The sequence below is a fragment of the Rhizobium sp. TAL182 genome (assembly GCF_002117725.1).
GTDB classification, from domain to species: domain Bacteria; phylum Pseudomonadota; class Alphaproteobacteria; order Rhizobiales; family Rhizobiaceae; genus Rhizobium; species Rhizobium esperanzae.
In genome coordinates, this window is sequence record NZ_CP021024.1 from 3,315,200 (window position 1) to 3,372,439 (window position 57,240).

The 57,240-nt window shown below is 61.2% G+C and carries 53 protein-coding genes and 2 pseudogenes (2 of these 55 only partly in view); 27 read left to right on the plus strand and 28 right to left on the minus strand.

Annotation, left to right across the window (positions count from 1 at the left end; genetic code table 11):
* Positions 1–26, plus strand: the end of a protein-coding gene (locus Tal182_RS16800; protein ID WP_085860153.1) for a glutathione S-transferase family protein. The gene continues 985 nt to the left of window position 1, outside the view; the window shows 26 of its 1,011 coding nt (coding positions 986–1,011); its start codon lies beyond the left edge, outside the window; it ends in the stop codon at positions 24–26.
* A gap of 84 nt (positions 27–110) precedes the next feature.
* On the opposite strand, the gene Tal182_RS16805 is transcribed toward Tal182_RS16800, so the two are convergent.
* Complete coding sequence (locus Tal182_RS16805; protein ID WP_064804125.1) at positions 111–590, minus strand: NUDIX domain-containing protein; 480 nt, start codon at positions 588–590, stop codon at positions 111–113.
* Positions 591–660: 70 nt separating this feature from the next.
* On the opposite strand from Tal182_RS16805, the gene Tal182_RS16810 reads away from it, so the two are divergent.
* From Tal182_RS16810 to Tal182_RS16825, 4 genes are all read left to right on the plus strand, one after another.
* The gene (locus Tal182_RS16810) at positions 661–1,569 is read left to right on the plus strand and encodes a metallophosphoesterase (RefSeq protein ID WP_085860154.1); all 909 of its coding nucleotides are present in this window, start codon (positions 661–663) and stop codon (positions 1,567–1,569) included.
* A gap of 158 nt (positions 1,570–1,727) precedes the next feature.
* Positions 1,728–2,288 (plus strand): hypothetical protein, encoded by a 561-nt coding sequence (locus Tal182_RS16815; RefSeq protein ID WP_085860155.1) that lies wholly within the window; start codon positions 1,728–1,730, stop codon positions 2,286–2,288.
* 185 nt (positions 2,289–2,473) lie between these two features.
* The gene (locus Tal182_RS16820) at positions 2,474–2,983 is read left to right on the plus strand and encodes an RNA polymerase sigma factor (RefSeq protein ID WP_085860156.1); all 510 of its coding nucleotides are present in this window, start codon (positions 2,474–2,476) and stop codon (positions 2,981–2,983) included.
* A gap of 1 nt (position 2,984) precedes the next feature.
* Positions 2,985–3,824 carry an anti-sigma factor gene (locus tag Tal182_RS16825; RefSeq protein WP_085860157.1) on the plus strand — a complete coding sequence of 280 codons (840 nt, stop codon included), beginning with the start codon at positions 2,985–2,987 and terminating at the stop codon, positions 3,822–3,824.
* 153 nt (positions 3,825–3,977) lie between these two features.
* On the opposite strand, the gene leuA is transcribed toward Tal182_RS16825, so the two are convergent.
* From leuA to Tal182_RS16840, 4 genes are all read right to left on the minus strand, one after another.
* Entirely contained in the window at positions 3,978–5,696 is a 1,719-nt protein-coding gene (gene leuA / locus Tal182_RS16830) for a 2-isopropylmalate synthase (RefSeq protein WP_064804134.1), read from the minus strand.
* A gap of 156 nt (positions 5,697–5,852) precedes the next feature.
* Positions 5,853–5,978, minus strand: coding sequence for a hypothetical protein (locus Tal182_RS33110; RefSeq protein WP_257784615.1), 126 nt, complete (start codon positions 5,976–5,978; stop codon positions 5,853–5,855).
* Between the two features lie 60 nt (positions 5,979–6,038).
* Entirely contained in the window at positions 6,039–7,268 is a 1,230-nt protein-coding gene (locus tag Tal182_RS16835; RefSeq protein WP_085860158.1) for a benzoate/H(+) symporter BenE family transporter, read from the minus strand.
* A 150-nt stretch (positions 7,269–7,418) separates the two neighbouring features.
* Positions 7,419–8,003 carry an ATP-dependent Clp protease proteolytic subunit gene (locus tag Tal182_RS16840; RefSeq protein WP_011426306.1) on the minus strand — a complete coding sequence of 195 codons (585 nt, stop codon included), beginning with the start codon at positions 8,001–8,003 and terminating at the stop codon, positions 7,419–7,421.
* Positions 8,004–8,234: 231 nt separating this feature from the next.
* Here Tal182_RS16840 and Tal182_RS16845 point away from each other — a divergent pair, with 231 nt between their 5' ends.
* A complete protein-coding gene (locus Tal182_RS16845) occupies positions 8,235–8,993 on the plus strand; it encodes a DUF2076 domain-containing protein (protein WP_085860159.1) in 759 nt (252 codons plus the stop codon).
* Between the two features lie 135 nt (positions 8,994–9,128).
* Here Tal182_RS16845 and queF read toward each other — a convergent pair whose 3' ends face one another.
* From queF to Tal182_RS16875, 6 genes and pseudogenes are all read right to left on the minus strand, one after another.
* Positions 9,129–9,593, minus strand: coding sequence for a preQ(1) synthase (gene queF, locus Tal182_RS16850; RefSeq protein WP_064810998.1), 465 nt, complete (start codon positions 9,591–9,593; stop codon positions 9,129–9,131).
* The gene (gene emfA / locus Tal182_RS16855) at positions 9,593–10,507 is read right to left on the minus strand and encodes a CDF family cation efflux transporter EmfA (RefSeq protein WP_064810999.1); all 915 of its coding nucleotides are present in this window, start codon (positions 10,505–10,507) and stop codon (positions 9,593–9,595) included. Before emfA ends, queF begins: the two co-directional genes overlap by 1 nt.
* A gap of 196 nt (positions 10,508–10,703) precedes the next feature.
* The gene (locus tag Tal182_RS16860; protein ID WP_064804144.1) at positions 10,704–11,384 is read right to left on the minus strand and encodes a DUF2161 family putative PD-(D/E)XK-type phosphodiesterase; all 681 of its coding nucleotides are present in this window, start codon (positions 11,382–11,384) and stop codon (positions 10,704–10,706) included.
* A 12-nt stretch (positions 11,385–11,396) separates the two neighbouring features.
* The gene (locus tag Tal182_RS16865) at positions 11,397–11,636 is read right to left on the minus strand and encodes a hypothetical protein (protein WP_064695947.1); all 240 of its coding nucleotides are present in this window, start codon (positions 11,634–11,636) and stop codon (positions 11,397–11,399) included.
* A 467-nt stretch (positions 11,637–12,103) separates the two neighbouring features.
* Positions 12,104–14,293: an anthranilate synthase gene (locus tag Tal182_RS16870; protein ID WP_064804147.1), complete on the minus strand. Its 2,190-nt coding sequence runs from the start codon at positions 14,291–14,293 to the stop codon at positions 12,104–12,106.
* Between the two features lie 266 nt (positions 14,294–14,559).
* Positions 14,560–14,964 (minus strand): annotated as a pseudogene (locus Tal182_RS16875) (TonB-dependent receptor); the annotation flags it as partial.
* A 12-nt stretch (positions 14,965–14,976) separates the two neighbouring features.
* Between Tal182_RS16875 and Tal182_RS16880 the strand changes: the two are divergent.
* The gene (locus Tal182_RS16880) at positions 14,977–15,987 is read left to right on the plus strand and encodes an extensin family protein (RefSeq protein WP_245344786.1); all 1,011 of its coding nucleotides are present in this window, start codon (positions 14,977–14,979) and stop codon (positions 15,985–15,987) included.
* 130 nt (positions 15,988–16,117) lie between these two features.
* On the opposite strand, the gene Tal182_RS16885 is transcribed toward Tal182_RS16880, so the two are convergent.
* Entirely contained in the window at positions 16,118–17,797 is a 1,680-nt protein-coding gene (locus Tal182_RS16885; RefSeq protein WP_064811002.1) for a formate--tetrahydrofolate ligase, read from the minus strand.
* A 145-nt stretch (positions 17,798–17,942) separates the two neighbouring features.
* On the minus strand, positions 17,943–19,481 hold the full coding sequence (locus Tal182_RS16890; protein WP_245344860.1) for a hypothetical protein: 1,539 nt from the start codon (positions 19,479–19,481) through the stop codon (positions 17,943–17,945).
* A gap of 463 nt (positions 19,482–19,944) precedes the next feature.
* Here Tal182_RS16890 and Tal182_RS16895 point away from each other — a divergent pair, with 463 nt between their 5' ends.
* A complete protein-coding gene (locus Tal182_RS16895) occupies positions 19,945–20,670 on the plus strand; it encodes a LuxR family transcriptional regulator (RefSeq protein WP_085860162.1) in 726 nt (241 codons plus the stop codon).
* 46 nt (positions 20,671–20,716) lie between these two features.
* Positions 20,717–21,173, plus strand: a pseudogene (locus Tal182_RS16900) (PAS domain-containing protein).
* A gap of 11 nt (positions 21,174–21,184) precedes the next feature.
* Here the strand turns inward: Tal182_RS16900 and Tal182_RS16905 are convergent.
* The 3 genes from Tal182_RS16905 to Tal182_RS16915 form a co-directional block, all read right to left on the minus strand.
* Positions 21,185–22,315 (minus strand): DUF2333 family protein, encoded by a 1,131-nt coding sequence (locus tag Tal182_RS16905; RefSeq protein WP_085860163.1) that lies wholly within the window; start codon positions 22,313–22,315, stop codon positions 21,185–21,187.
* A gap of 138 nt (positions 22,316–22,453) precedes the next feature.
* Positions 22,454–23,527 carry a hypothetical protein gene (locus Tal182_RS16910; protein ID WP_085860164.1) on the minus strand — a complete coding sequence of 358 codons (1,074 nt, stop codon included), beginning with the start codon at positions 23,525–23,527 and terminating at the stop codon, positions 22,454–22,456.
* A gap of 73 nt (positions 23,528–23,600) precedes the next feature.
* A complete protein-coding gene (locus tag Tal182_RS16915; protein WP_085860165.1) occupies positions 23,601–24,203 on the minus strand; it encodes a thymidine kinase in 603 nt (200 codons plus the stop codon).
* Between the two features lie 236 nt (positions 24,204–24,439).
* Between Tal182_RS16915 and Tal182_RS16920 the strand changes: the two genes are divergently transcribed.
* From Tal182_RS16920 to Tal182_RS16945, 6 genes are all read left to right on the plus strand, one after another.
* Positions 24,440–25,396: a choline ABC transporter substrate-binding protein gene (locus Tal182_RS16920; protein WP_085860166.1), complete on the plus strand. Its 957-nt coding sequence runs from the start codon at positions 24,440–24,442 to the stop codon at positions 25,394–25,396.
* A gap of 74 nt (positions 25,397–25,470) precedes the next feature.
* Positions 25,471–26,316 (plus strand): choline ABC transporter permease subunit, encoded by an 846-nt coding sequence (gene choW / locus Tal182_RS16925; RefSeq protein ID WP_011426322.1) that lies wholly within the window; start codon positions 25,471–25,473, stop codon positions 26,314–26,316.
* Complete coding sequence (choV, locus tag Tal182_RS16930) at positions 26,313–27,365, plus strand: choline ABC transporter ATP-binding protein (protein ID WP_064804161.1); 1,053 nt, start codon at positions 26,313–26,315, stop codon at positions 27,363–27,365. The genes choW and choV overlap by 4 nt, the downstream gene beginning before the upstream one ends.
* 31 nt (positions 27,366–27,396) lie before the next feature.
* A complete protein-coding gene (locus Tal182_RS16935) occupies positions 27,397–28,146 on the plus strand; it encodes a pyridoxamine 5'-phosphate oxidase family protein (protein ID WP_085860167.1) in 750 nt (249 codons plus the stop codon).
* A 108-nt stretch (positions 28,147–28,254) separates the two neighbouring features.
* On the plus strand, positions 28,255–28,572 hold the full coding sequence (locus Tal182_RS16940) for a metalloregulator ArsR/SmtB family transcription factor (RefSeq protein ID WP_064684394.1): 318 nt from the start codon (positions 28,255–28,257) through the stop codon (positions 28,570–28,572).
* A 200-nt stretch (positions 28,573–28,772) separates the two neighbouring features.
* A complete protein-coding gene (locus tag Tal182_RS16945) occupies positions 28,773–30,098 on the plus strand; it encodes an aspartate aminotransferase family protein (protein WP_085860168.1) in 1,326 nt (441 codons plus the stop codon).
* A gap of 78 nt (positions 30,099–30,176) precedes the next feature.
* Here the strand turns inward: Tal182_RS16945 and Tal182_RS16950 are convergent, their stop codons facing one another.
* Positions 30,177–31,091: an HD-GYP domain-containing protein gene (locus Tal182_RS16950; protein ID WP_085860169.1), complete on the minus strand. Its 915-nt coding sequence runs from the start codon at positions 31,089–31,091 to the stop codon at positions 30,177–30,179.
* Between the two features lie 464 nt (positions 31,092–31,555).
* On the opposite strand from Tal182_RS16950, the gene Tal182_RS16955 reads away from it, so the two are divergent.
* Entirely contained in the window at positions 31,556–32,659 is a 1,104-nt protein-coding gene (locus Tal182_RS16955) for a branched-chain amino acid ABC transporter substrate-binding protein (protein ID WP_064811012.1), read from the plus strand.
* Positions 32,660–32,718: 59 nt separating this feature from the next.
* On the opposite strand, the gene Tal182_RS16960 is transcribed toward Tal182_RS16955, so the two are convergent.
* Positions 32,719–33,024, minus strand: coding sequence for a TonB C-terminal domain-containing protein (locus Tal182_RS16960; protein ID WP_085860170.1), 306 nt, complete (start codon positions 33,022–33,024; stop codon positions 32,719–32,721).
* A gap of 144 nt (positions 33,025–33,168) precedes the next feature.
* On the opposite strand from Tal182_RS16960, the gene ade reads away from it, so the two are divergent.
* A complete protein-coding gene (ade, locus tag Tal182_RS16965) occupies positions 33,169–34,866 on the plus strand; it encodes an adenine deaminase (RefSeq protein ID WP_064811013.1) in 1,698 nt (565 codons plus the stop codon).
* A 22-nt stretch (positions 34,867–34,888) separates the two neighbouring features.
* Here the strand turns inward: ade and Tal182_RS16970 are convergent, their stop codons facing one another.
* On the minus strand, positions 34,889–36,610 hold the full coding sequence (locus Tal182_RS16970; RefSeq protein ID WP_085860171.1) for an alpha-glucosidase family protein: 1,722 nt from the start codon (positions 36,608–36,610) through the stop codon (positions 34,889–34,891).
* Between the two features lie 285 nt (positions 36,611–36,895).
* Here Tal182_RS16970 and Tal182_RS16975 point away from each other — a divergent pair, with 285 nt between their 5' ends.
* From Tal182_RS16975 to Tal182_RS17005, 7 genes are all read left to right on the plus strand, one after another.
* Positions 36,896–38,476, plus strand: coding sequence for a peptide ABC transporter substrate-binding protein (locus tag Tal182_RS16975; RefSeq protein ID WP_085860172.1), 1,581 nt, complete (start codon positions 36,896–36,898; stop codon positions 38,474–38,476).
* A gap of 48 nt (positions 38,477–38,524) precedes the next feature.
* Positions 38,525–39,448 (plus strand): ABC transporter permease subunit, encoded by a 924-nt coding sequence (locus Tal182_RS16980; protein ID WP_064811016.1) that lies wholly within the window; start codon positions 38,525–38,527, stop codon positions 39,446–39,448.
* Positions 39,445–40,362: an ABC transporter permease subunit gene (locus Tal182_RS16985; RefSeq protein ID WP_085860173.1), complete on the plus strand. Its 918-nt coding sequence runs from the start codon at positions 39,445–39,447 to the stop codon at positions 40,360–40,362. Before Tal182_RS16980 ends, Tal182_RS16985 begins: the two co-directional genes overlap by 4 nt.
* A 1-nt stretch (position 40,363) precedes the next feature.
* The gene (locus Tal182_RS16990) at positions 40,364–41,365 is read left to right on the plus strand and encodes an ABC transporter ATP-binding protein (protein ID WP_085860174.1); all 1,002 of its coding nucleotides are present in this window, start codon (positions 40,364–40,366) and stop codon (positions 41,363–41,365) included.
* On the plus strand, positions 41,358–42,344 hold the full coding sequence (locus tag Tal182_RS16995; RefSeq protein WP_085860175.1) for an oligopeptide/dipeptide ABC transporter ATP-binding protein: 987 nt from the start codon (positions 41,358–41,360) through the stop codon (positions 42,342–42,344). Before Tal182_RS16990 ends, Tal182_RS16995 begins: the two co-directional genes overlap by 8 nt.
* A gap of 180 nt (positions 42,345–42,524) precedes the next feature.
* Positions 42,525–42,866 (plus strand): hypothetical protein, encoded by a 342-nt coding sequence (locus tag Tal182_RS17000; protein WP_064804189.1) that lies wholly within the window; start codon positions 42,525–42,527, stop codon positions 42,864–42,866.
* Between the two features lie 222 nt (positions 42,867–43,088).
* Positions 43,089–43,976, plus strand: a complete 888-nt coding sequence (locus tag Tal182_RS17005; RefSeq protein WP_245344861.1) for a sugar kinase — start codon at positions 43,089–43,091, stop codon at positions 43,974–43,976.
* Positions 43,977–44,059: 83 nt separating this feature from the next.
* Here Tal182_RS17005 and gstI read toward each other — a convergent pair whose 3' ends face one another.
* Positions 44,060–44,251, minus strand: coding sequence for a glutamine synthetase translation inhibitor GstI (gstI, locus tag Tal182_RS17010; RefSeq protein ID WP_064804193.1), 192 nt, complete (start codon positions 44,249–44,251; stop codon positions 44,060–44,062).
* 431 nt (positions 44,252–44,682) lie between these two features.
* Here gstI and Tal182_RS17015 point away from each other — a divergent pair, with 431 nt between their 5' ends.
* Positions 44,683–45,723: a glutamine synthetase beta-grasp domain-containing protein gene (locus Tal182_RS17015; RefSeq protein WP_064804195.1), complete on the plus strand. Its 1,041-nt coding sequence runs from the start codon at positions 44,683–44,685 to the stop codon at positions 45,721–45,723.
* 238 nt (positions 45,724–45,961) lie between these two features.
* Complete coding sequence (locus Tal182_RS17020) at positions 45,962–47,143, plus strand: glycosyltransferase family 1 protein (RefSeq protein WP_085860177.1); 1,182 nt, start codon at positions 45,962–45,964, stop codon at positions 47,141–47,143.
* A gap of 281 nt (positions 47,144–47,424) precedes the next feature.
* Here Tal182_RS17020 and der read toward each other — a convergent pair whose 3' ends face one another.
* From der to Tal182_RS17035, 3 genes are all read right to left on the minus strand, one after another.
* Entirely contained in the window at positions 47,425–48,846 is a 1,422-nt protein-coding gene (gene der / locus Tal182_RS17025; RefSeq protein WP_064804199.1) for a ribosome biogenesis GTPase Der, read from the minus strand.
* 16 nt (positions 48,847–48,862) lie between these two features.
* Positions 48,863–49,546: a tetratricopeptide repeat protein gene (locus tag Tal182_RS17030; RefSeq protein ID WP_064811019.1), complete on the minus strand. Its 684-nt coding sequence runs from the start codon at positions 49,544–49,546 to the stop codon at positions 48,863–48,865.
* Between the two features lie 105 nt (positions 49,547–49,651).
* Entirely contained in the window at positions 49,652–50,236 is a 585-nt protein-coding gene (locus tag Tal182_RS17035) for an NnrU family protein (RefSeq protein WP_085860178.1), read from the minus strand.
* Positions 50,237–50,357: 121 nt separating this feature from the next.
* On the opposite strand from Tal182_RS17035, the gene Tal182_RS17040 reads away from it, so the two are divergent.
* On the plus strand, positions 50,358–51,347 hold the full coding sequence (locus Tal182_RS17040) for a polysaccharide deacetylase (protein ID WP_085860179.1): 990 nt from the start codon (positions 50,358–50,360) through the stop codon (positions 51,345–51,347).
* Between the two features lie 228 nt (positions 51,348–51,575).
* Here Tal182_RS17040 and sbmA read toward each other — a convergent pair whose 3' ends face one another.
* The 5 genes from sbmA to Tal182_RS17065 all read right to left on the minus strand — a co-directional run.
* Positions 51,576–52,841, minus strand: a complete 1,266-nt coding sequence (sbmA, locus tag Tal182_RS17045; RefSeq protein ID WP_085860180.1) for a peptide antibiotic transporter SbmA — start codon at positions 52,839–52,841, stop codon at positions 51,576–51,578.
* A gap of 123 nt (positions 52,842–52,964) precedes the next feature.
* Positions 52,965–54,149: a YbfB/YjiJ family MFS transporter gene (locus Tal182_RS17050; RefSeq protein WP_170965847.1), complete on the minus strand. Its 1,185-nt coding sequence runs from the start codon at positions 54,147–54,149 to the stop codon at positions 52,965–52,967.
* Positions 54,150–54,394: 245 nt separating this feature from the next.
* Positions 54,395–55,153, minus strand: coding sequence for a type I methionyl aminopeptidase (gene map / locus Tal182_RS17055; RefSeq protein WP_085860181.1), 759 nt, complete (start codon positions 55,151–55,153; stop codon positions 54,395–54,397).
* Between the two features lie 82 nt (positions 55,154–55,235).
* Positions 55,236–56,297, minus strand: a complete 1,062-nt coding sequence (locus tag Tal182_RS17060) for an LLM class flavin-dependent oxidoreductase (protein ID WP_085860182.1) — start codon at positions 56,295–56,297, stop codon at positions 55,236–55,238.
* A 486-nt stretch (positions 56,298–56,783) separates the two neighbouring features.
* Positions 56,784–57,240, minus strand: the 3' portion of a protein-coding gene (locus Tal182_RS17065; protein WP_085860183.1) for an SRPBCC family protein. 11 nt of this gene lie beyond the right edge of the window; only the last 457 of its 468 coding nucleotides appear in the window; its start codon lies off the right edge, out of view; it ends in the stop codon at positions 56,784–56,786.

A 57,240-nucleotide genomic window follows, 5' to 3' on the forward strand; every position in this document is an offset into this window, starting at 1 on the left:
TTTTAGACGCGCAAAGGACGCTGTAGAACTTTAAATTGCCGCATAATTTACTCTTAAATCGATTCCGACTTAAGAAATTATGCAGCGGGCTGAATGCAGCCTGAAGCTTCTCACCAGCGGTGGTCTGGCTCCTGCTCGCCCCGAAGCTCGGCGAGGCGGCGATACGTCGCCTCGGTCGTGCCCTCGGGCAGGCTGTCGAGCGAAAAGAACCCACTGTCGGAAATCTCCCAATCCGGCGGCCGCGGTGCCGTCTGCTCGACGGTTACGCGATAGAATACGACGTGGTCGCGCCGGGTGGTCGTGGTGTTGAAATAGACCTGGACCAGCTGCGGTTTTCCGATGATTCTGAGGTTGCCCTCCTCGCGCAGTTCCTTGATCAGCGCTTCTTCGGCCGTCTCGTTGCGTTCCAGCCCGCCGCCGGGCATATGCCAGCCGCCGATATAGCTGTGGCGCACGAGAAAGATCCGGCCGTCCGCATCGAAGCAGGCGGCCCTGACCCCCATCGTCATGCCGCGGGCGAAGGAGAAATAGACATGCAGGAGGCGTAGCGCCAGCCTGATGTGAGGGGGCCGCTTCTCTTTATCCACCATCGTTCCGTTTCGGCTCTTCATCGCGCCGGATGTGTTTGATTTGTCAATAAGCTGGTCTATGTCTCGTAGCATGTTCAAGCTCGCGCATATTTCCGACGTCCACCTCGGACCACTGCCTCGTCTTTCCATTCAAGAGCTGTTTTCCAAGCGCATAACCGGCTTTGTGAACTGGCATCGAAATCGACGCAAGCACCTTTTCGCCAGCACGCTGGATCTGCTTCTCGATGACATCCGCGCCCATCAGGCCGATCATTTGGCCGTTACCGGCGACCTCGTCAACCTGGCGAGCGGCATCGAGATCCGCGCCGCCGCCGCCTGGCTGCGCGCGCTCGGCGATCCGGCCGAAACCTCGGTCGTTCCCGGCAATCACGACGCCTATGTGCCGGGTGCCTATGAGAAATCGATGCGGGCCTGGTACGATTATGTCCGCGGCGATCTCGCCTCGCCGCAATGGCAGGAAGACCGCCGCATCTTTCCCTATCTGCGTGTCCGCGACAAAGTTGCGATCGTCGGCTGCTCCACGGCCGTCGCCACGCCCCCTTTCGCCGCCTCCGGCTTTTTCAGCGCCCGCCAGGCCCGCGACACGGTGAACATGCTGCGCGCGGCCGGCGAAGCCGGTCTCTTCCGCGTCGTCATGATCCATCATCCGCCGATCCGCGGCGCCACCGCCTTCCACAAACGCATGATCGGCATCCGCCGCTTCGCGGCCGTGATTTCGACCGGCGGCGCCGAGCTCGTGCTGCACGGCCACACGCATCTGAATACGCTGCACTGGCTGCGCGGCCAGGTGCAGCCGGTGCCTGTCGTCGGCATCGCGTCGGCCTCGCAGGGGCCGGGCAGCATAAAGCCGCCGGCCGCCTACAACCTCTTTTCCATCGACGGCTCTCCGGGCGCCTGGGAACTCACCGGCGAGCGCTTCAGCCTGAACAGGACAGGCGATGCGATTATGTCGGAAAGCGTCGATATTTTCGCGCCTTAGCGCTGACTTCGAACTCTGTTTATGCGGCACTTGAATCAATCTCGGAAAGCGCTTCGCCACCGTCGCAACATTTGTCATGGAGGCGGCCTACCCCCTTGGTATTTTTACCGGTAAGCGTACAATCCAGCCGACTGCATCGCCTCAGAACGGAGCCGCCAATGACTTCCCCCTTCCATCGCCTGTGCAGAACAACACTTGCCGCCGGCTTTGTCTTCGGCATGGCAAGCGCCGCCTTCGCGGTCGGCGACAGCAACGACGACACCAATCCGCCGCCGAAGACGCAGACGACCAAGACCTGCACCGGCGGCAAGGTCTGGGACAAGGCCAAGAAGGAATGCGTCACTCCGAAGAAGAACAGCTTCAACGACGACGATCTCTATAAGTTCGCCCGCGAATTCGCCTACGCCGGCCAGTATGAGAATGCCATCGCCGTGCTCAATCTTGCCCTTAATCAGAACGACCCCCGCATCCTGAACTACCTTGGCTATACCAACCGCAAGGCCGGTCGCATGGAGCTCGGCATGTCCTATTACCGCAAGGCATTGCAGGCGGATGAGAATTATATTCTCGCCCGCTCCTACATGGGCATGGCACTGGTGGAACAAGGAGACATCCAGGGGGCGCGCGTCCAGCTCGTCGAAATTCGCGACCGCGGCGGCGAAGACACCTGGGCCTATCGCGCTCTGCTGCAAAGCTTGAACGGTTACAAGACATATTGACGCAAGCTTTGCGTGCTAGATTGGGAAAACCCCTTGGGAAAGGGGATAGGATGACCGAATGCTTGCGAAGTGCAGTGGATTTGCTTCATAAAGCATCTGCATCTCCGGTGCCAACAAAGCCGGTTTCGCGTCCGATGGCGAAGCTTTCGTCCGCGAAACCATTGTGAATGCTTCTTGGATAGACAATGCGTCAGCCCGCAACGACCATCGACCTCCGGCGTGATCTCGTCGGCCTTCTGCCCCACCTTCGCCGCTTCGCGATCACGCTCGCGGGCGAAGCCGGTGTGGCCGACGAGCTTGTCCAAGCCGTCTGTCTGCGCGCCATTGCCAAGGGGCATCAGTGGAATGGCGAGGGCCGACTGGAAAGCTGGATCTACACGCTTGCCCGCCAGCAGTGGACGGAGGACAGCCGCAAGCGGAAGCCGAAGACGTCGGCACGCGGCAACGTCACCGATATCAGAGAGGCTGCGCGTGAACGCTCGGCCTCGGTCGATCCCGACGCCATCCATCGCATGATCGCCGAAATGCCTGAGGGCGTTTCCTCGATCTTCCTGCTCGTCGATGTCGAAGGTCACAGCTATCAGCAGGCGGCCGACATCATGGGCATTTCGACGGTAAGCGTCATCTCCCAGCTGGCCACCGCAAGGCTGCATTTCGCCGGACTTGCCGGCACCCACCCCATCCACAGGTACTGAATTGCTCGATCTTAGGAAATTGCCGCTAGAAGCCCAGCTCACCGCCCTTCTCGACGGCGAGGTCTCTCCCGAACAGCGGCACGAACTGGAACAGCGTCTGGCTAGCGACGAGAACGCGCGGCGTCTGCATGAAAAGCTGCGCCATGGCGCCGATTTCGGCCGCCGCCGCCTGGACGATGTCCTGAAGGAGCCGGTGCCGCTCGCCCTCGTCCGCTCGATCAAGAGCACGCAGCCGCCAAAGACCCCGATCACCCAGCGCGCCATACGCCCCCAGGTGAAACTGGCTCCCAGCGGCCCACAGGCGCTGGCAGCCGCTCTGATCCTGTTCGTCGTCGGTTGCGGCATTGGCTATTTTGCCGCCACCACCCCGGACGCCGACGAGATCGCCACCACGACCGCCACGGCGCTCGCCAATACCAATGACTGGCTCGGCGACGTCACCGCCTATCAACGCCTGCTGATCCGCCAGCCCCGTCACCTCGTCGAAGTGCCGGCCTCACAGGCCGAAGAAATCTCCAGCTGGCTGACGACCGCCATCGGTGTGCCTTTCCGTGTGCCGGATCTCAGCACCGAATCCTGGACCTTCCAGGGTGCCCGCGTCATCCTCGGCGACAACCGGCCTGTCGGTCAGCTCGTCTATTCCAACAGCGACGGCGACATCATCTCCATCTGCTTTCGGAAGGACGCGCAGCCGTCTGAGACCGACGACTTCAAGGAAACGATCAAGGACGAGATTGGCCTGGTCACCTGGCACAATGCCGGCACCTCCTATGTTCTCGCCGGCCCCTCCGCCGAAGCCAACCTCGGCCAGCTCGCCACGAAGATCGCCACCGCGATCTGATCGGCAGGTCGTCGGCAGATCGACGATTTGACGTGGCCCCCTCATCCGGCCCGACGGGCGGATGAGGGGGCCACTGGCGCCAACAGGAGCGAATGCCCGAGCATCCGCAACGGGCAATCCTGATCAAAGCACTGATATTACGTCACCTATCGATCAAGCCTTGCCAGCTTTCACCTCGAGCACCCGGTTGGCCGCCGAGACGATCGCTTCCAGCGATGCCGCGACGATGTTGGTGTTGATGCCGGCGCCGAAGAGTTTGCCGCCGGGATAGGAGGTCTCGACATAGGAGATCGCCGCCGCGTTCGAGCCGTGCTGCAGCGAATGCTCCGAATAGTCCTCGACCGACATTTCGATGCCGAGATAATGCGACAGTGCGTTGATGAAGCCGTCGATCGGGCCGTTGCCGCGCCCTTCGATGCGCTTGATCTCGCCATTGTCGGTGATTTCAGCTGCAACGATCCGCTGGCCCTTGCGCTCGGTGTCGGGATAGGTGTGGTGGTCGACGAACTTGAGGCGCGCCTCGGGCTGCGTCACGTAGCGCTCGATGAAGCGGTCGTAGATGCGCTTCGAGGGAAGCTCCTTGCCCTCGACATCGGTGATGCGCTGGATTTCTTCACGGAACTCGACCTGCAGGTTGCGCGGCAGGTTGAGCCCGTAATCCTGCTGCAGAATATACGCGATGCCGCCCTTGCCGGACTGCGAGTTGATACGGATGATCGCCTCGTAGGAACGGCCGACATCACGCGGATCGATCGGCAGATAAGGCACTTCCCAGACAGGATGATTGGCGACCTGTGCGGCCTTCATGCCCTTGTTGATCGCATCCTGATGCGAGCCGGAGAAAGCCGTATAGACCAGCTCGCCGACATAAGGGTGACGCTCGGCAATCGCCATCTGGTTCGAATATTCGAATACTTCCTTGATGCGCTCGATGTTCGAGCAGTCGATCCCGGGATCGACGCCCTGCGTGAACATGTTGAGCGCCATCGTCACGACGTCGACATTGCCGGTGCGCTCGCCATTGCCGAACAGCGTGCCTTCGACGCGGTCGGCGCCTGCCAGCAAGGCCAGTTCGGCGGCGGCGATGCCGGTGCCGCGGTCGTTATGCGGATGCAGCGAGACGATCAGGTTCTCGCGATTGTCGAGGTTACGGCACATCCATTCGATCTGGTCGGCATAGACGTTCGGCGTCGCCATCTCGACGGTGGACGGCAGGTTGATGATGAGCTTGTTGTCGGGCGTCGGCTTCACCACCTCGATGACGGCGTTGCAGATCTCCAGCGCCACTTCCAGCTCCGTGCCGGTGAAGCTCTCGGGCGAATATTCGAAACGATAGCCGCCGCCGGCCTTGGCGGCCATGTCGGTGATCATCTTGGCGGCATCGACGGCGATCTGCTTGATGCCCTGCACATCCTTGGCGAAAACGACGCGGCGCTGCAGCTCGCTGGTCGAGTTATAGAAATGCACGATCGGCCGGTTTGCGCCTTCCAGCGCTTCGAAGGTGCGGGTGATGAGCTCCGGGCGGCACTGTACCAGCACCTGCAGCGAGACATCGGCGGGCACGTTGCCCTCTTCCACACACCAGCGGGCGAAATCGAAATCCGTCTGCGAGGCGGAGGGAAAGCCGATCTCGATTTCCTTGAAGCCCATCTCCAGCAGCAAATGGAACATCCGGGCCTTGCGATCGTGGCCCATCGGGTCGACCAGCGCCTGGTTGCCGTCGCGCAGATCGACCGAGCACCACACCGGCGCCTTGGTGATAGTCTTGGTCGGCCAAGTGCGGTCGGGAATATTCACCTGCGGATAGGGCCGGTATTTCGTCGCGGCATCGGGCATGCCCTTCGCGGAGGATCGGCTGTTGGTATTGTCCATTGTCTTGTCTCCTCGTCCCGGCATTTGCCCCGCCTCTTAGCCGATCGAATCGGACTTGGCGATAAACAAATGCGGACCTTCGTCGGTCGTTAGGTCAATTTTGAAAGTGAGTCGCGAGGAGCGATACCGGGCGGGCTTTCGGCCGCCGGGCGCTCCTCAACGGACCCGGCAACCGCGCGTAAGGCCGAGGAGAAGAAGCGAGGTCACGGCGCTCGAGACGTCACGCAGGGCGATGCGGCCGCGTGCAATCGTGTCGGAAATCTTGGCGCCAGAGGTCTTCATGGCCGCGCTTATAACCTTGGGCGGTGAAACTGGCAAGCCCTCGCGGCCCACCGCCTTCCGTTACTTCGACTGAGACTGTCGTTTCCAAATCCTCACCAGCTGCGACAGCGCGAGCATCAACCCGCCGGCGATCAATCCCCAGAAGGCGCCTGAGATGCCGCCGAACGAAACGCCCGATGCCGTTACGAGGAAAGTGATCGCCGCCGCCTCGCGCGATTCCGGCGCCTGGAAAGCCGACATCGCCGAGGATGAGAAGGCCCCGACCAGCGCCAGCCCCGCCACCGCCTCGATCAGAATAGGCGGCGCCAAGGCGACGAAGGCCGTGACCGTGCCTGCGAGCAGCCCGAGGATCACATAACCGACGCCAGCGATCAGCGACGCCCAATAGCGCCGCTTGGGATCGGCATGGGCGTCATGCCCGGCGCACATTGCCGCGGTGATGGCCGCCAGGTTGACGGCGTGTCCACCGAAAGGCGCCGACAGCAACGAAAAGAAGCCGGTGACGGCAAAGAGCGGACCTGGCTTCGGATCGTAGTGATTGACCTTCAGCACGGCGATACCGGGAATGTTCTGCGAGGCCATGGTGACGATGAAAAGCGGCAGCGCGATCGAGATGAAGGCTGCGAGGCTGAACACCGGGCGGACGATTTCCGCAGCTGGCACCAGCGATCGTTCGAGCGAGGCGAAAGCACCGTCGGGAATGTCGACGCCGAAGGCGAGCACCAGCACGAAGGCTGCAAGCGCGGCCGGCACCGCCCAGAGACGCCGGAACGCGCCGACGACGATCCAGGAAATGACGATCGGCAGACCGAGCAGCGGATTGAAGCCGATCGCCTTCACCGGCGCAAAGCAGAGACCGATCAGCACACCGGCGAGCATCGCATTGGCGAGCGGCGCGGGAATGGCGGCCACCGCCCGGCCGAGCGGCTTGAACAGCCCGGCAATGATGATCAGCACGGCGCAGACGAGGAATGCGCCGACCGCCGCATTGAAGCCGCCCTCGATTGCGCCTGTGCTTGCGAGCAGCGCCGCCCCCGGCGTCGACCAGGCGACACTGATTGGCAGTCGAGTCACGGCGCTGAGCACGATCGCGCAGACGCCCATAGAGATCGACAACGCCATCAGCCCCGAAGCGGCCTGCGCATCCGTCGCACCCACCGCCTGCAGCCCGTGCAGCACGACGGCGAAGGAGCTGGCGGAGCCGACGAAAGCGGTAAGCAGACCCATGAACAGGGCCTGGACGGAAAAATCTTTGAGCATGGCGGACTCTGAGCTGCTGGAATGGCGCATGGAGCATGATGGTTGCCGCCCGCGCAAGTCCAGATTGAGGGCTTTCCGTCCAGCTCTGCCGGTCGATGACCGCAAGCACCATCCGAAATCAAGACGCCCTCACCCGCGGTCGGCAGGCAAAGGCGTTTCGAAGGTTCCGACCGAGAAAACTCAGATGTCGGCTTGCGACGTCACGATCCGCGAGACAAGGCCGTAGTCCTTCGCCTCTTCGGCCGAGAGCCAGTAGTCGCGATCCGTGTCCTTGGCGATCTTCTCGAGCGGCTGGCCGGTGGCCTCCGCCATGATCTTGTTCAGGCGCTCGTTCATCTTGATGATCTCACGTGCCTGGATCTCGATGTCGGATGCCATGCCGCGCGTTCCGCCCGACGGTTGGTGCAGCAGGAAGCGCGTGTTCGGCAGGCACAGGCGCCTTTCCCTGGGAGCCGCGACATAGATCAGCGCGCCGGCCGAAGCGACCCAGCCGGTGCCGATCATCCACACCTTCGGCTTGATGAACTTGACCATGTCATGGATGGAATCGCCGGATTCGACGTGACCGCCGGGCGAATTGACATAGATGCGAATGTCTTCGTCGCTCGCCGCAGCAAGTGCGACGAGCTGCGAGCAGACCTTCTGCGCCAGTTCCTGGTTGATCGGTCCATAGATGAAGATCGAACGCGACTTGAAAAGATTCGCCTCCGTTTCCTTGCCGAGCGGCAGTTCCTTCGTCTTGTCGTCCTGTTCTTCGTCGTTCATTCGAACCTCTCGGAGATGAATTCGGGTTCCTCGCACATAGTGCGACTCAATGCCTAAAACAATGCGGGAAAAACACAAGGCACCGAAGCGATGGAGATATCCTTAAGAAGCCGCGCACCGTTCCGCAAGCCTTACTGAAATGTAACGGTGGAAGGCTTTGAAAAGCCGGAATCGGTTCCTACCTCACCTCTCACATGGCAACCGCCAAACGAGATCAACAGGAGACCGGACATGTCACCGGAAGAACGCCAATTGCTGACCGCCCTCTTCGACCGCGTGCGCACGGCGCAAGCCCAGCCGCGCGATCGCGAGGCCGAAGCCCTGATCGACCAGGCGACGCGCGAGCAGCCGTCAGCCACTTATTATCTCGCCCAGGCCGTCATCGTGCAGGAAAAGGGGCTTGAAGCGGCCGCCAACCACATCAAGGAACTCGAGGAGCGCGTCCGGCAGTTTGAAGCCGGAGCCAGCGAGCACCACCAGGCCGAACAGGGCGGCGGCTTCCTGAGCTCGATCTTCGGCAATACCCAGACACAGCAGCCCGCGCCTGTCCCCTCCAACCCCGGCCCCTGGGGGCAGCCGTCCCGCGCCTATGACGAGCCGCGCGGCTACGATCGCCAGGCGCAGCAGCAGCCCACCGGCCCCTGGAGCCAGCAGGCCTATGTGCCGTCTGCCGGCGGCAGCTTCCTGCGCGGCGCGCTCGGCACAGCCGCGGGTGTTGCCGGCGGCATGCTGCTTGCCAACTCCTTGAGCGGCATCTTCGGCAACCACATGTCCTCGCTCGGCTGGGGCTCGCCTTTCGGCGCCAACCCCTTCGGCAATGTCGCCGCGCCAACCGAAGAGACCGTCATCAACAATTATTACGGCAACGACGACACGCGCCAGGCCTCTGATAATGCCGGTAATGATAATGACGACAATGTGCAGCAGGCCGATTACGACGATGGGGACGATTACAGTGATGACTCGTCCGGCGACGTTACGGATGTTTGAGGTTTAACGGGCCGAAATGGCCGGCAGTTGGTTTTACATTGCCGCACCGTATCCCGGCCCTTCGCTTGGGCTCAGGGCGTTCGTCCGTGCAATCGATTCACTGGATCGATTGCACGGGCGTTGCCCGACCGCGCCTCACCCACGGCCACGATAGGTGGCGACGCCCTGCTCCGGCAGCCACACACCTTCCGGCGGCTTACCCGTCTGCCAGAAGACGTCGATCGGAATGCCGCCACGCGGATACCAGTAAGCACCGATGCGAAGCCACTTGGGGTCGAGCAGTTCGACGATGCGCTTGGCGATGTAAATCGAGCAATCCTCGTGGAAGGCGCCGTGATTGCGGAAGGAAAACAGGAAGAGTTTCAGCGACTTCGATTCCACAAGCCATTCGCCGGGGATGTAGTCGATGACGATATGGGCGAAATCCGGCTGCCCCGTCATCGGGCAGAGCGAGGTGAATTCCGGCGCGGTGAAGCGCACGACATAGTCGGTGCCGGCATGATTGGACGGCACTTTTTCCAGCACCGCCTCTTCCGGCGATTTCGCAGTTTCGGTTTGCTGACCCAGCATCGACAGGCTGGAAACATCGGTATTCGGCATCATGCCTCCTTGACGACTTTGACGCGGATGCCATGGGCCTTTTCGCCCTCCGGCTCCACATGAATGGCTATTTTAGCGCCCTCATGCACCGCTCTGATGGCATCCTCAAGGCGGTCGCATATATCATGCGCCTGTCGCACGGACATAGTGCCGGGCACCACCATGTGAAAATCGATGAAAGTGACGGTGCCTGCCCGCCTCGTCTTCAGGTCATGCACGCCGATCGAACCCGCCGCATGGGTGGCGATCGCCTGCTTGATCGCTTCCTCTTCCTGCGGCTCGACCGCCTGGTCCATCAGACCGCTGATCGATTGCGAGATCACCTTCCAGCCTTGATAGAGAATGTTGCAGGCCACGAGGATGGCAAGCACCGGGTCGAAAATCGCGTAACCCGTCGCCAGCGCCAGCAGCAGCCCGACGAGCACGCCCACGGATGTCACCACATCCGACATGATATGCTGCCCATCCGCCGCCAGTGCCGCCGAGCGGTGTTTGCGCCCGGCGCGGATCAAAAGCTGCGCCCACACCGCATTGATGACGCCAGCCGCCAGATTGATCGCAAGGCCGAGCACCGGTGCGTCGAGCATGCGTGGCGCAGCGAGATAGCCGACCGCCTCGTTGACGATCAGCAGCGCGGCGACGACGATCAGTACGCCCTCGGTGACGGCAGAGAGATATTCCGCCTTGTGATGGCCGAAGGGATGGTCGTGATCGGCCGGCTTCTGCGCATAGCGGATGACAAAGAAAGCGATGAACGCCGCAACGACGTTAACCGTCGATTCAAGTCCGTCCGACAGCAGCGCCACCGAGCCGGTGACCCACCAGGCCACCATCTTCAGCCCCATGACGCCGAGCGACAATGGAATCCCCCACATCGCCAGCGTCCGAACCGTCAGATCGCCGTTGTCGCTCATATCGTCCTCCTGCGGTTGCGAATGAATTGCAGGGTCTAAGCCATTGAAATGCAAAACCGCCCACGCGAATGTCGCGAAGGCGGCCCAGTTGAGGGTGATATGGGCGATGATGGAGGATTTGTCAAAGAGAATGACACGTCCCTCACAGATGTTGCCGCCCCGACAGACAAGCGCGGGCGCAGGATGCGCAATCCCGCTACAGCGCCGAGAGAGCCGGATCGGGCTGGACAGACTGCGGCCACCGCAGAAGAGCGGCCTGTCCCGCCGGCGTCAGGGCATAGACGCCCTTTTCCTGGCGCTCGAACCATCCGTAGACATTGTCGCGCAGGATCGGACCGGCCTTCGGCGTAAGCGCCTTCATATCCCGCGGGCGCACAATTCCCCGGTCGAGCGCGGCCGCGCAGAGCAGCGCCTGCTGTCGATAGGCCGTCATGATCGGCGCCCGCGAGCCGCCGCCAACGGCAGGATCGCCGCGACGGCGCTGATGCTCCTTGACGAGGCGTGAACGCCGCTTGGGATTGGTCCGCGGCATCGGCGAAATGGAACTGACGATGACGCTGACCTCGCCGCCATCCGAGACACCGAGCATGCCGATGCCGAGCCGCCGGCAGAGGTCGCGGTAGCGCTTGTCCGTCTCTCGCCCGCGCCCCTTGGCCGAAACGCGCGCCGCGATCCAGACCTCATCGCTCATCGCCGCGCGATCGACCGCTTGGAGAAGCAGTTCGAGGTTGAAGGTGAGCTTCAGTTCGCAGACGACCACGACTGGCGGCTCGCCATCGCTCAAGCCAACGAGATCGCATCCACCGACCTCGCCCTTGACGGCATAACCGGCTGCCTCCAGGAAGGTTTTGACCGGCAGGTAGAGCGATGTCTCCATGGGAAATCGCGCTCAGGCAGCGTTGAGATCGGCAATCTCGCCATATCGCGCGAGCAGTCGCGGGGAGCTCATGTCGCCGGTTTCCTCGTCGACGATGACGGCGTAGGCCGCGACCCCGACGAAACGCTCGGCCATCGCCGAAGCGATCTTTTCCGCGCTGACGGCATTCGATGCCTGGCGCATTTCGCCGGGCACAAGATTGCCGCGGTTCTTGCGGTAAGGGAGCACGATGAACTTTTCAGCATTGGCCACGGTGATGGGTTCCGGTTGATCGTTCCTGAAATGTTCTGATTTGACTGATAAAGTCAACCGCTTTGAAGGACCACCTGCCGGTTTGCCCTGTCATATCCAGGTCGGAATGCCCGCCCGCCCTTCGAGGCTTCGCCTCCGGCCACGCAGGGCGAGGCTATCTTGAGCGCTGGAGCAGCAATTGCCGCAGAACCCTGCTGCGCCCCACATCCGGCTGCCGCCACCTTCTCCCCGCCAGCGTCCGCCAGCGGGGAGAAGGGAACACGCCGCAACCTCTCCGTTCCTCGTTGGCCTCCCGGGGCACGTCCGCTCGCCCCGTTTTACAGGGAGAGGTGAGGGTGAGGGGCAATAGCCGCCTCCTCCACCGTCCTTTATCTGAGGCGCGATCCGCTGGATCGCCTCGAAGGACACGCTCGACGCCGCTCCTAGCCCCCTTCCCGTGGTCAGGAAGGGCGAACCGGAATTGCCAATCAAGCCGCCTTCGTCTTCACCTTGCGCGCCAGATGCGCCACGACGTTCTCGATCATCCGCATGCCGGCATCGCCGCCGAGCGTCATGATCGATTCCGGGTGGAACTGCACCGCGGCGATCGGCTCCTTGGCATGTTCGATGCCCATGATCGTGCCGTCTTCGCTTTCAGCCGTGATGATGAATTCACGCGGCAGCGTCGAGGGATCGGCGAAAATCGAGTGGTAGCGGCCGACGGTCACCTCCTTCGAAAGGCCGGAGAAGACGATGCCCGGCTCCAGCACGCGGATGCGCGACGGCTTGCCGTGCATCGGCAGGGCCAGATGGCGCAGTTCCCCGCCATAGGCTTCGGCGAGCGCCTGCAGGCCAAGGCAGACGCCGAAGATCGGCAGGTTGCGCGCCCGCGCCTTCTTGATCGTCGCCTTGCAGTCGAAATCCTTGGGCGTCCCCGGCCCGGGCGACAGCACGACGAGATCGGGGTTCAGCCGGTCGAAGATCTCCTCCGGCACTGGCGTGCGCACGGTCGAAACCGTCGCTCCCGTCTGGCGGAAATAATTGGCCAGCGTATGAACGAAGCTGTCCTCATGGTCGACGAGCAGGATGCTGACGCCCTTGCCAACGGAAGCAACGTCGCGCTGAATCTTGCCGGAATTGCCGATCTTGGCGTCTCGGATGGCGGAAAGCATGGCGGAGGCCTTCAGTTCGGTTTCGGCTTCTTCTTCGTGCGGGTCGGAATCGTTGAGTAGCGTCGCGCCGGCGCGCACTTCAGCGATGCCGTCCTTGATGCGCACCGTGCGCAGCGTCAGGCCGGTATTCATGTCGCCGTTGAAGCCGACCATGCCGATCGCCCCACCATACCATGCACGCGGGCTCTTTTCATGGCTCTCGATGAAGCGCATCGCCCAGAGCTTCGGTGCACCGGTGACAGTGACCGCCCAGGCGTGGCTGAGGAACCCATCGAAGGCATCCATGTCGTCGCGCAGCCGCCCCTCGATATGATCCACCGTGTGGATGAGGCGCGAATACATTTCGATCTGCCGGCGGCCGATCACCTTGACCGAGCCCGGCTCGCAGACGCGGCTCTTGTCGTTGCGGTCGACATCCGAGCACATGGTAAGCTCGGATTCGTCCTTTTTGGAATTCAGGAGCTTCAGGATCTGCTCGCTGTCGGCGATCGGATCGTCACCGCGTTTGATCGTGCCCGAGATCGGGCAGGTCTCGATGCGGCGGCCGGATACGCGCACGAACATCTCGGGCGAGGCGCCGACCAGATATTCCTGATTGCCGAGATTGATGAAGAAGGAATAGGGCGACGGATTGATCGCCTTCAGCCGCCTGGAAATATCCGAAGGCTTGCTTTCGCAGCGCTCCATGAACTTCTGCCCGGGCACGACTTCGAAAAGATCGCCCTTGCGGAAGCTTTCCTTGGCTTTGACGACGAGTTCGGCATATTCGCCCGGCCGGTGGTCGCTCTTCGGCGGTATGGCATCCGTCTGCTTGAAGGGCTCGGGCGCGATATCTTCCGCCTTGCCTTCGGTCGTCACGCCGTTCTTCGCGAAATCATAGCGGTCGATCCAGGCCTTGGCGGCATAGTTGTCGACGACGAGGATTTCGTCCGGCAGGTAGAGCACCATGTCGCGCTGGTCGGAAGGCCGCGTCAGCTTCAGATCGATCGCATCGAATTGGAAGGCGATGTCGTAGCCGAAGGCGCCGTAGAGCCCGAGGCTCGCATCGGCCTGCGAATAGAAGAGGTCGGTGACAGCGCGCAGCACCGTGAAGACGGTCGGCATCTTCGAGCGCTCTTCCTCGGTGAACACCCGGTCCGGCGCCTTGACGGAGAGGTCGAGGCGGCGGGCGGAGGAAGCGCCGAGCACGAGATCGGACACTGTCTTCAGCCGCTCCGTCACGAAGCCGAGGAGCACCTCGCCGCGCTCGTTATAGGCCTCGATCCAGACGTCGCGCCCGAAGGAGGAGATGCCGAGCGGCGGATCGACGACGGCGGTATCCCAGCGCGTATAACGGCCCGGATATTCGTAGTTCGACGAGAACACCGCGCCGCGGCGTTCGTCGAGCTTATCGATATAGGAGGAGACCGCATCGCCGTAAGGGATCGCCCGACGCTGCCGGGTGACGGATATGCCGCCCTTGGTCTCGTAGATTTCCGCACCATCATCCCGCAGGATCGTTACCATTGTTCCACTCCGTTATCGGGCCCGGACGACAGGCAGCGATAAAACAAAAAAGCCGCCTCGAAGTTTCGGGCGGCTCACTCGTCGTCTTTGGACACGATTGGTCGAGGCCGCCTCAGCGAGCCCACCACCAAACAGCAATGTTCAAGGACGTGATCATGGAAAAATTGTTAGCCTGAGATCAGCCGCCGCGCAAGAGGCGATTGCGCAATGAAAAAGGGCGGCCCGAAAACCGCCCCTCCCCAGCCGTGAAGGTGTGTCGCCGGCAGTCAGAAGGTCTTCGTGAGCGACACCTTGAAGGTACGGCCCGGCTCGGAATACCAATCACGAGGCTGCGATGCGGTCGAGACCAGGTTGACGTCGCGTACGGCCAACGCGTTGAAATATTTCCGGTCGAAAATATTGTAGACACCGGCTTGAACGCGTAGGCCCGGCAACTGTTCCGGCGTCCACCAGCCGGTCAAGTCGACAATTGCATAACCGGGTGCATTGAGATGGTCGGTGAGCATGCCGGCAGATAGCGTCGAAGACAGATCGAAGCCGAAGGTGTCATTTCTCTAGCCGCCGCCGACAATCGCCTTGAACGGCGCCACCGAGCGCAGGCGCTGGGTGGTTTCTTCATTCCTGCCGTAGGCATAGGCAAGCGAGGCATGCAGATTGATGCCGTTATTGAAAGCCTTGCACAATTGCAACGAAAACCGCTCTCATGCGTTGCTTCTAGCCACCAATACCAGGAACCGGATGGATTGAGAAAATTTTCGACATTGGCGATCCTGCTCGCCGCTACCGCCTTTCTTGCCGGCGCCCGCCTGCCCCCCCACGGTCCATTGCCCGAGCCGCGGCCCGATGCCGGGCAGACGACCGGTCCCACTCCACCGTCCGCGGAAAAAGCGGAACCCTCCGCGCCTGAGCAGGTGCCGACCCCTCAGCCGAAACCTGAGGTAAAGGAGCCGGAGACATCCGAACCGGGCCAGCCGCCTGCTCCATCAGCCGAACCGGCAAAGCCTGAGCCTGTAGAACCCATGCAGGGCCCGCCGCTTCCGCCGGGCCAGGTCGAAAGCCCGCAGACTCCGCCGGAAGAAAAGCCGCCCGGCGAGCAGACGCTTGAAGAGCAGCATCTGACGATCGAATCCGAAAGCGACGCTGAGCATGCCGAATGCACGGCCGCACTCAAGGAGTTGGGTGTCGTCTTCAAGGAAACGCCGCGCATCGATGACGGCAACGGCTGCGGCATCGACAAACCGATCATCGTCTCCGAGGCTCTGCCCGGTATCGCCGTCAAGCCGGAGGCAACGATCCGCTGCCCGGCGGCACTCGCACTTGCCCGCTGGTTGAAGGAGAGCGTCATCCCTGCCGCTTCCGCCGCCCTGCCTGAGCAGGGCCGTATCACCGCCGTCAACCAGGCTACCGCCTATATGTGCCGCCTGCGCAACGGCGCCGAAACAGGCAAGATCTCCGAACACGCCCGCGGCAACGCCATCGATATTGCCAGCTTCCATTTCCAAAAGGGCGAGGATGTCGCCGTCCGCTCCCGCCGCGAGGACTCGACACTTACCGGCGCCTTCCAGCGCGCCGTCAGCGCCGCCGGCTGCCTCTATTTCACCACCGTCCTCGACCCGGAAAGCGACGCGGCCCACGAAACCCATTTCCATCTCGACGTCATCGAAAGGAAGGGCGGCTATCGTTATTGTTATTGACGGTTGAAGGGCTAAAATCCCGTCATCAAGCGAGAACTGGCGGGGAACGGAGACGGTGCGGCATATCCTCTTCTACCCTCGGGAGAAGGCAGGATCGAGAGGCCGCATCCCGTCCCTTCCCCACGCCTAATCAGAACAACCCCTCAATATAACCCTGCTCATTCAAAAAAATCCGTTCCGCTGAGGGCGATTTCGGTAGGCCAGGCATCGTCATGATCTCGCCGGTGATGGCGACAACGAAGCCGGCGCCGGCTGAAAGCCGCACCTCGCGCACCGAAACGATGTGGCCTTCCGGCGCGCCGCGCAGGTTCGGATCGGTGGAGAAGGAATATTGCGTCTTCGCCATGCAGACCGGCAGCTTGCCGTAGCCCTGCTCCTCCCATGTCTGCAACTGATCGCGCACCGCCTTGTCGGCGGTCACCTCGCCGGCATGGTAGATTTTCGAGGCGACGATCTCGATCTTCTCGAACAGCGAAATGTCGTCGCCGTAGAGCGGCTGGAATTTCGCTTGACCCGATTCGGCCAGTTCCACCACCTTATGCGCCAGTTCCTCGATGCCGGCCGAACCTTTGGCCCAATGTTGGCAGAGGATCGCTTCGGCGCCGAGCCGCGAGACGAATTCCTTCACCGCCGCGATCTCCGCATCGGTATCTGTGACGAAATGATTGATCGCGACGACGACGGGCACGCCGAAGCGGCGCACATTGGCAACGTGCCGGCCAAGATTGGCGCAGCCCTTCTTCAGCGCTGCGACGTCCTCCGTGCCGAGATTCTCCTTCTTCACGCCGCCATTCATCTTCAGCGCCCGGACGGTCGCGACGATGACGGCCGCGTCCGGCTTCAGCCCGGCCTTGCGGCATTTGATGTTGAAGAATTTTTCAGCCCCGAGATCGGCCCCGAATCCCGCTTCCGTCACGACATACTCTCCGAGCTTCAGCGCCGTCTTCGTCGCCGTCACCGAATTACAGCCATGGGCGATATTGGCGAACGGGCCGCCATGCACGAAGGCCGGGTTGTTTTCCAGCGTCTGCACCAGGTTCGGCTGCATTGCATCCTTTAGCAGCACGGCCATGGCGCCGTCGGCTTTCAGATCGCGCGCATGCACCGGCGTCTTGTCGAAGCGGTAGCCGATGATGATGTCGCCGAGCCGCCGCTCCAGATCCTTGAGATCGGTGGCGAGGCAGAGGATCGCCATCACTTCGGAGGCGACGGTGATGTCGAAGCCGCCCTGGCGTGGAAAACCGTTGGCGACGCCGCCGAGAGAGGAGACCATGCTGCGCAGCGCCCGGTCGTTCATGTCCATGACACGCCGCCAGGTGATGCGGCGGATGTCGATATTCTCTTCGTTGCCCCAATAGATGTGGTTGTCGATCATCGCAGCCAGCAGATTGTGGGCCGAGGTGATCGCATGGAAATCGCCGGTAAAATGCAGGTTGATGTCTTCCATCGGCACAACCTGCGCATAACCGCCGCCGGCCGCCCCGCCCTTGACGCCGAAGCAGGGACCGAGCGACGCCTCGCGGATGCAGACGATCGCTTTCTTGCCGATCCGATTCAGCCCGTCGCCGAGGCCGACGGTCGTCGTCGTCTTGCCTTCGCCCGCCGGCGTCGGATTGATCGCCGTGACAAGGATCAGCTTGCCGTCCTTCTTGACCGCCTGCGCCGCGATGAACTCGGCGCTGACCTTTGCCTTGTCGTGACCATAGGGGGCGAGCTGCTCGGCCGCGATGCCGAGCTTTGCCCCGATCTCGAAGATCGGCCTCTTGGCCGCGGCGCGCGCGATTTCAATATCGGATTTGATGGATGGCATGGATGTCCCCGTCCCGGCCTTTCGCATGCGCGAAAGCGCTTGTCCTCGCGACTGGGATAGCGAAATATCGGCATGCTGTGAATAGCGCTCGCCATGCGGCCGCCGCGCTGGATCATGGGAAAGCACGATACGTAGATTCAAAATGTTACTGCGCCCCTTTCGCATCCGGTAAGACGCGCGGCGCTGTCGGGCATTGGAGACTTTCCTTCGCCTCTGGCCCACAGATATGCAAGCCGGGCTCTTCATCATAAGGAATGATGCCATTGATGACGCCAAGCTTGAACGCTTGAGAGGGAAGCATAATCGCTTGATCGATTGCCGTCTCGAGCATCATCGTCTGGTATGGCTCGGCACTGACGCCCATCTCATCGAAATAGCCGATGAATTTCGCATATTCAGTCGTCTTGGGTCTGACGAGGCCGATGGCTGAATATCCGGCGGTCCGCGGCGCTCCGCTCATCAAGACAAGAGTACAGGTCGAAAGGCAATACGCACCACTGGTAAAGACTTCGCCTTCGGTCAGCCCGCTTTCGGCGGTGCCGGCTTTGCAACGCGGGTCCTGCTTTGGACAATTCGGCAACTGCGTTCTGCCGATCGAGGTCTCCAGACCTGCAGCACGGACCATACGCCCCATAGCGAAAGCCGCGTCCATATCCCCGCCATTGGACTGAAGGACGATCGGGAGTTTCCTTTCGCCGAGCGTCTTCAAGATCGCTTCCAGCTGAGCTGGCGTATCCGGCGTGATGTCTCCATCCGCGGAAATCCATTGTGTGCACTCCTCCCGACAATTGCCATTGGACATCAGGAGAAAATCCATGGGCCGTGTTTTCGGCAGGCTCTCGCTTGCGCCTGCGGACGCATTCTGCACGGGCGTCTCGGATACCGGCGCCTCAGCCGCAGACGTCTTGACCGCCCGATGTCCGTGGCAGACAGCCTCGGCGGCTGCATCCGGTGCGCAAAGCGGCATTCCCGGCCACTCGCTGTAAGACAGCATGCCGGTCATGAGGCCTATTCGAATTGCCTCTGCGGGCGGCACGATCTTGATGCTGTCCGGCTTGGCGCTCATCATATGATCCACCAGATCCTTATCGACCCCCATCTCCTTCAAATAGGCCATTAGGGCGATGCTGGCCTTCTTGCCGAGCTTGGTGGAGCTGCTCTGCCCGGCCGATTTGCGTCCGACTTCCTTGCGGGAGATTTCTTTCCTCCTGCCGTTCACGATCTTGTATTCGATACGGTAGGAAACGCGCACCCTGTTATAGATCGTCGTGATCTGGTGAACACCGATGAACGCCCATTGCGACGCGACACGCGACGTACCGCCCGCAAACGCCAGCGGGCAGGCGGAAAAACAATATGCGCCGTCCGAATAGGTGTTACCAAGCGCGGTCCCGTCCTTTGAGATGGCGGCAGCGCAGCGCAGATCGTCCGGCGGGCAATCCTTCAGCCTGGTGCCGCCTACTGCCGTTTCCAGACCCGCTTTGCGGATCATCCGGCCCATCGCATAGGCGGCATCGACATCACCGCCCTCAGAACGGAAGACGATCGGCGGCTTTCGGTTACCGATCGTCTTGAGGATTTTTCGCAGTTGCGCGGGCGTGTCGGAGGTTATGCGTCCCTCTGCCGATATCCATCCCGGACAGTCCTTCATGCAGAGAAGATGGTGCACGAGGATGAAGCGCATCGGCGGCTGCCCTGCCGCCTTCGGCCCGGCTGCCTGCGAGGTCGCGGCATCGATCGGCAAGGTCAACAAAAGAAAAGCAAGTATTGCCAGAGAAAACAGATGCTTAAAATGCAGGCAGAATGCAAAGCGCACGATTAAATCGCCTCAGTTGTACATGTTAATACGCCTATCAATTGCATCGTGCCGCAGCAAGCCAGTTTTCGGCGCCTCTCGGCGCCCAGGCTCTTCCGGCGTGATTCTCTTCCTGCCCGGAGCAGGCGGTATCCACAGCTGTCCCGCCGCAGCAGAAGTCAAAGATACCACAACGCTACTTGCACAGGCCGCAACTCAACCGGGGCGCGCGCAGTCGTGACTATTTCTGCGCCTTTCGACCTAATTGGCTTGAGATAAGGCAATTGGGGCTAGCATCCGGCAGTGTTTGTGTATTTGATAGCGTTAACATTGAGGCTGCCGGGGCGTAAAAATGTCTTACATGACCACCTCTGAAAGACAGTCGTTGCTTTCGGCGGAACTTGCTGTTGCAGGAACACGCGGCCTGTTTGCACAAGGACTCGGGAGAGTCTCCGCGGCCTTCGGACTGTCCTATGCGACGCTGATGCACGCTCCCTCGCCCGAAGACCTCCTCCTGAAACCGCTGCTGATCGAAAGCTCGCTTCCCGCGGCCTATATCAGAGATTTCGATCGCGCCAACATGATGCGTGGTTGCCCTTTCGGCGTACGGTTGAGGGAGTCGGCTGTGCCGCAGGCCTGGCACCTCAACGATGCCGTCAATGGACAGGCCTTTCCGGCCGAGCTGCGCGCCTTGATGCTGCGCCATGCGATACCTGCAGGCGTTGCCATGCCGACCATTGCAGTCGATGGCCGGCGCCTGGTCTTCTGGTTCTGCGGCGAACGTGCGGCGCTCGGCCAGAGCGAGGTCAACGAGCTGGCGATCATCATCCTGCATGCCCTCGACGCATTCAATGCGGTCAGGCGCAACGAGGAAAATGCGCACAATGCGCTGTCGGCGCGGGAACTTGAAGTCGTGCGCTGGACGGCACAGGGCAAGACCTCGATCGAGATCGGCCAGATCCTGACGCTCTCCGATCATACGGTGAATGCCTATATGACCAATGCGATCAAAAAACTCGATTGCGTCAATCGCACCCAGTTGGTAGCAAAAGCAATTCGATTGAAGCTGATCAGCTGAAAAATCAGAAGAGGGTCTGCACGTCATCCCGTGAATTGGGGGAATCGTGTCTCTTCGCTTCGAACAGCCTGTCGTCGACAAGATAGCACAGTCCCGCGCCCATATCGGCATCACCGATGCGGAAATCGTTCAGATGGTTGCTGCCTATCGCCTTTTCGGCTTCTGGCGCATCGACATCGAAACCGGACATTTCTTTGCAAGCGAGGATGTGCACGCGATCTTCGATCTCCCCTATAGCGACCGGCTGATCAATCTGGCCGAACTGATGTCTCGCATTCACACCGAAGACCGCAGCCTGATCGCCCAGACCTTCGAGGAGGCAAGCCTTCACGGCGTCGGCTTCCATTTCGTCTATCGCGTTGACAACCGGCTCGGCGGTTACAAGTTGGTGCATCGGCCGCTTCCGTGACGATGCCAGCGGCGGCGGCATCGTCGGCGTCACCTATGAATTCGTCGAGAAGCTGCGCGTCGTTGGCTTCGAGGATCATGCGGCGCGCCGCTGACGCGCAACGCTCTAACGATCGAGCACCGACCGGATCTCGACGAGGTTCGAGCGCACCCTCAAGATATAGAAGCCCATGGTCGCGAGGTGGCTCGGCATGATCCAGCCGTCTTCGCGGCCGTTCGAGATGATCGAGGGCTGGATGCGCAGTGCCGCCTGGAACTGCCGCGTGGTGCCGCTCCAGATCGCGCCGAGATTGCGTTCCTGCACCACCTGCGAGAAATCCGCCTGCGCAGCGGTCAGGATGGCGTAATAGGCATAAAGCTGGCCGTAGGCGAACCAGAACCGATCGTCGGCACGCGTGTCGAACCAGCCGCGATTATGGTGTTCCGAGCGCTCGGCGAGCATGTCGGAGGTGGCGCCGAGATCGTTTGCGATGCGGTCAATGAACTGCATCAGATTGTCGGCGCGGCCGTCGAAAATAACGTTGCAGGCGGACAGATCAGTATTGAACTTGCGTAGGCTGCCGATCGCCGAGCGGTAGTAGGAAGGCGTCGGCGTTTTAGGCCCGAAGGGATTGAGCCCGAAATACCAGCTATATTCGTCGAACTGCAGATTGCCGCGCGCGCTCTGCAGATCGTTGTTGATGCCAGACGTGCCGCGCACGCGCCCGAGTGTATCGACAAGCTCCGCCGAGGTACGCCGGACTGCCTGGTTGATGCCGCGCTGGAATGAGGCCTTGTTGTCGAGGAAGGGCGTGTGATCCCAGTCGATCCCGAAGAAGCCCATTTTGTAGAGCAGCATGGAAGAAATCCATGCGTTCTGGTTGACGTTGAAATCGGTAAGGTCAGCCGTGACATCGACAATGGCTGAGCGCTGACAGGTCTTGGTGGCCGCTCCGCTCGCGCTCTCGGCGGACGGCAGTTCCTGCCCGGCAGCAATCTTGCGTTCCGAAAACCGGTATTGGTCGACGAAGGCGGTGTTGAAGTTCGACCAGACCTGCGTCTGCCAGAAGAAATAGCCGTAAAGTACGGCGAAGAGCGCCACGAATGCGATGATCGGCAGCCGGATCAGCCAGCTCCGGCGCTGGTACCAGCCATGCGCGGCAAGAAAGGGCCAGAAGGCCCAGGCGAAAAACAGGCGGGCCCAGCGGCCGATCGTCTGGCCGATCAGCCTGAAAAAACCGGCTATCCGGTCAAGCATCGTCGTCTCCTGTCAGGCGAGGCGAACACCGGGACATCGCCGCCCCGCTGCATCCACATATGCGCTCGTCAGGCCGAGCACAACACGAGCGCCTCGATTTTTACGAATGAAAGCAGCGCGGACGGCGCGGGGCACGGATTAGGAACGCAGGAATGGCAACCTGAAGCGGAAGGACCCGCGCGCCGTATCGATGAGCGGCGCTCCCGGCGTTTCCGATGCCGGCTCGCCATAGGCCGGAAATTTTCCGGCGACGTCGAGGTCGGCCCGGCTCTTGCGCCGCTCCAGATCCTGGGCGACCAGCATGCCCTTCTCGAACAGCCTGATCGGGGCCGCAATATCGGCGAAGAGTTCCGGCTTGATCCTGACCTTCATGCCCGGCCGGTCGGTATCGACCTGCGCCTGATAGATGATCAGCCGCTCCTCGACATCGATCATCAGCTTGCGCAGCAAGACGTTGCAGGCACCGATCCGGCCATTCAACGAATCGACGAAAGCCTGGAACAGGCCGATGAAGCGCTCGCGCCGCTGACTGTCGTCCCGCATCTCGTGCTCCTCCGCCGAAATTCGCTCGGCCTCTGCCTTCAACGCCCGTCGCTCTGCCTCCATCTGCTCCCAGTGCGCCCTGTTGCCATAGACGCCGATGCGGCCCTGGGTCGTCAGCGCCTTGGCATTGAGCTCCTTCATTTTCAGGCGGGCGATATCGATGGAATCGACCAGCCGGCGCCGTTGCTCGACAATGCCCACGAGACCGTGTTCGGCTATCTTGTGGCGTTCGATGATCGAGGTGCGCTGGCTTACGATCAGCTTGGCGAGCGCGTCCGATTTTGCCAGGAGGTCGAGCAGCCGCTCGATGACCGGCGCCTCGCGCACGCGTTCGGTATACATGCGCCACATTCTCTGGCGCGATGTCCAGCCGGCCATTTTCTCGCGCAGCGTCAATCCGCGGAAACTATCGAGATCGGCCGAAACCTCCGCCGTCATCCGGTCCAATGTAAAGACCAGTTCGGCAAGCAACGCATCAAGCGCTGCGCCATCGGCGATATGGGTCTGGAAGCGCGCATTCTGTTCGAGAAAAACCTCGTCGGCCGACCGCGTTTCGTCGCTGTCAAAGCCGCGGATGCAGGCTTCGCAATAGGCTCCCTCGGCCGCAATCTTTTCGGCAAGGCCGCCTGCGGCTTCGTACTGGCTGTCGAATGGCGGAGGTTTGCGCACCTGATCTCCCCGGAGAATCTCCTACCCAAGCTAGCCGCTCCAGACGCCGAAGAAAACCGGCCCTTTCATCGCCTCACACAGGCTCGGCGATCCAGGCCCCGTTCATTTCGTCGTCCCAGTGCCTGCGGCAGAGAGAGACATATTTCTCATTGCCGCCGACATCGATCTGCGCCCCTTCATGCAGCACCTTTCCCTGCGCGTCCAGCCGCACCACCATCGTCGCCTTACGCCCGCAGTGGCAGATCGTCCGCACCTCGCGCATTTCGTCGGCGATCGCCAAAAGCTCCTGTGAGGCCAGAAACAGCTTGCCCTGAAAATCCGTCCTCAGCCCGTAGACCATGACGGGGATACCGAGCCGGTCGACGATGCGGGCAAGCTGCCAGACATGGAGGGGCGTCATGAAATGCGCCTCGTCGACGAAGACGCAGGAGATCGGCGCCCCTTCGCCGCTCAGCGTCATGACCAGTCGGAACAGATCCTCGTCCGGTTCGAAGGGAATGGCGCTCGCCTCCAGCCCGATCCGCGAGCCGATGACGCCGCGGCCGGCGCGCTCGTCGAAGGCGGCGATCAGCTGCACCGTACGCATGCCGCGCTCCTGATAATTATAGGAGGCCTGCAGCAGCATCGTCGACTTGCCGGCGTTCATCGTCGAGTAGTTGAAATAGAGCTTTGCCATCCGATTTCTCCTTGATCAGCTTATTGAAAGCTCGGATTGGCAAAGAAAAGCCCCGCAACGGTGATAATCACAGGAATTGACGCCCAAAACCGGCCGAAAGCCGCGAAAACCCGCGACTGCGAAAAATCTGCAGACGTCGCAATCGCACCCGTCGATACGACGCAAACACACTGAGGTCGCTTGTCAAACTGGGTTATTGGTGATTGGCTTGGGGACCTAAAGACTGGGAGTCTAAAATGAAAACAACAAGCACATTCAAACTCGTCACTGCAACTGCCGTCGCCGCCCTCTCCGTTGCGACCGCCGCCTTCGCCACCGATCCCGACAGCTGCTCCACCGTCCACTTCTCCGACGTCGGCTGGACTGACATCACCGCCACGACGGCGACCGCCTCCGTCGTCCTGAAAAGCATCGGCTATCAGACCGACGTCAAGGTCCTCTCGGTGCCGGTCACCTACACCTCGCTGAAGAACAAGGACATCGACATCTTCCTCGGCAACTGGATGCCGACACAGGAAAAGGACGTCCGCCCCTATATCGATGACAAGTCGGTCGAATCCTTCGGCCCCAATCTGGTCGGCGCCAAGTACACGCTCGCCACCAACGCCAAAGGTGCAGAGCTCGGCATCAAGGACTTCAAGGATATCGCCGCCCACAAGGACGATCTCGACGGCAAGATCTACGGCATCGAACCCGGCAATGACGGCAACCGCCTCGTCATGGATTTGATCGAAAAGAACACCTTCGGCATGAAGGATATGGAAGTTGTCGAATCCTCCGAACAGGGCATGCTCGCCCAGGTCGCTCGCGCCGAGAAAGCAGGCAAGCCCGTCGTCTTCCTCGGCTGGGAACCCCATCCGATGAACACCAACTTCAAGCTGACCTACCTCACAGGCGGCGACGACGTCTTCGGTCCCGACTTCGGCGGCGCCAAGGTCTACACGAATGTCCGCGCCGGCTACCTCGGCGAATGCCCGAATGTCGGCGCGATGCTGAAGAACCTGACGTTCTCCCTCGACATGGAGAACCAGATCATGGGCAAGATCCTCGACGACGGCAAGGAGCCGGAAGCCGCGGCTACCGAATGGCTGAAGGCCAACCCGTCGGCACTCGAGCCCTGGCTCGCCGGCGTCAAGACCCGCGACGGCAAGGGCGACGCGCTGGCGGCCGCCAAGACCAGTCTCGGCCTTTGATCACATGAACGGGGCGGCTCGCCGCCCTGCTTCATTTTTGTCCGATTGTTAGTTTTTTCTGGATAGGCGCGCTCTTGAATTGGATCACCGACTCTAAGATTCCCATCGGCCCATTGGCCAAATCCTTCGTGGACTGGCTGACCTCGAATGGCGAATGGTTCTTCAACCAGCTTGCCTTTCTGTTGTCGCACGTCATCGACGGCCTGCTCCTCGTGCTGCAAAAGCCGCATCCGCTGATCGTCATCGCGGTCATTTCCGCACTCGCCTTCTGGCTGCGGCGGTCGATCGCGATCACGCTATTTACCTGCCTTGGGCTGCTGCTCATCATGAATCAAGGATACTGGAAGGAGACGACGGAGACGCTCGCGCTCGTGCTCGCCTCCACCTTCGTCAGCATGGTGATCGGTATTCCACTCGGTATCGCGGCCGCCCGCCGCGCCTGGGTCTATGCCGCCATGCGCCCGGTACTTGATCTGATGCAGACCATTCCGACATTCGTCTACCTGATCCCGGCGCTGATCCTGTTCGGCCTCGGAATGGTTCCGGGCCTGATCGCGACCGTCATCTTCGCGATCCCCGCCCCCATCCGGCTGACGCGCCTCGGCATCATCTCGACGCCGCCCTCGCTCGTCGAAGCCGCCGTCGCCTTCGGCGCGCGGCCGATGCAGGTGCTGCGCAAGGTCGAGCTTCCCTTCGCCGCGCCGCAGATCATGGCGGGCCTCACCCAGACCATCATGCTGTCGCTGTCGATGGTGGTCATCGCCGCACTCGTCGGCGCCGATGGTCTCGGCGTGCCGGTCGTGCGTGCGCTGAACACCGTCAATGTCGCAAAAGGCTTCGAAGCCGGTCTCTGTATCGTCATCCTGGCGATCATTCTCGACCGCATGTTCCGCACGGCGGGTGAAGGAGACGGCGCATGACCGCGGTAAGCTTCAAGGATGTCAGCATTATCTTCGGCGATCGGCCGGAAGCCGCCCTTGCCATGGCCGACCAGGGCAAAACGCGTGACGAGATCGGCGCCGCGACCGGCCTGGTGCTGGGCGTCGCCAATGCCTCGCTGACGATCGAGGAAGGCGAGATCCTCGTGCTGATGGGCCTTTCCGGTTCGGGCAAGTCGACCTTGCTGCGCGCCGTCAACGGGCTCGCTCCCGTGGTGCGCGGCGACGTCGCGGTCTCCACGACCACCGGCCTCGTCAACCCTTATAAATGCAATGCCAAGGCGCTGCGCGAACTGCGCACCCACACCGTCTCCATGGTGTTCCAGCAGTTCGCTCTCCTGCCCTGGCGCACCGTCGCCGAAAATGTCGGCTTCGGTCTCGAACTCGCCGGCATGCCGGAGGCCGAACGCAAGGCCCGCGTCGGTGAGCAGCTCGAACTCGTCAACCTGACGAAATGGGCGAACCGCAAGGTCAACGAACTGTCAGGCGGCATGCAGCAGCGTGTCGGCCTTGCCCGCGCCTTTGCCACCGGCGCCCCGATCCTGCTCATGGACGAGCCGTTCTCGGCGCTCGACCCGCTGATCCGCACCCGCCTGCAGGACGAACTCCTGGAATTCCAGCGGCGGCTGAAGAAGACCATTCTCTTCGTCAGCCACGATCTCGACGAGGCCTTCCGCATCGGCAACCGCATCGCCATCATGGAGGGCGGCCGGATCATTCAGTGCGGAACACCGCACGACATCGTCAAGAACCCCGCGGACCAGTATGTCGCCGACTTCGTGCAGAACCTCAATCCGATCAACATGCTGACCGCCGCTGACGTCATGCAGCCCGGCCTTGGCCAGACGGCCGCCGGCATGAGCGTCAGCGCCACGGCCCGTGCCGCAACCCCGCTCGTCGATGTCCTCGACGTGCTCGCCCGTCAGCCGGGCAGCATCGGCATCGTGGAAAACGGTACGGTCATCGGCACCATCACCGCCCAGGATATCGTCGCCGGCCTCACGCGCCATCGCCGCAAGGAGGACGCTTGATGTTTTCGATCCGCTTTGCCACAAAGCGGATATGAAAGATCAGCCGTCGCCCTTACGCGAAACCGACGACGAGGCCCGCAGGCTCGCCCGTGTGCTGTTGCGCTCCGCACGGTACGCGGCGATCGCCGTTCTCGATCCCGACACCGGTTTTCCCTTTGCCAGCCGGGTCCTCCTCGCCACCGATATCGACGGCGCCCCCGTCATCCTGGTTTCGAAACTTTCGGCTCACACAAAGGCGCTCGCAAGAGACCCGCGCGCCTCGCTGCTGGCCGGCGAGCCCGGCAAGGGCGATCCGCTTGCCCATAGCCGGCTGACGACCCAATGCATGGCGGAGCCGATTGAGCATGGTCATCGGTTCCACGAGCGCATTCGCACCCGTTTTCTCGATCGCCATCCCAAGGCAAATCTCTATATCGATTTCCCCGATTTCCTCTTCTTCCGTCTCAAACCGGAGCAGGCGAGCCTCAATGCCGGCTTCGGCCGAGCCTACCATCTCGACGGAGGGGATCTCATCATCCAGTCACCGGCAAACGAAGAGATCGCCGCCAAAGCGGCCGAAACAGTGCGAGATTTAGTAGAACGCCATCCCGATGTGACGGAAGCCCTTGCAGCGCGCTTAAAAGCCCCGAAATCGGCTTCTTGGCGCATCTGCGGCATCGATCCGGCGGGTTTTGAGATCATTTCCGGCGACTTTTTGCTGCGATACGAATTCGAAACGCTCGCTGTGGATTCCGATCACATTTGTTCAAACATATCTAAAATAGCATACTCGATACCTTAAATTTAGGTATATACAATCTTCGAGCCCAGTTGCTAATTTTGCCGCGGGCTCCGGCAGACAGCCCTTATCAGATAGATGATGTACGTTTCGCATTAGGAAGATAACAATATGGAAACCCCCGATTTGGCTGACCACACGAATGTGGCGGCAGCACTATTGTCAGCCATGGCCAATCCCAAAAGATTGCTGATCCTGTGCAGCCTGGTGAAGGGCGAAGTCGCCGTCGGCGTACTTGCCACACAAGTCGGCCTCAGCCAGTCGGCGCTTTCACAGCACCTTTCGAAACTGCGCGCGCAGAAGCTGGTCAAGACCCGCCGCGACGCCCAGACCATCTACTATTCGAGTACTTCCGAGCCTGTCATGAAGATCCTGGCGACGCTCGAAGACATCTACCTTGTTCCGAGCAGAAGCAGATCCGCAGCCTGATGATAGCGCTGACATAAGCGTTGGCCGCTATTCCAGCAGCTGAACTCTAAACGACCGGCAAATCTCGCGATTTGCCGGTCGTGCTTTTTTGTCGGGACTTTTCTCGTTGACGCGTTGGGAAGCCCTGATAATTTGACCGGGCAGTAAAAATTCGGGCGACAAGCCCCCGGGAACGGGCCGCCAACGGCCAGGAGAACAGCATGTCCAACCGCCTCAATGCACCGAACGATCTTCGTGCCTTCTGGATGCCATTCACGGCAAATCGCCAGTTCAAGAAGGAGCCGCGGTTATTCGTCGGCGCCAAGGACATGTATTACGCCACCCATGACGGTCGTCAGGTGTTGGACGGTACCGCTGGCCTCTGGTGCGTCAACGCCGGCCACTGCCGCCCGAAAATCACCGAAGCCATCCGCGAACAGGCGGGCGAACTCGATTACGCGCCGGCTTTCCAGCTCGGCCATCCCAAAGCGTTCGAACTGGCGAACCGCCTGGTCGATATCGCTCCGGAAGGCATGAACCACGTCCTCTACACCAATTCCGGTTCCGAATCCGTCGAGACTGCCCTCAAGGTGGCGCTTGCCTATCACCGCGTGAAAGGTAACGGTTCGCGTTTCCGCCTGATCGGCCGCGAGCGCGGTTATCACGGCGTCAATTTCGGCGGCATCTCCGTCGGCGGCATCGTCGCCAACCGCAAGATGTTCGGCACGCTCCTGACCGGTGTCGATCACATGCCGCACACCCACCAGCCCGGCAAGAACAACTTCACCCGCGGCGAACCCGAGCATGGCGGCGACATCGCCACCGAACTCGAGCGCATCGTCACGCTGCATGACGCCTCCACCATCGCCGCCGTCATCATCGAGCCGGTGGCCGGCTCCACCGGCGTCTTGATTCCGCCGAAGGGCTACCTGCAGAAGCTGCGCGAGATCTGCACCAAACACGGCATCCTTCTAATCTTCGACGAAGTCATCACCGGCTTCGGCCGTCTCGGCGCCCCCTTCGCCGCGCAATATTACGACGTCAAGCCCGACATGATCACCACCGCCAAGGGGCTGACCAACGGCGTCATTCCGATGGGCGCGGTGTTCGTCACCTCCGAGATCCACGACGCCTTCATGAACGGGCCGGAGCACATGATCGAGTTCTTCCACGGCTATACCTATTCCGGCAACCCGATCGCTTCCGCTGCAGCCCTCGCCACGCTCGACACCTACAAGGAAGAAGGTCTGCTCACCCGCGCCGCCGAGCTTTCGGATTATTGGGCCGACGCGCTGCATTCGCTCAGGGACTGCCCCAACGTCATCGACATCAGGAACACCGGTCTGATCGGCGCAATCGAACTCGACCCGATTGCCGGCGAGCCGACGAAACGCGCCTTCACCGCCTTCCTGAAGGCCTATGAGAGCGGGCTTCTGATCCGCACGACCGGCGACATCATCGCACTCTCCCCGCCGCTGATCATCGAGAAGCAGCATATCGACGAACTCTTCGGCAAGCTGAGGACCATCCTTCAGAACAACATCTGAAGACGCTCACGAGGCTCAGTACCAAAGACCCGCGATGGACAATGTTCTCGCGGGTCTTTTCGTTTGAAAATGCAAACCTCAGCTCACAGAGGCGACGGAAAGGCAGAGTGCGAACTTTTTCAGGAGCTGGCGATCGAAATGCCCCTCGGCGCCGAACATCCATTTCAGTGCCTGGCTGGCACTCCACGGCGCCTTATATGGCCGCACAGAGGTAATGGCGTCATACACATCGCAGATCGTGGCCATCCGCGCGTGGAGGCTCACCTCGCTGGCGGGCAAACTGCGCGGATAGCCTTTGCCGTCGATACGTTCGTGATGATTGAGGCATACGTCGAGAACGATGTCCGACATGCCCTCCTGCCGCGACAGGATCGCGTGCCCCTTCTCCGGATGGCCCCGAAGTAAGCCGATCTCATCCTTTTCCAGGGGCCCCGTCTTGTTCAGCACCTCAAGCGGAACTTCAAGCTTGCCGACATCGTGCAGCAAACCCGCGGTGCCGAGCATCTGAATTGTATGCTCGTCGAGTGCGAGATGGCGGCTGAAAAGGATCATCAGCGCGCTCACCGAAATGGAATGCAAAAAGGTTACCTCGTCCTTTGATTTCAGGCGCGTGACGCTCAGGAACACCGCGGGGTTCTCATCCATCGACTTGGAGACGGACGAAATCACCGGCGCCACGTGATCTATGCTGACTCCATCGCCGTTTCGCAGCTTTGCGAAAGCCTCTTCCAACAACTGCACTGATTTCTGGACGGTCTCTCGCGCGGCCTGAATGTCGATCTCGACGTCACGGCCCGGCAGGCCGTTGGTATCGAGCCCCTTGCTGGTATTGATGACGACGCTGGCAGTGCCGCATTTACGAATTCTTACAGCATCGACTTCGCGCCGCAGGGAAAATCTGCGCTTGCACAAAAACGGATCCTGCCACAGGCCCTCGATAACCTCCACAAACATTCCGATACACACCTGACCGGCGTCGATACGCTTGAGCATCAGATCTCTGTTTCCCGATAGGTCTATCTAATTCTTTGTATAGTTCTCTGTTTCAATGAGGCGGTATTCGGGGTCTCCTGGATACTACTGCCATTGGCCAAACTATCGGTTAATAGGAAAGTTAAAGACAACCTTACGGATGTGATTTTGTCCGGAGGCAGGTCGTGACCATTCGCCGCCTCGCCTCTGAAAACCATGCAAAACCGAAGGAAATGATCCGTTCCGGCTGAATTTTCGGCCGGAACGGCCGAATTTCCTTCCATTTTGTTATGAACTTGCGCAAGCTCAGCAAAATTTCTAGAAATCTTGCCATGAGCCCTGCCCGAGTCAAACATGTCCGGCGGGTTCGCTGATCGCACCGTTACCGGTCGTCCTTGGCCCAGCCTCTGGAGGCTGTTGAATGATCGGGAAAGCCGGCGCGGCACATCATCGCGGGTCGACGACCCCATCCAAGGAGACAGACAATGACCCTCAAGACATTGACGGCGGCCCTCGTCGCGTCACTGGCCTTTGCGCCCCTTGCTCATGCCGATATCACCATCGGCCTGATCGCGCCGCTGACCGGCCCCGTCGCCGCCTATGGCGACCAGGTGAAGAACGGCGCTCAGACTGCCGTCGATGAGATCAACAAGAAGGGCGGCATTCTCGGTGAGAAAGTCGTGCTGGAACTGGCCGACGATGCCGGCGAACCGAAGCAGGGCGTTTCCGCCGCCAACAAGGTTGTCGGCGACGGCATCCGCTTTGTCGTCGGCCCGGTGACATCGGGCGTTGCTATCCCCGTGTCGGATGTTTTGGCTGAAAACGGCGTGCTGATGGTCACCCCGACCGCCACAGCCCCCGACCTCACCAAGCGCGGCCTCGCCAACGTGCTGCGCACCTGCGGCCGCGACGATCAGCAGGCCGAAGTCGCCGCCAAATACGTGCTGAAGAATTTCAAGGACAAACGCATTGCCATCGTCAACGACAAGGGTGCCTACGGCAAGGGTCTTGCCGACGCCTTCAAGGCGACGCTGAATGCCGGCGGCATCACCGAAGTCGTCAATGACGCGATCACACCTGGCGACAAGGATTTCAGCGCGCTCACCACCCGTATCAAGTCCGAAAAGGTCGACATCGTCTATTTCGGCGGCTACCACCCGGAAGGCGGCCTGCTCGCCCGCCAGTTGCATGACCTCTCCGCCAACGCGATGATCATCGGCGGCGACGGCCTCTCGAATACCGAATTCTGGGCAATCGGCACCGATGCGGCAGCAGGCACGCTGTTCACCAATGCGTCAGATGCCACCAAGAATCCGGACTCAAAGGCTGCCGCCGAAGCGCTTACCGCCAAGAACATCCCGGCCGAAGCCTTCACGCTCAACGCCTACGCCGCGGTGGAAGTTCTGAAAGCCGGCATCGAAAAGGCCGGCAGCGCCGAGGATGCCGAAGCCGTCGCGGCTGCTCTGAAGGGCGGCATGGAGGTTCCGACCGCCATCGGCAAGCTCACCTACGGCGAGACCGGCGACCTGACCTCGCAGAGCTTCTCGCTCTACAAGTGGGAAGGCGGGAAGATCGTCGCTGCCGAGTAGTTCACGGATCTCGTGAATCAGGATCGGGTGCCTTGCGGCGCCCGATTTGTATTTGGGCGTCAGTTCGTCTTCTTCAGATCACCGCGCATGTAATCCTCCAGCGTGGTTGGTGTAGTGAGAACCAATGGCTGGCTATAGGTTCTATCGGGCTGAGGTCTTGGAACGATTGTATGGAATTGGGCAAGGACACTACGCTTGAGGCTCGCATCCATAGCCTCGCTTCCAGACGGCTTTGCCAACGTGACGCTGGCGACCTTTCCGTATTTGTCAGTCTTGAAGGTAACCGAATTTTGCGCGGTCTTCGTCGTTTCACAACCGCTCAACAAAAGAACAGCCGCACAGGCGGCCGAAATAATTGCTTTCATATCATGACCTTGAGTTGGGAATTAGCATCTGTATTCTGGCTTCACTAGCATTGCCACGGTCAAGTCGGAAGCGGCCCGAAATATAACCAAGAGTTTTTCCGCGCTTATCACTGCAGCAGCAGAAACCAGTCGAAGAGGTAGACCATGACCACCAAGCTCGAACGTCTCATCGACCAGGGTGTAGGCCGTATCCCCGCCGACATCGTGCTGAAGGGCGGCAGCTTCTTTGATCTCGTCACCGGCGAAATCGTCCGCTCCGACATCGCCATCGGCGCCGACCGCATCGTCGGGACTTCAGGCGACTATAGGGGCGAGACCGAGATCGATATATCTGGCAGAACAGTCGTTCCCGGCTTCATCGACACACATCTGCACATCGAATCCTCGCTGGTGACGCCGCATGAATTCGATCGCTGCGTCTTGCCCTATGGCGTCACCACCGCCATCTGCGATCCGCACGAGATCGCCAATGTGCTCGGTGCCGAGGGCATCGAATTCTTCCTCAAATCCGCGCTGGAGACGATCATGGACATCCGCGTCCAGCTCTCCTCTTGCGTGCCGGCAACGCATCTTGAAACTTCGGGCGCCGACCTGCCGATCGGGCGCCTGCTGCCCTTCCGCGATCATCCCAAGGTGATCGGCCTTGCCGAGTTCATGAATTTCCCCGGTGTGATTCACAAGGATCCCGTCTGCATGGCCAAGCTCGACGCCTTCCAGGGCGGCCATATCGACGGCCACGCGCCGCTTCTTTCCGGCAACGACCTCAACGGCTATCTCTCGGCCGGCATCCGCACCGAGCATGAGTGCACGAGCGCCACCGAGGCGCTGGAAAAGATTCGCAAGGGCATGCACATCCTGGTGCGCGAGGGCTCGGTCTCCAAGGATCTCGCCGCGCTGATCCCCATCATCACCGAGCGGCTTTCACCTTACCTCGCGCTCTGCACCGACGACCGCAATCCGCTCGATATCGCCGAACAGGGCCATCTCGATCATATGGTTCGCACGGCGATCGCGAGCGGCGTCGAGCCGCTCGCCATCTACCGCGCCGCCTCGATCTCTGCCGCCCGCGCCTTCGGCCTTAGAGACCGCGGCCTGGTGGCGCCGGGCTGGCGCGCCGATCTCGTGGTTCTCGACAGCCTGCAAAGCTGCCGTGCAGAGATGGTTTTTTCCGCCGGCCGCCGTGTCACCGACGCACTTTTTGCCACGCGCAAACCGGTCGCCCCGATCGGTCTCGACAGCGTCAAGGCCCGGCCGGTCAATGCCGCCCATTTCGGCGTGCCGGTCGCCGAGGGCGAAACATCGGTCATCGGCGTCATGCCCGGCAAGATCATCACCGAGCATCGCCGCTACCGCCTGCCGACCAAGGGCAACGAGACGACGGTCGATCTAATCAACGACATCATCAAGGTCGCCGTCATCGAGCGCCACGGCAAGAACGGCAATCATGCCAATGGCTTCGTCCAAGGCTTCGGCCTGAAGAAGGGTGCGATCGCCTCCACCGTCGGCCATGACAGCCACAATATCTGCGTCGTCGGGGTCAACGAGGACGACATGGCGCGCGCAGCGAATCGCCTCGGAGAGATCAAGGGCGGCTTCGTCGTCGTTGAGGACGGCAAGATCACCGGCGAAATCGCCCTACCCGTCGCCGGCCTGATGAGCATCGAGCCTTACGAGACAGTGCGCGACACGCTGCACAATCTGCGCCAGGCCGCCTTGGCACTCGGCGCCACGCTGGAAGAGCCCTTCCTCCAACTGGCCTTCCTGCCGCTGCCCGTCATCCCGCATCTGAAGATTTCCGACCGCGGCATGGTGGACGTGGACAAGTTCGCGCTTATCGGGTGAGTAGCGCCGGGGTTGGGGATGCTTACTGCCAGGCCTCCGGCAATTCACTCTCGACAGGTTTCGCAACGGGCACCCTCCCGAGCAGCTTCGAAAGGCCACCAACGCGCGCACAAAACCCGTCCAGCGCCCCAAGCGTCACCGTTCCGGCATCGTCCACAGCCTCGTAGCCCGGCATGGCCAAGGGCTCTCCGAATGCCATGCCGTCAGGCAGGCGGAATTCCGCCGGTTTGCGCGTCAGGTTGAAAACGAACAGCAGTTTCTCTCCGTCCTTTTCGCGAGTGAAGGCCAGCAGGTCCTGATTGGTGCCGATGAAGGTCATCTCGCCGTCGATCAGCGCCGGGTGGCTCTTCCGGAAGGCGAGCGTCCGGCGGTAGTGGTGCAGCACCGAGCTGTCGCTGTCCTCCTGCGTATCCACGGAAAGCGCAGCCTGCTCGTAAGGCACCGGCAGCCAGCTCTTTTCAGCCGAGGTGAAGCCGGCATGCGCCTTGCCGGCCTCCCAGGGCATCGGCGTGCGGCATCCGTCGCGGCCTTTGAAGGCCGGCCAGAAGCGGATGCCGTAGGGATCGCGCAGATCCTCGAAGGCAAGCTCCGCTTCCGCTAGTCCGAGCTCTTCGCCCTGATAAAGGCAGATCGAACCGCGCAGCGCCGCAAGTACCGAGATCGCGAGCTTGGCGATAACCGGCCGCTCCTCCTCGGTCAGTGCAAACCGGCTGACATGGCGCATGACGTCATGATTGGAGAAAGCCCAGCAGACCCAACCGTCGGTCACCGATTTCTGGAAGGCTTCAACGCAGCCGCGGATATGCGCGGCGGTGAAATCAGGCCCCAGCAGATCGAAGGTGTAACACATGTGCAGCTTGTCGTCGCCGCTCGTATAGGCGGCCACCGTCTTCAACGAGCGAGCACCGTCGCCGACTTCGCCGACGGTCGTGCGATCTTCATAGCGGTCGAGCAGCGCCCGAAAACGCTTGAGGAAGCCGATATTTTCCGGCTGCGTCTTGTCGTAGAGGTGGTTCTGCATGCCGTAAGGATTGGTGTCGGGCGCATCAAGGCCCCCATCACTGGTATCGGGCTCGTGCGGCGGATTGCTTCTGAGCTCTCTGTCGCAGAAATAATAGTTGACCGTGTCCAGCCGGAAGCCGTCGACACCGCGGTCGAGCCAGAACTTTACCGTCTCCAGCACCGCCTCCTGCACTTCTGCGCTGTGGAAATTGAGATCGGGCTGCGAAGTCAGGAAATTGTGCTGGTAATATTGCCGGCGCACGCCATCCCATTCCCAGCCCGGGCCGCCGAAGATCGACAGCCAGTTGTTCGGCGCCGTCCCATCGGGCTTCGGATCGGCCCAGACATACCAGTCCGCCTTCGGATTGCTCCGGCTCGCCCGGCTCTCGACGAACCAGGGATGTCGGTCGGAGGTGTGCGAGATCACCTGGTCGATGATGACTTTGATGTCGAGCCTGTGCGCCTCGGCCATCATCTCGTCGAAATCGGCGAGCGTGCCGAAAATCGGGTCGACGTCGCAATAATCGGAGACGTCATAGCCCATGTCGGCCATCGGAGACTTGAAGAAGGGTGAAAGCCAGATCGCATCGACGCCGAGGCTGGCGATATGCGGCAGCCGGCGGGTGATCCCTTTCAGATCGCCGAGCCCGTCGCTGTTGGTGTCCTGAAACGAGCGCGGATAGACCTGATAGATCACCGCTCCGCGCCACCAGTCCGCATTCCCGTCTGCCTGCAATGCCATCGGCTACATCTCCTGCCTCGTTTGCGCTCGACACACTAAAGCGGACGAAACAAAAGACAACCACGTGAAGCCGTCATGAATGGAGCCGAAACCGCCGCGACGCTTCGTCGCGATCCAACAAGAGGGAGCCGTATATAGGCTTGTCCACAACCGCAAACCAGCCTCCGGATTTGGGGTTGCAACGCAAAGCCTTTGCGATAAGGTGCGCACTGACCTGCACGTAAAAGGTCAAACCCGGGAACAAATGTCTAATAAAGGCGCAAAGCCTAGGAAGGTGGACCCACGATGAACCATTTCGCGAAAAAATTTCTCGCCTCCGCAATGCTTGGCACATTGCTGGCGTTTTCGGCTCAAGCGGCGACGCTCAACATTCACAATGGTGGCGACCCGCAGTCACTCGATCCGCAGAAACTTTCAGGCGACTGGGAGAATCGCATCGCCGGCGACATCTTCGAAGGCCTCGTCACCGAGGATGCCAAGGACAATCCGGTCCCCGGCCAAGCCGAAAGCTGGACGATTTCGCCCGATGGCAAGGTCTACACCTTCAAGCTTCGCGACGGCATCAAGTGGTCCGATGGCCAGCCGGTCACGGCAGGAGACTTCGTCTTCGCCTTCCAGCGCCTCGTCGACCCGAAAAACGCCGCCGACTACGCCTATCTGCAGTTCACCATCAAGAACGCCGAAAAGATCAACAAGGGCGAGATCACCGATCTCAGCCAGCTCGGCGTCAAGGCGATCGACGACAAGACCCTCGAAATCACCCTGGAAAATCCGACTCCCTATTTCCTCAATGCGCTGATGCACTACACGGCCTATCCGCTGCCGAAGCATGTCGTCGAGGCGAAGGGCCAGGATTGGGTCAAGATCGGCAACATCGTCACCAACGGCCCCTATAAGCCGGTCGAATGGGTTCCCGGATCGCACGTCACAACAGTCAAGAACGACCAGTGGTACGGCACCAAGGATCTGAAGATCGACGGCGCCAAGTTCTTCGTGCTCGAAGATCAGGAAGCGGCGCTGAAGCGCTACCGCGCCGGCGAATTCGATATCCTCACCGACTTCCCGACCGACCAGTACGAATGGATGAAGAAGAACCTGCCGGGCCAGGCGCATGTCGCGCCCTTCTCCGGCCTCTATTATTACGTCGTCAACTCGCAGAAGCCTCCTTTCAGCGACAAGCGCGTCCGCCAGGCTCTCTCCATGGCGATCAACCGCGAAGTGATCGGCCCACAGATCCTCGGCACCGGCGAACTGCCGGCCTATTCCTGGGTTCCGCCAGGCACTGCCAACTACGGCGAGCCGGCCTATGTCAGCTGGAAGGATCTGCCTTACAAGGACAAGGTCGCCGAGGCCAAGAAGCTGCTTGCCGACGCCGGCTTCGGCCCAGATAAGCCGCTCCACGCGGTCCTCAGCTACAATACCAATGACAATCACAAGCGCATCGCCGTCGCGATCGCGTCCATGTGGAAGCCGCTCGGCGTCGATGTCGAGCTCGTCAACGCCGAAACCAAGGTGCACTACGACCAGATGCAGCGCGGCCAGGTGGAAATCGGCCGTGCCGGCTGGCTCGCCGATTACAATGACCCGGACAACTTCCTGAACCTGCTGGTGACTGGCGTCCAGATGAACTACGGCCGCTGGTCGAATCCCGATTACGACAAGATGATCAAGGACGGCAACGCCGAGACGGACCTGAAGAAGCGCGCCGAAATCTTCAAGAAGGCCGAGCAGCTGGCGCTGGATGAATCCGCCGCCCTGCCGATCTACTACTATGTCTCGAAGAACGTCGTTTCGCCGAAGATCGAAGGCTTCGTCGACAACATTCAGGACATCCACCGCACGCGCTGGCTGTCGATGAAAGAGTAAGGGAAAACGGTCCTTCCCGCACACTGCGGGAAGGACCGGCCCACGACCATGATCAAATATGCTCTCCGTCGCCTGCTGTCGACGATCCCCGTCATGTGGATCGCCGTGACAGCCTCGTTTTTCGTCCTGCGCCTCGCTCCTGGCGGCCCCTTCGATGGCGAAAGGCCATTGCCGCCGGTGATCCTCAAAAATCTCGCGGCCCACTACAATCTCGACAAGCCGCTGATCCAGCAATACCTGCTCTACGTCGGAGATCTGCTCAAGGGCGATCTCGGCCCCTCCTTCTCCAGCGAGGATTTTAGCGTCGCTCAGCAGATCATGATTGGTCTGCCCTATACCTTCACGATCGGCACGGCCGCTTTCCTGCTCGCCATCCTCGTCGGCGTGACCGTCGGCTGTCTCGGGGCGCTCTATCAGAACAAGGCGCCGGATTACATTCTCGGCAGCCTCATCCTGATCGGCGTCGTGCTGCCGAACTTCCTGATCGCGCCGATCCTGCAATTGATCTTCGGCATCCATCTCGCCTGGTTTCCGGTTGGCGGCTGGGGTGACGGCTCGCTCAAATTCCTTGTCCTGCCGATCGTCGTTCTGGCCCTGCCCCATGCCGGGCGCATCTCGCGCATAACCCGCGGCTCGATGATCGAAGTGATGAACCAGAACTTCATCCGCACTGCCAAGGCCAAGGGCATCGGCCCGCGGCTGACGGTAATGCGCCACGCGCTGAAGCCTGCGCTGATGCCTGTCGTCTCCTATCTCGGACCGGCAGCAAGCTACCTTCTCACCGGCTCGCTCGTTGTCGAGAGCATCTTCGGATTGCCCGGCATCGGCCGCTACTTCGTCAATGCGGCGTTGAACCGCGATTACGGCATGGTTCTCGGTACGGTCATCTTCTACATGGTGCTGATCGTATTCCTGAACCTTCTCGTCGATATCGCCTATGCGTGGCTCGATCCGAAAGTGAGAAACCGATGATCCTCAACCCCGCAAAACGCGAGCTGCTCGCCCAGGAACTTCTGGAGGCGGAAGGTCTGGCGCCCGAAGGCCGTTCGCTGACCAGGGATGCGCTCCGTCGCCTGGCGCGCAACAAGGCCGCCGTGCTCTCGATCGCCGTCCTGGCGCTGCTGATCCTCGCCGCCTTCCTCGGCCCCTGGTTCATTCCCTTCAACTACGAGGACCCGGATTGGGCGGCCTTCCGCATCCCGCCCTCGATCGAGACCGGCCATTATTTCGGCACCGACCCGAACGGCCGCGACCTTCTCGCCCGGGTGCTCTACGGCACCCGCGTCTCGCTGGCCGTGGCGCTGACGGCAACCGTCGTCTCCGTCGTCATCGGGGTGCTCTATGGCGCGGTCTCAGGCTATATCGGCGGCAGGCTCGATGCCATCATGATGCGTTTCGTCGACATCATGTACGCGCTTCCCTATATCCTTTTCGTCATCCTGCTGATGGTGATCTTCGGCCGCAACGTCTACCTGCTCTTTGCCGCGATCGGCGCGCTGGAATGGCTGACCATGGCCCGCATCGTGCGCGGCCAGACGCTGTCGATCAAGCATCGCGAATTCATCGAAGCGGCCCGCGCATCCGGGCAGCGGCCGTTCAAGATCATCGTCAAGCACATCATCCCGAACCTCGTCGGCCCCGTCGTCATCTTCGCGGCGCTGACCGTGCCCGAGATCATCGCGACGGAGAGCTTCCTCTCCTATCTCGGCTTCGGCGTGCAGGAACCGCTGACCTCGCTCGGCACGCTGATCGCGGAAGGGACCGATGCGATGGAAAGCATGTCCTGGCTGCTGATCTTCCCGGCAAGTTTCCTCGTCGCCCTGCTGCTCAGCCTGCTTTTCATCGGTGACGGCCTGCGCGACGCGTTCGACCCGAAGGATCGATAGAATGCTCCAAGAAAAAGACATCCTCCTCGAACTCAAGGATTACTCGATCACCTTCGCAACCCCGGACGGGGAGGTGAAAGCGGTCTCGAACATGAATCTCACCGTCCGGCGCGGCGAGCGCATCGCCATCGTCGGCGAGTCCGGCTCCGGCAAGAGCCAGACCTTCCTCGGCATCATGGGCCTGCTTGCCAAGAACGGCAGGACGGCGGGACAGGCGCTGCTCGAAGGCAAGGACGTGCTGTCGCTGAAACCGCGCGAGCTCGACCAGATCCGCGGCAAGGACATGGCCATGGTCTTCCAGGACCCGATGACAGCGCTGAACCCGTCGCTGAAGATTTCCCGGCAGTTGACGGAACAGCTGGAGGTCCACCGCGGCCTGACGGCGCGCGCCGCATCGGACGCTGCCCTCGACATGCTCAAACGCGTCGGCATTCCCGACCCGACCCGGCGCTTCCACCTTTATCCGCACGAATTGTCAGGCGGCATGCGCCAGCGCATCGTCATCGCCATGGCGCTGCTCACCAAGCCGAAGCTCCTGATTGCCGACGAGCCAACGACGGCGCTCGACGTCACCATCCAGGCGCAGATCCTCGATCTCTTCAACGATCTGACGGCGGAGATGAACACAGCGCTCATCATGATCACCCACGATCTCGGCGTCGTCGCCGGCCTCGCCGACCGCGTCGCCGTCATGTATGCCGGCCGCATCGTCGAGGAAGCGCCTGTCGACGAACTCTTCGATAGTCCCGCCCATCCCTATACGGCGGCGCTGCATGCCTCTATCCCGCGCCCGGACCAGGATGTCGACCACCTCGTCGTCATCCCCGGCCGCCCGCCGAACCTGCAGCACCTGCCGAAGGGCTGCAATTTCTCGCCGCGCTGTTCGCAGGTCCAGGACGATTGCATCGATCGTCCGCCTCCCCTCGAACCGTTGGCACCGCGCCACTGTGCGGCCTGCTACCATCCCTTTCCACGCCGTGAGGAGTTGCTGAACCATGGCTGACCGATCACTGCTGAGGGTCGAAAACCTCACCACCCAGTTCGAACTGCCGGCGAAAGGCCTCTTTAAGCCGCCGGTCTTCCTTACCGCCGTCAACAATGTCAGCTTCGATCTCGCCGAAGGCCGCACACTCGGAGTTGTCGGCGAATCCGGCTGCGGCAAATCCACGCTCGGCCGTTCGATCCTGCGGCTGTTGAAATCGCAGAAGGGCCGCATCCTCTGGCAGGGCCGCAATCTTCTCGACCTGTCGGAGGAGGAAATGCGCGCCGCGCGGCGCGACATGCAGATCATCTTCCAGGATCCGATCGCCTCGCTCGACCCGCGCATGACGGTCGGAGACATCATCGCCGAGCCGCTGACCGTCTTCGAAACGAAGCTTTCGAAGGCCGAGCGTACCCAGCGCGTGCGCGAAATCATGAGCGCCGTCGGCCTCGTGCCGGAGATGATCAACCGCTATCCGCACGAATTCTCCGGCGGCCAGGCGCAACGCATCGGGATAGCGCGGGCAATCGTCACCAAACCGAAGCTCATCGTCTGCGACGAGCCGGTTTCGGCTCTCGACGTTTCGATCCAAGGCCAGGTCATTACGCTCCTGCGCAGGCTGCGAAAGGAATTCGGCCTGACGCTGATCTTCATCAGCCACGACCTCTCCGTCGTGCGCCTGATCTCCGACGATGTGCTGGTGCTCTATCTCGGCCGCGTGGTGGAATCAGGCGACTGCGCCACCGTCTTCGATCATCCCGCCCACCCCTATACCCAGGCGCTCTTTTCTGCGGCCCCAATCCCGGATCCGAAGCTCGCGCGCCTGCGCACCCGCATCCGCCTACAGGGCGATCCGCCCTCGCCGCTGAACCCGCCGAAAGGCTGCGTCTTCTCTCCCCGCTGCTGGAAGGCGACCGACATCTGCCGCACCGAAATGCCGCCGACCGAGGAAGTCCGGCCCGGCCAGAAGGCCGCCTGTTATCATATGGACAGACCGTGATTGAGGGAGGGTCGCATGAAGCGGCCTTCGTTTTTCCAAACGCTTTGTCACGTCCCCTTCGCGACGAAACGTCGCCAAAACACAGTTACTTGGGAATCTATAGTCTCCGCTAAGAAAGATTTAGATGCGGATATGCTATGTCTTTCTCCGCCTAATCATGGGCCATGGGGAACTGCATATATGAAATCGAAACTGTCCGGATTGATTGCGCTTGCTGCCGCGATCGTCGCCACCTCCGCCGTATCGTCGCATGCCGAAGATTTGAAATTCCAGCTCACCAACGGGACCAAGTCCGTCCTGACGCGCTTCTACAGCTCGCCGACAGGCGTCAACAGCTGGGAAGAAGACGTGTTCGGCGAGGATGTCCTCAATCCGGGCGAGACCGTGAACATCACCATCGCCGACGGCCGCACCGTCTGCAAATACGACATGCGCTTCGAATTCGACGAAGACTCGGACCTCGACACCACCGAAGACACGCAGGATCTTTGCGAGCTCGGCAGCTACACCATCCACGAATAAACGCCCTTCGCGCTCGCCCGCCTTCGCTTGCCCGCGAAGGCGGCTTTCGGTTCCTTGTCGCCATGGCGCTCGCAATATCGACGCTTGTCACTCCGCCCGGCTCCGCGTATCAGCGGATGAAGCGTTAATTTCAAAGCGATCGAGCGACCTGTTGCATCAGCGGCGCTCCTATGCCGGGAGGACAAGGTGAACGGAAGACGGTTTCTGTCGATCGGTGAATGCATGGTGGAGCTCTCGCAGGCCGGCGACGGCCTGCTGCGCAAGGGCTTTGCCGGCGATACTTTCAATACCGCCTGGTATGCCCGCGCTTGCCTCGGCCCCGATTGGTCGGTCGATTATTTCACCGCGCTCGGTGACGACGCCATGTCGGACGAGATGGCTGCCTTTATCGCCGGGGCGGGTATCGGCACGAACCTCATCCGCCGCATCAAGGGCAAGACGCCGGGCCTCTACATGATCAACCTGAAGAACGGCGAACGCTCCTTCAGCTATTGGCGCGACAGTTCGGCCGCCCGTAGCCTGGCTGCCGATCCGGATCATCTGCGCGAGGCGGTGGAGAGCGCCGATCTCGTTTATTTCTCCGGCATCACCCTTGCCATCCTGCCGCAGGAGGATGCCGCAACGTTGCTCTCCGAAATCCGCCGCGCCAAGGCAGCCGGCAAGCTCGTGGTGTTCGACCCGAACATCCGTCCCCGCCTGTGGTCGAGCTACGATGTCATGCATACGACGATCAGCGAAGGCGCTCGCTCCTCCGTGCTCGTCATGCCGAGCTTTGATGACGAGGCCGCTCATTTCGGCGACGATTCCATCGAGGCGACCATTCATCGCTACCGCGCGCTGGGCGCTCTCAATATCGTGGTCAAGAATGGCGCGGACGGTGTCAACTTGAATTTCGGCGGCGAGGAGACCTTCGTTCCGGCCGAAAAGGTCAAGAAGGTCGTCGACACCACCAGCGCCGGCGACAGTTTCAATGGTGCCTTCCTCGCACGATATCTTGAGAGTCAGGACGCGCCGGCAGCCGCCCGCTTCGCCGCAGGCGTGGCGGCTCGCGTCGTCAGCGAGCATGGCGCGTTGGTTGCAAGAGAAAAACTCGGGTTGAGCGATCGCTGAACCCGCGCATGACCACGGCGCAGGTATGCCATGCGCGGGCGCTCCCGCCTTATCGGCATTCTTCCCCGTCAAGGGCGTAAAAATCAGGACTTCGTCGGCCGATCCGTCTCGCGAACCGCCTCGTCATGATACCAGCAGCTGTCGAGCGCGGCGTCGCAGACATCAGCCGCCTCGCGCTCCATCAGCCTGGCGCGTTCGAATCGGTTTGCGGCCCGCGTCGGCTTGACGGGAAACTGGTAGATCGTCGCGGATTCACGATGGAAACCGGTGGGCATGAGATCGCCTCCATTCCGTTCGGCGCATCGATATCAGGACTGCGACCATAGCATGATGCACATACTTTATGCAAATTGCACAAAATATATGCATGAAGTAACTATGATTGATCCATATGCTGTCTATGACTGAAGCTTCCGCCTATTTGTTCAACACTTCACCATTTCGAACTAACGCCCAAATTTTCATCCGGTTCCGAGGCAGGAAACCTCTTTATCCTCCTGATGAATCAGCCTTCGATCGTTCAAACGGGCTCCTTTCGAGAAAGGGAAAAGTGCGGATCGACAGGCCGATTTAAGATTTTTCTTTTGTCGGCAATCAAACTGGCACGCTACGTGCTTCGATAGGTGCATCCCCTGGCGGTCGGATGCGTTTGCGCGCCCAGATCGTCTCCGGGTTTGCTCACCTTCGTCGCATTGAGAGAGTCACGATGACAAAATATAAGCTCGAGTATATTTGGCTCGATGGGTACACCCCGGTACCGAACCTGCGTGGCAAGACGCAGATCAAGGAATTCGACGCATTCCCAACGCTGGAACAGCTTCCGCTCTGGGGCTTCGACGGCTCGTCGACCATGCAGGCCGAAGGCCGCAGCTCCGATTGCGTACTGAAGCCCGTCGCCATCTATCCCGACCCGGCCCGCACCAACGGCGTGCTCGTCATGTGCGAAGTCATGATGCCCGATGGCGTCACGCCGCACCCGAGCAACGCCCGCGCCACCATCCTCGACGACGAAGATGCCTGGTTCGGCTTCGAGCAGGAATATTTCTTCTACCAGAACGGCCGCCCGCTCGGCTTCCCCGAGCAGGGTTATCCGGCTCCGCAGGGCCCCTACTACACCGGCGTCGGTTATTCTAATGTCGGCGACGTCGCCCGCGAAATCGTCGAAGAACATCTCGATCTTTGCCTCGCTGCCGGCATCAACCACGAAGGCATCAACGCCGAAGTGGCCAAGGGCCAGTGGGAATTCCAGATTTTCGGCAAGGGCTCCAAGAAGGCCGCCGACCAGATCTGGATGGCACGCTACCTGCTGCAGCGTCTGACCGAAAAATACGGCATCGACATCGAATATCACTGCAAGCCGCTCGGCGACACCGACTGGAACGGCTCGGGCATGCATTGCAACTTCTCGACCAAGTACATGCGCGAAGTCGGCGGCAAGGCCTACTTCGAAGCGCTGATGGCGCAGTTCGAAAAGAACCTGATGGACCACATCAACGTCTACGGTCCTGACAACGACAAGCGCCTGACCGGCAAGCACGAAACCGCTCCGTGGAACAAGTTCTCCTACGGCGTTGCCGACCGTGGCGCTTCGATCCGCGTGCCGCACTCCTTCGTCAAGAACGACTACAAGGGCTATTTGGAAGATCGCCGCCCGAACTCGCAGGGCTGCCCCTATCAGATCGCTTCGCAGGTCCTGAAGACGATCTCGGAAGTTCCGCTCGCCGGTTCGGCTTCCGCTGCCGCCTAACCTCCCAAGCGGCGCCGGTCCCCGACCGGCGCCGTCATTCTTTCTGCCTGAAAACTGCGATCAGCCTCTGACATATTCGCGGCGATCGAGCCGTTAAAAGCCTGAAAACACTGGCAAGCGGCTGTAATATTTCCATCATGGTCATGCCTCAAGATAAGCGGGCGGGAATCGCCGTTCCGGAACCCCGCTTTGGGGTTGAGCGTTGACAGATCACTGCAACGCGGATGGAAATCGCGACATGCTGCAACGTCCGGCAAATACTTACAGCGGCGAGAGCTGGGCCAATGCCGCAGCCGCCGGAAACCTGCCGGAAAGGCTAGTGATCGTTACCGACGCCTGGCACCCGCAGGTGAATGGAGTCGTCCGCTCCATCGAGAACACCAATCGCGAACTGGCGAAAATGGGTGTCGAGGTTGCGATGGTGACCCCGGAGCGTTTCCACAGCATCCCCTGCCCAACCTATCCGGAAATCCGCCTGTCGATTGCCAGTTACCGACGTGTCGCGCGAGAGATCGAAAAGCACAATCCGACCTATGTGCATATCGCGACTGAAGGTCCGCTGGGATTGACCGCCCGCCGCTGGTGCCTGCGCAAGCGCATGCCTTTCTCCACCAGCTATCACACACGCTTTCCGGAATATGTTTCCGCCCGCCTGCCGATCCCGGAGAGCTGGCTCTACGCCTTCGTGCGTTGGTTCCACAATGGCGGCGCCGGCTGCATGGTGGCGACGCCAAGCCTTGCTCGCGAATTGTCCGCGAGGGGCATCAAGAACCTGATGCCCTGGACCCGCGGCATCGACGCCACGCAATTCCATCCGATGCCGCTTGAGCCGGAGCCCCTTGGCCTGCCTCGGCCGATTTTCATGACCGTCGGCCGCGTGGCGCTGGAAAAGAATCTGCCGGCATTTCTCGATCTCGAGCTGCCGGGCTCCAAGGTCGTCGTCGGCGATGGTCCGGCGCGCGCCGAACTGGAGCAGCGTTATCCGAACGTCCATTTCACCGGCGTGAAATTCGGCGAGGATCTGGCGAAAATCTACGCTCAGGCCGATGTCTTCGTCTTCCCCTCGCTCACCGACACCTTCGGCAACACCATTCTCGAAGCATTGGCATCGGGCGTGCCGGTCGCCGCCTACCCGGTCACCGGCCCTCTCGATATCATCGGCGAGGACAGGGAGGTCGGAGCACTCGACGCCGACCTGCAGGCCGCGTGCCTGGCCGCTCTCTCCGCCTCGCGCACCAAGGCGCGTGAGCTTGCCATGCAATATTCCTGGGAAGCGGCAACGCAGCAATTCATCAACAATATTCGCGCTGCCAATGGGGTCATCACGCCCAAGTGGAAAAAGGCTTGGCAATTCGCTAAGTCGCTTCCAAGAAGCAGAAAGCCCGGCGAAACCACCGGGCCTCTCCCATCCGGAGATTGATCAGCTCTTTCTGTGCAGGGCGCTGCGAAGCGTGCCGTCGCCGCTAGACGCGCAGGAGAACGGTCGCGCCTGAGGTCACCCTCCTCTGTCCTGCCGGACATCTCCCCCACAAGGGGAGATCGACTCGGAGATGGAATCTCCTCAAATAATCAACGTTAGAGCGAGCGGGTCCGCCGATCCGATCTCCCTCCTTCTAGGGGAGATGCCCGGCAGGGCAGAGGGGGATGCCACACGACGGCGCAACAATGCCGCGTAAGACCCCAATCAGCACAAGCCCAGCCCTACGTCCGCCTCTTCTTCGACTCGTACGGATTATCAGGCGAACGGAAATGGATGCGGATCGGCACGCTCGGCATGTCGAAATCCGCACGCAACCCATTGATCAGGTAGCGCGTATAGGATTCCGGCAGCGCATCCGAGCGGGTGCAGGAGATCATGAAGGCCGGCGGGCGGGCCTTGACCTGCGTCATGTATTTCAGCTTGATGCGGCGGCCGGAAACGGCCGGTGGCGGATGCTGGATCTGCTGCGTCTCCAGCCAGCGGTTGAGCCGCGCCGTCGAAATACGCTTGTTCCAGACCCTGTCGGTATCGATGATCGACTGCATCAGCTTGTCGAGGCCCCAGCCGGTCTGGCCGGAGATCGGCACGGCGCGGATGCCGCGCGCCTGCGGCAGCAGCCGGTCAGTCTTTTCGCGCAGATCGGCAAGCACCGCCTGGCGGTCTTCGATCATGTCCCACTTGTTGAAGGCAAGCACCGCTGCACGCCCCTCGCGCAGCACAAGGTCGACGATCTGAAGGTCCTGCTTCTCGAAGGGAATCGTCGCATCGAAAACGATGACGACGGTTTCGGCGAAGCGGATGGCCCGCAGGGCATCGGCGACCGAAAGCTTCTCCAGCTTCTCGGTCACTCGCGCCTTGCGTCGCATGCCGGCCGTATCGAACATCTTGATGGTACGGCCACGCCAGTCCCATTCCACCGAAATGGAATCGCGGGTAATGCCTGCCTCCGGGCCGGTCAGCAGCCGATCCTCGCCCAGGAAGCGGTTGATGAGCGTCGATTTGCCCGCATTCGGCCGGCCAACGATCGCCACCCGGAGTGGTTTGGTCTCGTCGTAGGCCGGCTCTTCGTCCTCGTCCTCACCCTCATCAGCCGAATGGGGAATATCGACGTCCGTGACGGCAACATCCTCCTTGGCATAGGCCCGGTCCTTGCCGATCGCCTCGACGATCGCGTCGCGCAGGTCGAGCATGCCCTGACCGTGCTCGGCCGAAATCGGCGTCGGCTCGCCCAACCCCAGCGTATAGGCGTCGTAGAAGCCGCTGTCGGAGCCGCGCGCCTCGGATTTGTTGGCGACGAGCACCACCGGCTTGCCGCGCCGGCGCAGCATTTCGGCAAGAGCGGTATCGACGGGCGTCAGCCCATTCTTGGCGTCGACGACGAAAAGCGATAGATCGGCCTCGTCGATCGCCGCTTCCGTCTGAGCGCGCATCCGGCCCTGCAGGCTCTCCTCGTCGGCTTCCTCCAGACCGGCCGTGTCGATAATCGTAAAGGTCAGTCCCATCAGCCGCGCATCACCCGGCCGGCGGTCACGGGTGACGCCTGGTGTATCATCGACGAGCGCCAGCTTCTTGCCCACCAGGCGGTTGAAAAGCGTCGACTTGCCGACATTCGGACGACCGACGATGGCGACCGTGAAACTCATTCTTTTTCCTTAAAACTCAGCCCTGCGCGGCGGGCGCCTTGCCGGATGCGGTAATGAGATCAAGCATCATCTGCGCGCGATTGGCAACAGGACGCGGGCTGCCCGCGTCATCGACAATCGACTGGAACCATTGCCGCGCCTGCGCCATGTTGTCGGCCTTGTAGGCGGCCAGACCGAGTGCTTCGCGCGCCGAATGGCGGAAAGCGTTACTCGGCACGGCCATTTCTTCGATCGCGGCCGAAACCTGCTCATAAGAGCCGTTCTCGATCAGCAGCCAGCCCGCGCGCATTTTGGCGACATCACGCACGGCAGCCGGAACGCTGTTGTCTTTGCCGATCTCGTTGAAGGCGGCGATCGCAGCAGCAGCATCGCCCTTCTGCGCCTGGACGGTCGCCGCCCGCATGCGCGCCAGCACCGGATAGGCGCCATGGCCCTCCTTCTCCAGCTTTTCAAGCGCGGCCAGCGCCTCGTCGTTCTTGTTCTCGTCGGCAAGCTTCATCGCCGCCAGAAACTGGTCGCCGGCGCCGGAGGAGCGGGTATCGTCCCAATATTCGTAGAGAACCTTGCCGGCGGTGCCGAGAACGATCAGAATGGCGACGACAATGATATAGCGGCCGAACCGGCGCCAAACGCCCTTCATCTGGTCTGACCGCAATTCCTCATTGACTTCACGGATGAAGCTGTCGTCGTTGAATGCCATTCTCGTCTCCGGCCGCGGAAATACCTATACGCATGTGCATGACACGCACATTTCCGGCCTTCTACCCCATTTTGCCGCCGTTGTAAGGGGGATGTGAAAGATTCGTCACATGGCGAGCGGCGAAACGCCGATCAGCCATTCGTGCAGCTTCCAGATGATCAGCGCCCAGAGGACGATGCCGATAACGGCGGCATAGACGTCGTACTTGGCCGAGACGAAGGGCCGGAGCGTGATTTCCCCCGCCCGCTCGCGGCGCTTGAGCGAAATGCGCACGATCACGCCCCAGGCAAGGAAGGCCGCAAACAGCAGCACCGACGACGTCTCGCCATTGGCAAGCAGATGCGCCAGCGCCCAGATCTTCACCGACAGCACCATCGGATGTTTCGTCTTGGTCGCAATATGCCCCGCCGGCAGCAGCGAGGCGACGAGACAGATCATCGCGATCAGCATCAGCGTGATTGCGATATGCGCCGTCCAGACCGGCGGATTGTAGAGCATGCCGGTCACCTGCCGGGCCTGCCCGAAACCATAGATCAACAGGATCAGCGTGAGGATGCTCGCAACCGAATACCCGGCCCGCCAGCCATTCTCGCCGAGGCGCGCGATCATCGAGCGGCGCAGATCCGGAGCCACCACCCGCACCAGATGCACCCCGAGAAAAAGTATGATGCCGACGATAAGCAGTGCCATTGCGATCCCTTCCGTGCAGTTTGACATGACTTAGCGGTTGGCGGGAAAAAATGCCAGTTGTGACCGCAGCTTCGCCGCAATTCTATCGGAGGGAAACCGCGAACAAATTGTCGCGGTGCCCATGTCTCGTCCTCTCCTCGCCACCTGTCTGCTTGCCTCCCTCGTTCTTCCCGCGGCGGCAGAGGCGGCCGATCGGCCGAAGCAGCTTGTCATTATCTCCTTCGACGGCGCCCACGATAATGCGCTCTGGCTGAAAAGCCGCGAGATGGCCGCCAGGAACGGCGCCCACTTCACCTATTTCCTTTCCTGTACGTTTCTGATGAACGATGCGGCGAAGAAGGCCTATCAGGCGCCGCACCAGAAACGCGGAAAATCCAATGTCGGGTTTGCCCAGAGCGAAAACGAAATCCGCGAGCGTCTCGGCAATATCTGGCATGCCCATCTCGAAGGTCACGACATAGCAAGCCATGCCTGCGGCCATTTCGACGGCCGCCTCTGGAGCGAGGCCGACTGGTCCGCCGAATACGCAACCTTCCATGCCACATTGAAAAGTGCCTGGAAGAGCGTTGGCCTCGATGAACCCGCCGGCTGGCAGGATCTGGTCGATCACGGCATCAAGGGCTTTCGCGCTCCCTATCTCTCGGCGACGGCGGGCGCCGACATGATCGCCGCCGAGAAGAAGGCGGGCTTCACCTATGATGCAAGCCTTGTCACCAAGGGTCCGGCCATGCCTGTCGAAGAAGACGGCATCCTCCGCTTCGGCCTGCCGCTGATCCCCGAGGGTCCCAGCGAAAAGCCGATCATCGGCATGGACTACAATCTCTTCGTCCGCCATTCCAAGGGTGAGGAGGACAGCGCGGATTCGAAGGCATTCGAAGACCGCGCCTACACCGCCTTCTCCCAGGCTTTCGATCGCCAATATAACGGCGACCGCATCCCTCTCCAGCTCGGCTTCCATTTCGTGGAAATGAACGGCGGCGCCTACTGGCGCGCGCTCGACCGCCTGGTTAGCGACGTCTGCCACCGGGCGGATGTCGCCTGCGTCAGCTATTCCGAAGCCATACCGATGATCAAGGCGCGTGGGAAATTGGAGCAGACCTCAGGGCTCTGACGAACGCTTTTGAGAACGAGGGGTGGTGCCGTGTGGCCCCCTCATCCGCCCTGACGGGCTCTCCCCTCTGGGGAGAAGAGGGAATCGCAAAGTCGACGAAAATTCTCTCAAGCGATGGATAAAGGCGAGGCATTGCCACGAGTCTCTTCTCCCCTCGGGGAGAACGTGGCGGCAGCCGGATGAGGGGGCCGCACGGCACCACCTCGCCCGCCCGCCAAATCCTACCCATCAACCATCCGCATGCACGACACCCGCCTCGCGCTCCAAATAGTGCCGATCGATGGCAGGCAGCGGCTCGTCGTCGATGGCTGCCTCGAAGGCCTTGAGGCGCTTGTGGATGGACAGCAGCTCGATGATCGTCGTCCAGGAATTGACCAGATACTGGAACGAGTTGCTGACCTGGCCGAAGGCGGTCGAGATCTGCTGAAAGATGCCGTAGGTGATCGTCCCGGCCACGATCGTCGGCACCAGCATGAAGATCACGAAAAGCGCGTCCGCCTGAATGTAGAAATAGCGGGCGACATTGAAATACATGTAGTGGAAATACATGCGGAAATAGTTCCGCCGAACGTTGTTGAAAAGCTCCCTGACCGTCAGCGGTTGCGCCCGCTCCGCATGGTCCTCACCGTAGACGAGTTCCTTGCGATAGGCGGCTTCTACGCGCTGATTGCGGAAGTTCAAGCCCGGCAGCTTGATACCGGCGACCGCCAAAAGCAGCGTGCCGAATGCCGACCAGAAGAGCGCCAGCCAGAAGAGCGAATTCGCCAGCGGTCCGATGACCGGCAGCTCGGTCACATAATGTGATAGTGCCAGAAGGATCGGAAGGAACACCACGAGCGTCATCACCGAATTGATGAGGCTGATGCCAAGACCTTCGAGCGTGCTCGAAAAACGCATCGTGTCTTCCTGCACGCGCTGCGAAGCGCCTTCGATGTGCCGCAGCTTTTCCCACTTCGACATATAGAAATCGTTCATCGCGGCGCGCCAGCGGAAGATGTAGTGGCTGGTGAAGAAGTCAGTCATGATCGACACGAACATGCTGAGGAACGCGATCTGACAGAAGACCCACATCAGGCTATAGAAATTGTCTACTGAAATGCCCGGCTGCTTCGACAGGGCATTCTGCAGAAGGTCGCCGAACGGGCGGCGCCAATTGTTGATCACGACCGTGATCTGCACACCGAAATAGGTCACGAAAATGATGAGCGCCGAACCCCAGATCGACCACAGCTTCCACGGATGGTGCAGCGCCCTCAGATGCCATACGCCGCAGAAGATGATCGCCGATAGAAAGAAATAGCTGTAGAACCAGATATTCTCGGGCAGCAAGAAGAAGGAAAGATCGATCGGCTGCTGCTCTTCCGGAACTGGCGCAAAGCCGAGCGACGCGCCGAGACCGGCTGCGAAGAAATACCAGCCCAATATTGAAATTAGCGTCCAGACGACAAGCGAAACGAAGAAAGGCTTCGGCTGGGGAAAGAAGGAATGAAACACGGGGGGCTTTGCTTTCCTGAACTGTGAGTCTCGGGAGTGTCGGAACACTGATTGTGCCGGAAACTACGGCAGTTCGAAGGAAGCAGCAATGGGTTTGGCCGATTGTTACGCAGATGTAACCGGTTAGGCGACTTTCCTGATGACGGGCATTACGAGCGCCGCGCAGACAAGAAGTGCTGCGGCAGCGATCACCGTCGGCAGGGTAAAGCTGCCCGAGCGTTCGGCAATCCAGCCGGCAACAATCGGCCCGACGATCTGGCCGACGCCGAAGGCCGCTGTCATCATCGCCAGGATCCGCCGCGGGCTCTTGGGCGAAAGCTTGCGGCCGATCTGCAGTCCGTAGGCTGTGATCGCAAGGAACGTCGCCCCGAATAACGCACCGCCGATCAGCGGCGCGACCGAGGGCGGCAGCGCTACGGTGGCGAGCACACCGGCCGCCTCGATGAAGAGCGCCGCGACATAGACGCCGCCGAGCCCGAGCGGCCTGACCAACGGCTTCCAGGCAAACAGCGCCACCGCCGCCGTCACACCGGCAATGAACCAGCAGAGAAATTCGACGAAAGCCCCCGTCGCCGCCATGCGTGCGATGGTGACGAGGAAGGTCGCCGTGATAACGTAGCCGAAGCCGAACAGGCCGTAGGAGAGCGTGACAAGCACCATCGGCCGGCTCCAGTTGAGCGCCGGTTCCTTGCCCGTCTGCAGCGATTGCGCCGGCGCCACGGGCAAGAGCCACCAGACAATGGCGAGACTTGCCGCGCAATAGAGCGCCCCGCCGATCCAATCGGCGCGCCAGCCGCCCGGCTCGTCGTGAAAGCCAAGACCGATCAGCAGCACCATGACCGACGAAAGCGCGATGCCCGCACCCGGCCCCCCGAAATGCGCCGCCTGCACATGGTCATTGCCGGCAGCAGTCCCGTGGCTGAGCACGATCGACGAGGTGAAAACCATTGCGAAGGCGCTGGCAAGGCCGGCCAGGAACCGGATGACCGCAAAGATCGCGACGGAATCGGTGGCCGCCATGGCGGCGAGCAGGATCGCGTTGGCAAGCAGTGCCAAGAGCGCCACCAGCCGTTCGCGCCCCGCCGCCCAGCCATAGGCCGCCAGCACGGCGCCGACGAGATAACCGACGAAATTGGCCGAAGCGATAAAGCCGGCATCCGCCGCAGAAAGCGGCACACCGCTCATCATGCCAGGCAGGATCGGCGTGTAAGAGAAACGCCCGAAGCCCATGGCCGCCGCCATGGCGACGGCGCCGGCAGCGGCGGTAGAGACGAGATTCGGCGGGGAGCGAGGGGGGCGGGAAAGCATGCACCGCTTATCGCGCCGCAGCACGGTCGTCACAAACGAGTATTTCTGATCGATCGATCAATTCTGCGAAAGTCGACGGATGAGGTGAGCGCTCCGAGTTCGATGATGCAAGGAGCGGCGCTGCGGCGTGCTTCGAGGCTTCGCCCTATGGGCTGCGCACCTCAACATGAGGGGCTTTGGCGGATGCCGCGCTAGGCGCCCCGCAGAGGCCTCGAAGGACGAGCGGGTGCGCTGACGATGAAACCCTACCCCCGCCCATCCGGCAAGGTCAGAATCACCGGTCCGTTCCGCGTCGCAACCACCGTGTGCTCAAATTGCACGGTCGGCGCCTTCGGATCGGCATAGAGCGTCCACGCATCGTCGCCGCCTTCGGCCCAGGTCGCGCCGAGCGAAAGAAACGGCTCGACGGTGAAGACGAGGCCATCCGTCATCACGCGTTTTTCCGAAGGGTCCGGCCAGGTCGAGAGCTCGGCCGGCTCCTCGTGCAGCGAGCGGCCGACGCCGTGGCTCGCCAGATTGGCGACCAGCGTGTAGCGGTTCTTCTGCGCGAAAGCGCCGACGGCGGTGCCGATCTTTGCCAGCGGCTCGCCCGCTTTCACCTGATTAAGGCCCACCCAGAGCGCCCGCTTGCCGTCGCGGCAGAGGCGTTCGATCTTCGGCTTGACCGGCGGCATCGCAAAGGAAGCGCCGGTATCGGCGAAGAAGCCATCCTTTTCCGCCGAGACGTCGATATTGATCAGGTCTCCGGCCTGGATGACACGCGCGCCTGGAATGCCGTGGGCGATTTCTTCGTTGACGCTGATGCAGGTGGCGCCGGGAAACTGGTAGCAGAACTCCGGCGCCGAACGCGCGCCGGAATCCTCGAGCACCTTGCGGCCGATCCGGTCGAGCTCGAGCGTCGTCATGCCGGGCTCCATCGCCGCCGCCATCACCTGTATGGCGTTGGCGCAGACCCGGCCGATCTCCTTGAGCTTTGTCAGTTCATCGTCGTTTGCGATTACCATTCGTCTCTTCCGCCCTTGCGCGGGACGGCCGCAGCCGTCTTGGAGCACGCGTCCGGCAGGACGCGCTGAGGAGTTGCGCTGATTAGGCCGTGGCTTTCGCCCCTTCACCCCTTTCAGTCAATGCCTTTCTGACGATCGGCGCGACTTTCGTCCCGTAGAGCTCGATGCCGCGCATGATCTGCTCATGCGGCATCAGGCCGATCGCCATCTGCAGCAGGAAGCGGTCGTTCTTGAATATCGCATGATGGGCGATGATCTTTTCCGCAACCGCCTCCGGATCGCCGAGGAAGAGCGCGCCGTTCGGCCCGCGCGACAGATCGAAATGCGCTCGGCTCGTCGGTCCCCAGCCGCGCTCGCGGCCGATACGGTTCATCACCTCGGCCTGCGGGCCGTAGAACTGGTCAGCGGCTCTCTCCGTCGTGTCGGCGATGAAGCCATGGACATTGATGCTGGTCTTCAACTTCGCCTGATCCTGCCCTGCCCGGCGCGCAGCCTCGCGGTAGAGATCGAAGAGCGGCGCGAAACGGCGCGGCTCGCCGCCGATGATCGCGAGCGCCACCGGCAGTCCGAGCCCCCCGGCGCGCGCCACAGACTGTGGTGTGCCGCCGACCGCGACCCAGAGCGGCAGCGGATCCTGCAGCGGCCTGGGATAGACACCGCGTCCGTTGATCGCCGCGCGAAGCTCACCCTTCCACGCGACGGTCTCGTCCTTGCGCAACGCCAGCAGCAGATCGAGCTTCTCCTCGAAAAGCTGATCGTAATCCTCAAGGTTGTAGCCGAACAGCGGGAAGGACTCGATGAAAGACCCACGCCCTGCCATGATCTCGGCACGGCCGTTGGAAATCAGATCAAGCGTCGAAAACTGCTGGAACACACGCACCGGATCATCGGAGGAGAGCACAGTCACGGCGCTGGTCAGCCGGATGTTTTTTGTCTTGACGGCCGCGGCGGCCAGCGCCACGGCGGGGGCCGATACCGCATAATCCGGCCGATGATGTTCGCCGAGCCCGAAGACGTCGAGCCCCACCTGATCGGCAAGCTCGATCTCCTCGATCAGATGCTTGAGCCGCTCGGCCCCTTCAGCTCCCTTACTGCGGGAGGGATTGGGATTGACATCGGCGAATGTGTAAAGACCCAGTTCCATCGTCGGCATCCTGTTGAACTCGATCCGGAGATAAGGATGGCGGTGATGGAGCGCAAATACAAATTGTGGAACGGATTGTTCGAGAATCTTGATAGGCGGCGCGGTGATTTTCGCGAACGTGTTATTGTCGACCGAGCTTTATCGGCGAAACGACAAGGAGTCTTTGCGCCGTGGCCACCCCCTCTGCCCTGCCGGGCATCTCCCCACAAGGGTGGAGATCGGCTGGACGCAATGGCTTGCCGAAACAACTAGACATCGTGATTGCCGCAACAGTCAGAGAGGAAGCGACGGTCCACCCGCTTGCCGATCTCCCCACCTGTGGGGAGATGCCCGGCAGGGCAGAGGGGGGTGTCACGCGCACCGGAGCCGCGACCGAAGCACGAACCCGAACCACCAATTCGAATCTGAATTCAACGACTTCCAGCCACCGGCGGAATCATCTTCCAAGCCGCCTCAGACCTTACCTGAAGCGCCACGCCCCGCCGCTCACATCTTCGCCAGCAGCTCCGCCAACTGATCAGCAGCTTTGCCCCACCCCTCATGGAAGCCCATCTTCTCGTGCGCTTCCTTGTCCTCGGCGCGCCAGTGCAGCGCCTTGGCCGTATATTTCGTGCGACCGTTGCCGAGGTCTTCGAGCAGGATGACGCCGGTGAAGAAGGGTTTTTCCGACGGTACCCAGGCGCTGCTATAGGCGTCGGTGAACACGATCTTCTCGTTCTCGACGACCTCCAGATAGACGCCGCGGTTCGGATACTGATTGCCCTCGGGATCCTGCATGACGACGACGCTGGAGCCGCCGGGCCGCACGTCGAGCGTTGCTTCCGCCACACCCCAGGGGCGCGGCACGAACCATTGCTTCAGCAGCTCCGGATCGGTCCAGGCTTTGTAAATCTTCTCGCGCGAAGCGTCGAATTCGCGAACAAGGACGAGTTCATGTTGCGTG

Bases quoted from the DNA above. Each gene is read 5' to 3' on its own strand.
- Tal182_RS16935 (WP_085860167.1), top strand. From the start codon at position 27,397: ATGAAAGATCAGCCGTCGCCCTTACGCGAAACCGACGACGAGGCCCGC.
- Tal182_RS16970 (WP_085860171.1), bottom strand. From the start codon at position 36,610: ATGGCATTGCAGGCAGACGGGAATGCGGACTGGTGGCGCGGAGCGGTG.
- Tal182_RS16805 (WP_064804125.1), bottom strand. From the start codon at position 590: ATGGTGGATAAAGAGAAGCGGCCCCCTCACATCAGGCTGGCGCTACGC.
- gstI (WP_064804193.1), bottom strand. From the start codon at position 44,251: ATGCCCACCGGTTTCCATCGTGAATCCGCGACGATCTACCAGTTTCCC.
- ade (WP_064811013.1), top strand. From the start codon at position 33,169: ATGACCACCAAGCTCGAACGTCTCATCGACCAGGGTGTAGGCCGTATC.
- leuA (WP_064804134.1), bottom strand. From the start codon at position 5,696: ATGGACAATACCAACAGCCGATCCTCCGCGAAGGGCATGCCCGATGCC.
- Tal182_RS17040 (WP_085860179.1), top strand. From the start codon at position 50,358: ATGTCTCGTCCTCTCCTCGCCACCTGTCTGCTTGCCTCCCTCGTTCTT.
- Tal182_RS16990 (WP_085860174.1), top strand. From the start codon at position 40,364: ATGCTCCAAGAAAAAGACATCCTCCTCGAACTCAAGGATTACTCGATC.
- Tal182_RS16950 (WP_085860169.1), bottom strand. From the start codon at position 31,091: ATGCTCAAGCGTATCGACGCCGGTCAGGTGTGTATCGGAATGTTTGTG.
- choV (WP_064804161.1), top strand. From the start codon at position 26,313: ATGACCGCGGTAAGCTTCAAGGATGTCAGCATTATCTTCGGCGATCGG.
- Tal182_RS16945 (WP_085860168.1), top strand. From the start codon at position 28,773: ATGTCCAACCGCCTCAATGCACCGAACGATCTTCGTGCCTTCTGGATG.
- Tal182_RS16955 (WP_064811012.1), top strand. From the start codon at position 31,556: ATGACCCTCAAGACATTGACGGCGGCCCTCGTCGCGTCACTGGCCTTT.
- emfA (WP_064810999.1), bottom strand. From the start codon at position 10,507: ATGAGCGACAACGGCGATCTGACGGTTCGGACGCTGGCGATGTGGGGG.
- Tal182_RS16860 (WP_064804144.1), bottom strand. From the start codon at position 11,384: ATGGAGACATCGCTCTACCTGCCGGTCAAAACCTTCCTGGAGGCAGCC.
- Tal182_RS17005 (WP_245344861.1), top strand. From the start codon at position 43,089: ATGGTGGAGCTCTCGCAGGCCGGCGACGGCCTGCTGCGCAAGGGCTTT.
- Tal182_RS16890 (WP_245344860.1), bottom strand. From the start codon at position 19,481: ATGCGCTTCATCCTCGTGCACCATCTTCTCTGCATGAAGGACTGTCCG.
- Tal182_RS16895 (WP_085860162.1), top strand. From the start codon at position 19,945: ATGTCTTACATGACCACCTCTGAAAGACAGTCGTTGCTTTCGGCGGAA.
- Tal182_RS16905 (WP_085860163.1), bottom strand. From the start codon at position 22,315: ATGCTTGACCGGATAGCCGGTTTTTTCAGGCTGATCGGCCAGACGATC.
- Tal182_RS16920 (WP_085860166.1), top strand. From the start codon at position 24,440: ATGAAAACAACAAGCACATTCAAACTCGTCACTGCAACTGCCGTCGCC.
- Tal182_RS17035 (WP_085860178.1), bottom strand. From the start codon at position 50,236: ATGGCACTGCTTATCGTCGGCATCATACTTTTTCTCGGGGTGCATCTG.
- Tal182_RS16960 (WP_085860170.1), bottom strand. From the start codon at position 33,024: ATGAAAGCAATTATTTCGGCCGCCTGTGCGGCTGTTCTTTTGTTGAGC.
- Tal182_RS16845 (WP_085860159.1), top strand. From the start codon at position 8,235: ATGTCACCGGAAGAACGCCAATTGCTGACCGCCCTCTTCGACCGCGTG.
- Tal182_RS17000 (WP_064804189.1), top strand. From the start codon at position 42,525: ATGAAATCGAAACTGTCCGGATTGATTGCGCTTGCTGCCGCGATCGTC.
- Tal182_RS16885 (WP_064811002.1), bottom strand. From the start codon at position 17,797: ATGCCATCCATCAAATCCGATATTGAAATCGCGCGCGCCGCGGCCAAG.
- map (WP_085860181.1), bottom strand. From the start codon at position 55,153: ATGGTAATCGCAAACGACGATGAACTGACAAAGCTCAAGGAGATCGGC.
- Tal182_RS33110 (WP_257784615.1), bottom strand. From the start codon at position 5,978: ATGAAGACCTCTGGCGCCAAGATTTCCGACACGATTGCACGCGGCCGC.
- Tal182_RS16840 (WP_011426306.1), bottom strand. From the start codon at position 8,003: ATGAACGACGAAGAACAGGACGACAAGACGAAGGAACTGCCGCTCGGC.
- Tal182_RS16915 (WP_085860165.1), bottom strand. From the start codon at position 24,203: ATGGCAAAGCTCTATTTCAACTACTCGACGATGAACGCCGGCAAGTCG.
- Tal182_RS16820 (WP_085860156.1), top strand. From the start codon at position 2,474: ATGCGTCAGCCCGCAACGACCATCGACCTCCGGCGTGATCTCGTCGGC.
- Tal182_RS16815 (WP_085860155.1), top strand. From the start codon at position 1,728: ATGACTTCCCCCTTCCATCGCCTGTGCAGAACAACACTTGCCGCCGGC.
- Tal182_RS16940 (WP_064684394.1), top strand. From the start codon at position 28,255: ATGGAAACCCCCGATTTGGCTGACCACACGAATGTGGCGGCAGCACTA.
- Tal182_RS16985 (WP_085860173.1), top strand. From the start codon at position 39,445: ATGATCCTCAACCCCGCAAAACGCGAGCTGCTCGCCCAGGAACTTCTG.
- Tal182_RS16870 (WP_064804147.1), bottom strand. From the start codon at position 14,293: ATGGTAACGATCCTGCGGGATGATGGTGCGGAAATCTACGAGACCAAG.
- Tal182_RS17060 (WP_085860182.1), bottom strand. From the start codon at position 56,297: ATGGAACTGGGTCTTTACACATTCGCCGATGTCAATCCCAATCCCTCC.
- Tal182_RS16835 (WP_085860158.1), bottom strand. From the start codon at position 7,268: ATGCGCCATTCCAGCAGCTCAGAGTCCGCCATGCTCAAAGATTTTTCC.
- Tal182_RS17020 (WP_085860177.1), top strand. From the start codon at position 45,962: ATGCTGCAACGTCCGGCAAATACTTACAGCGGCGAGAGCTGGGCCAAT.
- der (WP_064804199.1), bottom strand. From the start codon at position 48,846: ATGAGTTTCACGGTCGCCATCGTCGGTCGTCCGAATGTCGGCAAGTCG.
- Tal182_RS16975 (WP_085860172.1), top strand. From the start codon at position 36,896: ATGAACCATTTCGCGAAAAAATTTCTCGCCTCCGCAATGCTTGGCACA.
- Tal182_RS17015 (WP_064804195.1), top strand. From the start codon at position 44,683: ATGACAAAATATAAGCTCGAGTATATTTGGCTCGATGGGTACACCCCG.
- Tal182_RS16980 (WP_064811016.1), top strand. From the start codon at position 38,525: ATGATCAAATATGCTCTCCGTCGCCTGCTGTCGACGATCCCCGTCATG.
- queF (WP_064810998.1), bottom strand. From the start codon at position 9,593: ATGCCGAATACCGATGTTTCCAGCCTGTCGATGCTGGGTCAGCAAACC.
- Tal182_RS17030 (WP_064811019.1), bottom strand. From the start codon at position 49,546: ATGGCATTCAACGACGACAGCTTCATCCGTGAAGTCAATGAGGAATTG.
- Tal182_RS17050 (WP_170965847.1), bottom strand. From the start codon at position 54,149: ATGCTTTCCCGCCCCCCTCGCTCCCCGCCGAATCTCGTCTCTACCGCC.
- Tal182_RS16810 (WP_085860154.1), top strand. From the start codon at position 661: ATGTTCAAGCTCGCGCATATTTCCGACGTCCACCTCGGACCACTGCCT.
- Tal182_RS16995 (WP_085860175.1), top strand. From the start codon at position 41,358: ATGGCTGACCGATCACTGCTGAGGGTCGAAAACCTCACCACCCAGTTC.